The 57,010-nt window shown below is 62.6% G+C and carries 52 protein-coding genes (2 of these 52 cut by a window edge); 31 read left to right on the top strand and 21 right to left on the bottom strand.

What is annotated here, in order from left to right; all coding sequences use genetic code 11:
* Both ACQ4W6_RS20415 and ACQ4W6_RS20420 read left to right on the top strand, forming a co-directional pair.
* On the top strand, positions 1-698 hold the 3' portion of the coding sequence (locus ACQ4W6_RS20415; protein ID WP_436569001.1) for a hypothetical protein. The gene continues 157 nt to the left of window position 1, outside the view; only the last 698 of its 855 coding nucleotides appear in the window; its start codon lies beyond the left edge, outside the window; its stop codon occupies positions 696-698.
* A gap of 94 nt (positions 699-792) precedes the next feature.
* Positions 793-3,102: a UvrD-helicase domain-containing protein gene (locus tag ACQ4W6_RS20420; RefSeq protein WP_436569002.1), complete on the top strand. Its 2,310-nt coding sequence runs from the start codon at positions 793-795 to the stop codon at positions 3,100-3,102.
* Between the two features lie 67 nt (positions 3,103-3,169).
* Here ACQ4W6_RS20420 and ACQ4W6_RS20425 read toward each other — a convergent pair whose 3' ends face one another.
* The 3 genes from ACQ4W6_RS20425 to ACQ4W6_RS20435 form a co-directional block, all read right to left on the bottom strand.
* Positions 3,170-3,961 carry a BPSS1780 family membrane protein gene (locus ACQ4W6_RS20425; protein WP_436569003.1) on the bottom strand — a complete coding sequence of 264 codons (792 nt, stop codon included), beginning with the start codon at positions 3,959-3,961 and terminating at the stop codon, positions 3,170-3,172.
* A gap of 2 nt (positions 3,962-3,963) precedes the next feature.
* Positions 3,964-4,920, bottom strand: a complete 957-nt coding sequence (locus tag ACQ4W6_RS20430; RefSeq protein ID WP_436569004.1) for a homoserine kinase — start codon at positions 4,918-4,920, stop codon at positions 3,964-3,966.
* Between the two features lie 80 nt (positions 4,921-5,000).
* Positions 5,001-5,396, bottom strand: a complete 396-nt coding sequence (locus tag ACQ4W6_RS20435; protein ID WP_436569005.1) for a hypothetical protein — start codon at positions 5,394-5,396, stop codon at positions 5,001-5,003.
* A 292-nt stretch (positions 5,397-5,688) separates the two neighbouring features.
* Here ACQ4W6_RS20435 and polA point away from each other — a divergent pair, with 292 nt between their 5' ends.
* The 3 genes from polA (at position 5,689) to ACQ4W6_RS20450 (ending at position 10,398) form a co-directional block, all read left to right on the top strand.
* Complete coding sequence (polA, locus tag ACQ4W6_RS20440) at positions 5,689-8,463, top strand: DNA polymerase I (RefSeq protein ID WP_436569006.1); 2,775 nt, start codon at positions 5,689-5,691, stop codon at positions 8,461-8,463.
* Positions 8,464-8,494: 31 nt separating this feature from the next.
* Positions 8,495-9,394 carry a dienelactone hydrolase family protein gene (locus ACQ4W6_RS20445; RefSeq protein ID WP_436569007.1) on the top strand — a complete coding sequence of 300 codons (900 nt, stop codon included), beginning with the start codon at positions 8,495-8,497 and terminating at the stop codon, positions 9,392-9,394.
* Between the two features lie 248 nt (positions 9,395-9,642).
* The gene (locus ACQ4W6_RS20450) at positions 9,643-10,398 is read left to right on the top strand and encodes a ZIP family metal transporter (RefSeq protein ID WP_436569008.1); all 756 of its coding nucleotides are present in this window, start codon (positions 9,643-9,645) and stop codon (positions 10,396-10,398) included.
* A gap of 56 nt (positions 10,399-10,454) precedes the next feature.
* Here ACQ4W6_RS20450 and ACQ4W6_RS20455 read toward each other — a convergent pair whose 3' ends face one another.
* The 3 genes from ACQ4W6_RS20455 to ACQ4W6_RS20465 all read right to left on the bottom strand — a co-directional run bounded on the left by ACQ4W6_RS20455 (position 10,455) and on the right by ACQ4W6_RS20465 (position 13,559).
* Positions 10,455-11,330 carry a sulfurtransferase gene (locus tag ACQ4W6_RS20455; protein WP_436569009.1) on the bottom strand — a complete coding sequence of 292 codons (876 nt, stop codon included), beginning with the start codon at positions 11,328-11,330 and terminating at the stop codon, positions 10,455-10,457.
* 21 nt (positions 11,331-11,351) lie between these two features.
* Positions 11,352-12,275: a DMT family transporter gene (locus ACQ4W6_RS20460; RefSeq protein ID WP_436569010.1), complete on the bottom strand. Its 924-nt coding sequence runs from the start codon at positions 12,273-12,275 to the stop codon at positions 11,352-11,354.
* 183 nt (positions 12,276-12,458) lie between these two features.
* A complete protein-coding gene (locus ACQ4W6_RS20465) occupies positions 12,459-13,559 on the bottom strand; it encodes an aromatic ring-hydroxylating oxygenase subunit alpha (RefSeq protein ID WP_436569011.1) in 1,101 nt (366 codons plus the stop codon).
* 407 nt (positions 13,560-13,966) lie between these two features.
* Between ACQ4W6_RS20465 and ACQ4W6_RS20470 the strand changes: the two genes are divergently transcribed.
* From ACQ4W6_RS20470 to ACQ4W6_RS20495, 6 genes are all read left to right on the top strand, one after another.
* Positions 13,967-14,218: an exodeoxyribonuclease VII small subunit gene (locus tag ACQ4W6_RS20470; RefSeq protein ID WP_436569012.1), complete on the top strand. Its 252-nt coding sequence runs from the start codon at positions 13,967-13,969 to the stop codon at positions 14,216-14,218.
* A 56-nt stretch (positions 14,219-14,274) separates the two neighbouring features.
* Positions 14,275-15,141, top strand: a complete 867-nt coding sequence (locus tag ACQ4W6_RS20475; RefSeq protein ID WP_436569080.1) for a polyprenyl synthetase family protein — start codon at positions 14,275-14,277, stop codon at positions 15,139-15,141.
* Positions 15,142-17,010, top strand: coding sequence for a 1-deoxy-D-xylulose-5-phosphate synthase (dxs, locus tag ACQ4W6_RS20480; RefSeq protein ID WP_436569013.1), 1,869 nt, complete (start codon positions 15,142-15,144; stop codon positions 17,008-17,010).
* A gap of 157 nt (positions 17,011-17,167) precedes the next feature.
* Positions 17,168-19,273, top strand: a complete 2,106-nt coding sequence (locus tag ACQ4W6_RS20485; protein WP_436569014.1) for an FUSC family protein — start codon at positions 17,168-17,170, stop codon at positions 19,271-19,273.
* Between the two features lie 207 nt (positions 19,274-19,480).
* Positions 19,481-22,030, top strand: coding sequence for a TonB-dependent receptor (locus tag ACQ4W6_RS20490; RefSeq protein ID WP_436569015.1), 2,550 nt, complete (start codon positions 19,481-19,483; stop codon positions 22,028-22,030).
* Between the two features lie 37 nt (positions 22,031-22,067).
* Complete coding sequence (locus tag ACQ4W6_RS20495) at positions 22,068-23,213, top strand: cytochrome-c peroxidase (RefSeq protein ID WP_436569016.1); 1,146 nt, start codon at positions 22,068-22,070, stop codon at positions 23,211-23,213.
* A gap of 5 nt (positions 23,214-23,218) precedes the next feature.
* Here the strand turns inward: ACQ4W6_RS20495 and ACQ4W6_RS20500 are convergent, their stop codons facing one another.
* Entirely contained in the window at positions 23,219-23,782 is a 564-nt protein-coding gene (locus ACQ4W6_RS20500) for a cob(I)yrinic acid a,c-diamide adenosyltransferase (RefSeq protein ID WP_436569017.1), read from the bottom strand.
* 139 nt (positions 23,783-23,921) lie between these two features.
* Here ACQ4W6_RS20500 and ACQ4W6_RS20505 point away from each other — a divergent pair, with 139 nt between their 5' ends.
* Genes ACQ4W6_RS20505 through glcF form a run of 3 tightly spaced genes read left to right on the top strand, consistent with a single transcriptional unit; the run spans position 23,922 to position 27,744 of the window.
* The gene (locus tag ACQ4W6_RS20505; protein ID WP_436569018.1) at positions 23,922-25,412 is read left to right on the top strand and encodes an FAD-linked oxidase C-terminal domain-containing protein; all 1,491 of its coding nucleotides are present in this window, start codon (positions 23,922-23,924) and stop codon (positions 25,410-25,412) included.
* A 16-nt stretch (positions 25,413-25,428) separates the two neighbouring features.
* Positions 25,429-26,499 (top strand): glycolate oxidase subunit GlcE, encoded by a 1,071-nt coding sequence (gene glcE, locus ACQ4W6_RS20510; protein ID WP_436569019.1) that lies wholly within the window; start codon positions 25,429-25,431, stop codon positions 26,497-26,499.
* A 6-nt stretch (positions 26,500-26,505) separates the two neighbouring features.
* A complete protein-coding gene (glcF, locus tag ACQ4W6_RS20515; protein WP_436569020.1) occupies positions 26,506-27,744 on the top strand; it encodes a glycolate oxidase subunit GlcF in 1,239 nt (412 codons plus the stop codon).
* Here glcF and ACQ4W6_RS20520 read toward each other — a convergent pair.
* The 4 genes from ACQ4W6_RS20520 to ACQ4W6_RS20535 all read right to left on the bottom strand — a co-directional run bounded on the left by ACQ4W6_RS20520 (position 27,741) and on the right by ACQ4W6_RS20535 (position 32,711).
* Complete coding sequence (locus tag ACQ4W6_RS20520; protein ID WP_436569021.1) at positions 27,741-29,852, bottom strand: putative bifunctional diguanylate cyclase/phosphodiesterase; 2,112 nt, start codon at positions 29,850-29,852, stop codon at positions 27,741-27,743. The two genes, glcF and ACQ4W6_RS20520, sit on opposite strands and share 4 nt — an antisense overlap.
* 184 nt (positions 29,853-30,036) lie before the next feature.
* Entirely contained in the window at positions 30,037-30,522 is a 486-nt protein-coding gene (locus ACQ4W6_RS20525; protein ID WP_436569022.1) for a glutathione peroxidase, read from the bottom strand.
* 1 nt (position 30,523) lies between these two features.
* The gene (locus tag ACQ4W6_RS20530; protein WP_436569023.1) at positions 30,524-31,663 is read right to left on the bottom strand and encodes a PilT/PilU family type 4a pilus ATPase; all 1,140 of its coding nucleotides are present in this window, start codon (positions 31,661-31,663) and stop codon (positions 30,524-30,526) included.
* Positions 31,664-31,667: 4 nt separating this feature from the next.
* The gene (locus ACQ4W6_RS20535; RefSeq protein ID WP_436569024.1) at positions 31,668-32,711 is read right to left on the bottom strand and encodes a type IV pilus twitching motility protein PilT; all 1,044 of its coding nucleotides are present in this window, start codon (positions 32,709-32,711) and stop codon (positions 31,668-31,670) included.
* Between the two features lie 71 nt (positions 32,712-32,782).
* Between ACQ4W6_RS20535 and ACQ4W6_RS20540 the strand changes: the two genes are divergently transcribed.
* Together ACQ4W6_RS20540 and proC are read left to right on the top strand one after the other, a co-directional pair.
* Positions 32,783-33,511 (top strand): YggS family pyridoxal phosphate-dependent enzyme, encoded by a 729-nt coding sequence (locus tag ACQ4W6_RS20540; protein WP_436569025.1) that lies wholly within the window; start codon positions 32,783-32,785, stop codon positions 33,509-33,511.
* Between the two features lie 10 nt (positions 33,512-33,521).
* Entirely contained in the window at positions 33,522-34,352 is an 831-nt protein-coding gene (gene proC, locus ACQ4W6_RS20545) for a pyrroline-5-carboxylate reductase (RefSeq protein WP_436569026.1), read from the top strand.
* A 12-nt stretch (positions 34,353-34,364) separates the two neighbouring features.
* On the opposite strand, the gene ACQ4W6_RS20550 is transcribed toward proC, so the two are convergent.
* From ACQ4W6_RS20550 to ACQ4W6_RS20585, 8 genes are all read right to left on the bottom strand, one after another.
* Complete coding sequence (locus tag ACQ4W6_RS20550; protein ID WP_436569027.1) at positions 34,365-35,081, bottom strand: anti-sigma factor; 717 nt, start codon at positions 35,079-35,081, stop codon at positions 34,365-34,367.
* Positions 35,078-35,635, bottom strand: a complete 558-nt coding sequence (locus ACQ4W6_RS20555) for a sigma-70 family RNA polymerase sigma factor (protein ID WP_436569028.1) — start codon at positions 35,633-35,635, stop codon at positions 35,078-35,080. The genes ACQ4W6_RS20550 and ACQ4W6_RS20555 overlap by 4 nt, the downstream gene beginning before the upstream one ends.
* Before the next feature lie 79 nt (positions 35,636-35,714).
* Entirely contained in the window at positions 35,715-36,272 is a 558-nt protein-coding gene (locus tag ACQ4W6_RS20560; RefSeq protein WP_436569029.1) for a DUF3455 domain-containing protein, read from the bottom strand.
* An 88-nt stretch (positions 36,273-36,360) separates the two neighbouring features.
* Positions 36,361-36,711, bottom strand: a complete 351-nt coding sequence (locus ACQ4W6_RS20565; protein WP_436569030.1) for a hypothetical protein — start codon at positions 36,709-36,711, stop codon at positions 36,361-36,363.
* Entirely contained in the window at positions 36,708-37,094 is a 387-nt protein-coding gene (locus ACQ4W6_RS20570) for a phage holin family protein (protein ID WP_436569031.1), read from the bottom strand. Before ACQ4W6_RS20570 ends, ACQ4W6_RS20565 begins: the two co-directional genes overlap by 4 nt.
* Before the next feature lie 79 nt (positions 37,095-37,173).
* Positions 37,174-37,530, bottom strand: coding sequence for an ElaB/YgaM/YqjD family protein (locus tag ACQ4W6_RS20575; protein WP_436569032.1), 357 nt, complete (start codon positions 37,528-37,530; stop codon positions 37,174-37,176).
* Between the two features lie 118 nt (positions 37,531-37,648).
* Positions 37,649-38,503, bottom strand: a complete 855-nt coding sequence (gene ubiA / locus ACQ4W6_RS20580; RefSeq protein WP_436569033.1) for a 4-hydroxybenzoate octaprenyltransferase — start codon at positions 38,501-38,503, stop codon at positions 37,649-37,651.
* 77 nt (positions 38,504-38,580) lie between these two features.
* Positions 38,581-39,519, bottom strand: a complete 939-nt coding sequence (locus ACQ4W6_RS20585; protein WP_436569034.1) for a hydrogen peroxide-inducible genes activator — start codon at positions 39,517-39,519, stop codon at positions 38,581-38,583.
* Between the two features lie 141 nt (positions 39,520-39,660).
* On the opposite strand from ACQ4W6_RS20585, the gene ACQ4W6_RS20590 reads away from it, so the two are divergent.
* The 8 genes from ACQ4W6_RS20590 to ACQ4W6_RS20625 all read left to right on the top strand — a co-directional run bounded on the left by ACQ4W6_RS20590 (position 39,661) and on the right by ACQ4W6_RS20625 (position 49,740).
* Positions 39,661-39,876: a DUF3717 domain-containing protein gene (locus ACQ4W6_RS20590; RefSeq protein ID WP_436569035.1), complete on the top strand. Its 216-nt coding sequence runs from the start codon at positions 39,661-39,663 to the stop codon at positions 39,874-39,876.
* Positions 39,877-39,921: 45 nt separating this feature from the next.
* Positions 39,922-40,398: an adenylyltransferase/cytidyltransferase family protein gene (locus ACQ4W6_RS20595; RefSeq protein ID WP_436569036.1), complete on the top strand. Its 477-nt coding sequence runs from the start codon at positions 39,922-39,924 to the stop codon at positions 40,396-40,398.
* Between the two features lie 211 nt (positions 40,399-40,609).
* Positions 40,610-42,043 (top strand): hypothetical protein, encoded by a 1,434-nt coding sequence (locus ACQ4W6_RS20600; protein WP_436569037.1) that lies wholly within the window; start codon positions 40,610-40,612, stop codon positions 42,041-42,043.
* The gene (locus ACQ4W6_RS20605; protein ID WP_436569038.1) at positions 42,040-43,518 is read left to right on the top strand and encodes a hypothetical protein; all 1,479 of its coding nucleotides are present in this window, start codon (positions 42,040-42,042) and stop codon (positions 43,516-43,518) included. Before ACQ4W6_RS20600 ends, ACQ4W6_RS20605 begins: the two co-directional genes overlap by 4 nt.
* Positions 43,519-43,560: 42 nt before the next feature.
* On the top strand, positions 43,561-44,007 hold the full coding sequence (locus ACQ4W6_RS20610; RefSeq protein ID WP_436569039.1) for a hypothetical protein: 447 nt from the start codon (positions 43,561-43,563) through the stop codon (positions 44,005-44,007).
* 37 nt (positions 44,008-44,044) lie between these two features.
* Complete coding sequence (locus tag ACQ4W6_RS20615) at positions 44,045-47,746, top strand: tubulin-like doman-containing protein (RefSeq protein ID WP_436569040.1); 3,702 nt, start codon at positions 44,045-44,047, stop codon at positions 47,744-47,746.
* A gap of 104 nt (positions 47,747-47,850) precedes the next feature.
* A complete protein-coding gene (locus tag ACQ4W6_RS20620; RefSeq protein WP_436569041.1) occupies positions 47,851-48,978 on the top strand; it encodes a hypothetical protein in 1,128 nt (375 codons plus the stop codon).
* 12 nt (positions 48,979-48,990) lie between these two features.
* Complete coding sequence (locus ACQ4W6_RS20625; protein ID WP_436569042.1) at positions 48,991-49,740, top strand: COG1361 family protein; 750 nt, start codon at positions 48,991-48,993, stop codon at positions 49,738-49,740.
* A 155-nt stretch (positions 49,741-49,895) separates the two neighbouring features.
* Here ACQ4W6_RS20625 and trmL read toward each other — a convergent pair whose 3' ends face one another.
* Together trmL and ACQ4W6_RS20635 are read right to left on the bottom strand one after the other, a co-directional pair.
* Entirely contained in the window at positions 49,896-50,366 is a 471-nt protein-coding gene (gene trmL, locus ACQ4W6_RS20630; protein WP_436569043.1) for a tRNA (uridine(34)/cytosine(34)/5-carboxymethylaminomethyluridine(34)-2'-O)-methyltransferase TrmL, read from the bottom strand.
* A gap of 35 nt (positions 50,367-50,401) precedes the next feature.
* Positions 50,402-51,163: a phosphoribosyltransferase family protein gene (locus ACQ4W6_RS20635; protein WP_436569044.1), complete on the bottom strand. Its 762-nt coding sequence runs from the start codon at positions 51,161-51,163 to the stop codon at positions 50,402-50,404.
* A 56-nt stretch (positions 51,164-51,219) separates the two neighbouring features.
* Here ACQ4W6_RS20635 and ACQ4W6_RS20640 point away from each other — a divergent pair, with 56 nt between their 5' ends.
* The 7 genes from ACQ4W6_RS20640 to ACQ4W6_RS20670 all read left to right on the top strand — a co-directional run.
* Positions 51,220-52,143 carry a methyltransferase domain-containing protein gene (locus tag ACQ4W6_RS20640; protein ID WP_436569045.1) on the top strand — a complete coding sequence of 308 codons (924 nt, stop codon included), beginning with the start codon at positions 51,220-51,222 and terminating at the stop codon, positions 52,141-52,143.
* Positions 52,144-52,608: 465 nt separating this feature from the next.
* Positions 52,609-53,817: a cytochrome c oxidase subunit II gene (coxB, locus tag ACQ4W6_RS20645; RefSeq protein ID WP_436569046.1), complete on the top strand. Its 1,209-nt coding sequence runs from the start codon at positions 52,609-52,611 to the stop codon at positions 53,815-53,817.
* 13 nt (positions 53,818-53,830) lie between these two features.
* Entirely contained in the window at positions 53,831-55,429 is a 1,599-nt protein-coding gene (ctaD, locus tag ACQ4W6_RS20650) for a cytochrome c oxidase subunit I (RefSeq protein WP_436569047.1), read from the top strand.
* 55 nt (positions 55,430-55,484) lie between these two features.
* Positions 55,485-55,601 carry a cytochrome oxidase small assembly protein gene (locus ACQ4W6_RS20655; RefSeq protein ID WP_436569048.1) on the top strand — a complete coding sequence of 39 codons (117 nt, stop codon included), beginning with the start codon at positions 55,485-55,487 and terminating at the stop codon, positions 55,599-55,601.
* Between the two features lies 1 nt (position 55,602).
* Complete coding sequence (locus ACQ4W6_RS20660) at positions 55,603-56,175, top strand: cytochrome c oxidase assembly protein (RefSeq protein ID WP_436569049.1); 573 nt, start codon at positions 55,603-55,605, stop codon at positions 56,173-56,175.
* A 9-nt stretch (positions 56,176-56,184) separates the two neighbouring features.
* A complete protein-coding gene (locus ACQ4W6_RS20665) occupies positions 56,185-56,391 on the top strand; it encodes a DUF2970 domain-containing protein (protein ID WP_436569050.1) in 207 nt (68 codons plus the stop codon).
* A 69-nt stretch (positions 56,392-56,460) separates the two neighbouring features.
* A protein-coding gene (locus tag ACQ4W6_RS20670; RefSeq protein ID WP_436569081.1) for a cytochrome c oxidase subunit 3 crosses the window boundary here: on the top strand, positions 56,461-57,010 show its 5' portion. Its footprint extends 311 nt past the window's final position; only the first 550 of its 861 coding nucleotides appear in the window; its start codon is at positions 56,461-56,463; the stop codon falls past the right edge of the window.

Consider the following 57,010-nt stretch of genomic DNA (forward strand, 5'->3'; position numbering starts at 1 on the left):
CGCTGGTCGATGGCAGCCGCGACAGTGTCACCATGAGCGGTAGCGATGTCGATGGCCAGCAGATCAAGCAATTGAAACAGTCCGTCAAGGGACAATTCCTGTGGTTCCGCGACCAGGGCAAGAATTATGTGATGCAGGACCCTGCGCTGCTGGCCAGGGTCAGCGCGGCCTGGAAGCCCACGCAACAGTTGGGTGAACAGATGGGCAGCCTGGGCAAGCAGATGAGCGCCCACGGCAAGGCGATGGGCGAACTGGGCAGCAAGATGGGCAGCCACGGCCAGGCGCAGGCTCAGGTCGGCACGCGTGAGGCAGAGCAACTGCAGGCGCTGGGCCGCCAGCAGCAGGAACTGGGCCGCAAGCTGGGCGAAGCATCGCGCCGCCAGGCACAGGCAAGTACGGAAGCGGCGCGCCGTGCGGCCGAGCGCGACGTGGCACGCTTGCAGCAGCAGATGGAAGATGCGCAAGATGCCATGGAAGAGGTCAACGACCGCCTCGCGGCCGCGCACGAGCGCGAAGCGGGCAAGACGGAAGCGCTGTCGCGCCAGATGGACGAGCGGGGCAAGCCGATGGAAGCGCTGGGCAAGCAAATGGGCGAGCTTGGCCGTCAGCAAGAAAAAGCGTCGAAGGCGGCCGACAAGGCTACGCGCCAGGTGATCGCCCAGGCGCTCGGCGAAGGCAAGGCCAGGCTGCTGCACTGATTGCGCCGCGCTGGCTGGCCGCAGCAGGCATGGCTGAAAATACGACCGCTGGACAAATGCACAGTATTTTTAGCCATGCCGGTATAATCACGGCATGCAAAATCTTCTTCACAACCTCAATGCCGAACAATACGCTGCCGTCACGTTGCCGGCCCAGCATGCGCTGATCCTGGCCGGCGCCGGCTCGGGCAAGACCCGCGTGCTGACTACCCGCATCGCGTGGCTGATCCAGACCCAGCAAGTGTCGCCGGCCGGTATCCTGGCCGTGACCTTCACCAACAAGGCCGCCAAGGAAATGCTCACGCGCCTGTCGGCCATGCTGCCGATCAACACGCGCGGCATGTGGGTCGGCACCTTCCACGGTCTGTGCAACCGCCTGCTGCGCACGCATTACCGCGACGCGGCCTTGCCGCAGACGTTCCAGATCCTCGACTCGCAGGATCAATTGTCGGTGATCAAGCGCTTGTTGAAGGCGAACAATATTGATGATGAGAAATTCCCGCCGAAGACGGTCATGTATTTCATCAACAACGCCAAGGACCAGGGCTTGCGCGCGACGGACGTGGAAGCGTATGACGCGCACGAGCGCAAGATGGTCGAGCTGTACCAGATCTATGACGACCAGTGCCAGCGCGAAGGCGTGGTCGACTTTGCGGAATTGCTGCTGCGCACGTATGAATTGCTGAGCCGCAACCAGCCCCTGCGCGAACACTACCAGGCGCGTTTCCGCCACATCCTCGTCGACGAGTTCCAGGATACGAATAACCTGCAATACAACTGGTTGAAATTGCTGGCCGGCCACGGCAGCCGCGATGGCGGCGCCCTGTTTGCCGTCGGCGACGATGACCAGAGCATTTACGCGTTTCGTGGCGCCAACGTGGGCAATATGAGCGCCTTCGAGCACGAGTTCCAGGTCAAGAACTTGATCAAGCTGGAGCAGAATTACCGCTCGCATGGCCATATCCTCGACAGCGCCAATTTGTTGATCGCAAACAATAGCAAGCGCCTGGGCAAGAATTTGCGCACGGACGCGGGCCTCGGCGAGCAGGTGCGCGTGTACGAAGCCAGTTCCGACCTGCAGGAAGCGCAGTGGATCATCGAAGAGGCGAAAAGCCTGATCGCCGATGGCGCTTCGCGCAGTGAAATTGCGATTTTGTACCGCTCGAACGCACAGTCGCGCGTGATCGAGCATGCACTGTTCTCGGCCGGCATGCCGTATCACGTGTATGGCGGCCAGCGCTACTTCCAGCGCGCCGAGGTCAAGCACGCGATTGCCTACTTGCAACTGATGGACAATCCGCACAATGATTCGGCCTTCTTGCGCGTGGTCAACTTCCCCACGCGGGGCATCGGCATGCGCTCGATCGAGCAATTGCAGGCGGCCTCTGAGCAATACGGCATTTCGCTGTACGCGGCCGTGCCGTATGTGGCGGGCAAGGCGGGCAGCGTGCTGGCCGGCTTCGTCAAGCTGGTCGAGGGCGTGCGCTTTGAAACGCAGCAATTATCCTTGCCGGAAATGGTGCGCGTGGTGCTTGAAGCGAGTACCTTGCTGCAGCATTACCAGAAAGAAAAAGAAGGCGCCGACCGCATCGAAAATCTGGAGCAGATGGTCAGCGCGGCCAGCCAGTTCATTTCCGAAGAAGGTTTTGGCCAGGGCGCGCCCGCGCACCTGGGGCCAGCGGCCCAGGCGCAGTCCGGCGTCCCCGTCGTCAATCAGGACGGCATCGAGATTCTCGATGCCGATGCGCCGCTGCCGGCCGTGATGTCGCCGCTCTCAGCCTTCCTCTCGCACGCTTCGCTGGAAGCGGGAGACAACCAGGCGCAGGCGGGCCAGGATGCGCTGCAGATGATGACGGTGCACTCGGCCAAGGGCCTGGAATTTGACAACGTCTTCATCACGGGGCTGGAAGAGGGCTTGTTCCCGCACGAAAGCAGTTCGAAGGAAGAGGGCGGCGTGGAAGAAGAACGCCGGCTGATGTACGTGGCCATCACGCGCGCGCGCAAGCGGCTGTATATGAGCTTTTCGCAGACGCGCATGCTGCACGGCCAGACGCGCTACAACATGAAGTCGCGCTTCTTCGACGAATTGCCGGAAGAAGCGCTGAAATGGCTGTCGCCGAAAGTGCAGGCGAACTGGTACGGCAACCGTAAATCAGCCTGGGACGAGGCGCCGCGCGTGGCCAGCCTGGGTTCGGACAATGCGATTGCGCAAAAGATCGCGCAAAAAACCACGGGCGGCGGCTGGCGCATCGGCGAATCGGTGGCGCACGCCAAGTTCGGCGAAGGCGTGATCGTCAATATCGAAGGCGGCGGCGGCAATGCGCGCGCGCAAATCAACTTTGGCCAGCACGGCATGAAGGTGCTCGATCTTGGGATTGCCAAGCTGGAACGGCTGGGACGTTAAGTTGCCGTAGCGCCAATAAAAAAGGGGCAGCCTGCGCAGGCTGCCCCTTTTTACATCTGCCCGGCGATCAGTCGTTGGTCTTGTCCAGCGACACCGTCTTGCCCTCGTCGGCAGGCACGCCAAAGATCTGGCGGTAGGCGGCATAGAACGAGCAATGCATGATGATGGTCAAGATCATCGACAGCGGCATCATCAGTTGCATCATCAGCGGGCTGCGGCCAAAGATGACGGCCAGCAACTGGCTGCTGACAACGCTGATGGCAAACCAGGTGCCGGCGAAGACGGCGAAGGCCGCCAGCGAGCGCCAGACGGCGAAAAAGCTGAAGAACAGCGACTTGCCCAGGCTGATTTTTTGCCAGTAGATCAGCGGCGCGGCAAAGCAGAAGGCCATGGCGGCGGGCACGTACAGCGCGATGGCCGTCAGGATGGCCAGGCCGATGTTCGAACTGAGGATGGCATCCTTGGCCGCTTCCTGGTCCAGCTGGCCGGTGACCATTTGCCACAGCACGCCGCCGTCGACCAGGGTCGAGACGCCGATGGCGGCGATGGCCATGAGGATGTACAGCACCCCCAGGCCCAGCAGCACGGGGAAAGCGGGCTTGCGAAAGCCCGAGAGCAACAGGCTGGGCAGGACGCGCTTGCCCTGGTCGATGTTCAGGCAGCCTTGCACGAAGGCCACGGAAAACACGGGCACGAGGATGACGGGCAGCAACTGGCCCAGCAGGGGGACGATGCTGACGGCCAGCATGCAGAACATATAGCCGAGAAACAGCATCGACATGCCGCCAGGTTGCTTGCGAAACAGGCCAAAGCCTTGTTTCACCCAGAGCCAGCCTGTACTTGCAGGTAATTTTTCCATGTTTAAAACAGTTCCGGAGCAGGTGTGGCAATACGTTCGCGCAAAATGCGTTCGAAATGCGTGGGATCGTGGGGCGTCAGCATTTCTGCTGCGCGCGGCTGGTAATAGTCGTACAGGCGCGACAGCCAGAAACGCAACGCGGCGGCGCGCAGCATCGGCTGCCATGCCGTTTGCTCTTCGTTTGTCAACGGACGCACGCCATGGTAGGCATCGAGCAGGGCGCGCACGCGCAGCGTGTCGAGCACGCCCATGTCCAGGTCCACGCACCAGTCGTTGACGGTGACGGCCACGTCGAACAGCCAGGTGTCGCAGCCGGCAAAGTAAAAGTCGAAAAAGCCCGTCAGTTGTTCGCCATCAAACATGACGTTGTTGCGGAACAAGTCGGCATGCACCGGACCGCGCGGGATGGCCTTGTAGGTATCGCAGGCAGCAAAGGCATCCTGGAAATGGATTTCCGCGCGCAGCAAGTGCGCCTTGGCGTCGTCCAGGTGCGGCAAGACTAGCGGCGTGGTGTTGTTCCACCAGTCCAGGCCCCGCAAATTGGGCTGCTGCAGGGGGAAGTCCGCCGCCGCCAGATGCATTTTCGCCAGCATGGCGCCAACGGCCGCGCAATGCACGGCTTGCGGCGCCATCTGCGAGCTGCCGTCGAGTTTGCTGACGATGGCGGCCGGCTTGCCTTGCAAGGCCGTCACCAGTCCGCCCTGCGCATTGGCGATCGGTGCGGGCACCAGCACGCCGCGGTCGGCCAGGTGGCGCATCAATTGCACGTAAAAAGGCAATTGCTCGAAACTCAGGTTTTCAAAGATCGTCAGCACGTACTCGCCGCGCTCGGTGCTCAAGAAGAAATTGCTGTTTTCGATGCCGGAAGCGATCCCTTTGAGTGCCAGAGGCTTGCCGAGCGGAAATTGCGTGATCCACTGGCCGATATCGTCCAGGTGTAGCGCGGTAAAAACTGCCATGGGAAAATAGTGAGGTCAAAAATGGGTAAAAAGCCGGCTGCCCCGCGTGTGGCCGGGGCAGGGCAGATGAGGGTGGCTGCTTATTTCGTTGCTGTGGGCGGGGCCGGCACGTCAGCGGCCTCTTCGTCGTGTTGTTTCTGTTTCTTCTTGCCCAGGTCAAATTCCAGCACTTTCCATTGCGGGCCCCGCAAGGTGGCGCTGTTGGCTGGATCGGCGCCGGCAGCCGGCTTCAAGTAATAGGTGCTGCCGCCGCTGGTGACTTTCACTTCGCTGGTCACGCCCGCTTCGCGTTTTTCGGTAATCTGTTGTTTTGTGGCCGCTGGCGCCACGGTGATGGGCGCTTCGCCCATTTCCTCGATGCGCTCTAGCTGCGGCGGCGCTTCGCTGGGCTTGGCCGGCGTCTGGGCGCTGGCAATGGCTGAGCATGCCAGCAAAGGCAGGGCAAGGAATTTCCAGAGTGTCGATGTACGCATCATGATGGGGTTCGCTTCCATGTGTGGACTGCAGCGCATGCCGAGGTGTCATGCCGTCAATTTATCTATAGGGCATTGTAACAAACTGGTAAGCAATGCTGTTTAAAAGCGCGGAAATGGCCGCTGGCCGCCCGCCAGGCGCCCAGGCGGGGCGCCAACCGTGGCAAAGTGCGCAAAAAACGCTCACCGCACGCCCGGTGGCGCGGCCCTAAACTCTGCGATAATTGTGCGATATTCCACCCGCCCGCCGCTTTTTCTCCCAGGCAGGCGCGGCTCACCTTATTTTATTGGCATTATGCAAAACACCCTGCTGTTAGTCGACGGTTCCAGTTACCTTTATCGCGCCTTCCATGCGCTGCCCGACCTGCGCAGCCCGGACGGTTATCCCACCGGCGCCATGCACGGCATGGTCAACATGCTGCGCCGCCTGCGCGCCGACTACCCGGCCGCCTACATCGCCTGCGTGTTCGATGCCAAGGGGAAAACTTTCCGCGATGACATGTATCCGGAATACAAGGCCACGCGCGCCTCGATGCCGGACGACCTGCGTTTGCAGATCGAACCGATCCACGAAGCCGTGCGCGCCATGGGCTGGCCGATATTGATGGTCGATGGCGTGGAAGCGGATGATGTGATTGGTACTTTGGCCGTGCAGGCGGCTGCCGCCGGCATGCACGTGGTAGTGTCCACCGGCGACAAGGACCTGGCGCAGCTGGTCAACAGCCAGGTGACCCTGATCAATACCATGAGCAATGAAAAGCTCGATGAAGCGGCCGTGCTGGCCAAGTTCGGCGTGCGGCCGAACCGCATCATCGATTACCTGTCGCTGATCGGCGATACGGTTGACAACGTGCCTGGCGTATCGAAATGCGGCCCGAAGACGGCCGTGAAGTGGCTGACGCAGTACGACAGCCTGGCCGGCGTCATGGAGAACGCGGCCAGCGTGGGCGGCGCCGTGGGTGAAAACCTGCGCACGGCCCTGCCATGGCTGCCGCAGGCGCGCGCCTTGATCACGGTCAAGACCGATTGCGATTTGTCCGGGCACATGCGCAGCATCGCCGATTCGCTGGCGGCGAAACACGAAGACAAGGAAGCGCTGCTGGCCTTCTTTAACCGCTACGGCTTCAAGGCCCTGTTGCGCGAACTGGGCGCGGCGGCGCCCATGTCGCCCGTTGGGCCAGCGGCGACAGCCGGTGGCGGTGCGGCTGGCGCTTCCACTGCGAACACCACTGGCGACATGTTCGCCGATGCCACGCCGGCGCCAGCCGCCGAGTATGAAACCGTGCTGACGGATGCCCAGCTCGATCGCTGGATCGCGCTGATCGACGCGGCGCCCCTGACTGCCGTCGATACGGAAACCACCTCGTTAGAGCCGATGACGGCGCAGATGGTGGGCATTTCCCTGTCGGTTGCCGAGCATGCTGCCTGCTACATCCCGCTGGCGCACGACTATGCGGGTGCGCCGGAACAATTGTCGCGCGAACATGTGCTGGCCAAACTGCGCCCGTGGCTGGAAGATGAAAACAAGCCCAAGCTGGGGCAAAACCTGAAATACGACAGCCATATCTTCGCCAACCACGGCGTGACACTGCGCGGCATCGCCCACGATACATTGCTTGAATCGTATGTGTTCGAATCGCACAAGAAGCACGACATGGACGGCCTGGCCCTGCGCCACCTGAACTACACCACGATTCCCTTCCAAGACGTGTGCGGCAAGGGCGTCAAGCAGATCACCTTCAACCAGGTGGAAGTGGAGCAGGCGGCCCGCTACGCGGCCGAGGATGCCGACATTACCTTGCGTTTGCACAATGCCATGTGGGGCAATGTGGCGAATGATGAAAAACTGACGTTCATCTATGAAAAGATCGAGATGCCGACGGCCGTGGTCTTGCAAAAGATCGAGCGCAACGGCGTGCTGATCGATGACGCCTTGCTCAACATCCAGTCGGCCGAGCTGGCCGTCAAGATACTCGCGCTGGAAACCAAGGCCTATGAACTGGCCGAGCAGCCGTTCAATTTAGGCTCGCCCAAGCAGATCGGCGAGATTTTCTTTGAAAAGCTGAAGCTGCCAGTGGTCAAGAAGACCCCGACCGGGGCGCCATCGACGGACGAGGAAGTGCTGCAAAAGCTGGCCGAGGATTACCCGCTGCCGAAAGTGCTGCTGGAATACCGCGGCATGGCCAAGCTGAAATCGACCTACACGGATAAATTGCCGAAGATGATCAATGCCACCACGGGCCGCGTGCATACGAATTATGCGCAGGCCGTGGCCGTGACGGGACGATTGGCGTCGAACGACCCGAACTTGCAGAATATTCCCATCCGCAGCGCGGAAGGACGGCGCATCCGCGAAGCGTTCATCGCGCCACCGGGCTGCAGCATCGTCTCGGCCGACTATTCGCAGATCGAATTGCGCATCATGGCGCACATCTCGGGCGACGAAGCCATGCTGCGCGCGTTTGCCGAGGGCATCGACATTCACCGCGCCACGGCCGCCGAAATCTTTGGCGTACCGGCCGCTGAAGTGCAGAGCGAGCAGCGCCGTTATGCGAAAGTCATCAACTTCGGCTTGATCTACGGCATGAGCGCCTTTGGCCTGGCCGGTAACCTGGGCGTGGACCGCACGGCCGCGCAAAGCTATATCGACCGTTACTTTGCCCGTTTCTCGGGCGTGAAACAGTATATGGAAGATACGCGCCAGCAAGCCAAGGCGCGCGGCTACGTGGAAACCGTGTTCGGCCGCCGCCTGTGGCTGCCGGAAATTAATTCGCCAAACGGCCCGCGCCGCCAGGGCGCCGAACGGGCCGCCATCAACGCGCCGATGCAGGGCACGGCCGCCGACCTGATCAAGCTGGCCATGATCGCCGTGCAGGGCTGGCTGGAAACGGACGGCTTGCAAACGAAGATGATCATGCAGGTACACGATGAACTGGTGCTGGAAGTGCCGGACGCCGAACTGGAGCTGGTCAAGCGCAGGCTGCCGGAGCTGATGGCGGGCGTGGCCGCATTGAAAGTACCGCTCACGGCTGAGGTCGGCGTAGGCAAGAATTGGGACGAGGCGCACTAATTTTTTAACGCAACATTTTCAGGAGAAACGCATGAGCGACATGATCACCGATTGTGAAAGTTTGCTGGGCCAGAGCAGCTTGTCCGGACCGGACGGCCGGCGTGGTTTCCTGAAGGTGGCGCTGGGCACGGGCTTTGCCGTGGCCGTGCTGCCGGTGGCGGCGCAAAACGTCATCAAGACCGATACGGCGGGCTTGCTGACGGGCACCATGCCGGTGCTGGTCGATGGTCAGGCTGTGCCCGTGTATGCGGCCCAGCCGGATGCGGCCCAGCCGGAAGGCAAGACGGGTTTGCCCGTGGTGCTGGTCATTTCCGAAATCTTTGGCGTGCACGAGCACATCGCCGACATGGCGCGCCGCTTCGCCAAGCAGGGCTACCTGGCGCTGGCGCCCGACCTGTTCGTGCGCCAGGGTGATCCGACCAAGGTTGCCAGTATTCCCGAATTAATGAAAGGCATCATCGCCAAGACGCCGGACGCGCAAGTAATGGCCGATCTCGATGCCGTTGTCGCCTGGGCAAAACAGAATGGCGGCGACACCAGCCGTTTGGGCATCACCGGTTTTTGCTGGGGCGGGCGCATCACCTGGCTGTACGCGGCGCACAATCCGGCCGTCAAGGCGGGCGTGGCCTGGTATGGCCGCCTAGTGGGCGAACCGACTGCCTTGCAGCCGAGCAACCCTATCGATATTGCCGGGACGCTGACGGCGCCCGTGCTGGGCTTGTACGGCGGCAAGGATACGGGCATCACGCAGGAATCGATCGCCAAGATGAAGGCCGCGCTGGCCAAGGGCGGCAACAAGTCGGAGTTCGTCGTCTACCCCGATGCTGGCCACGCCTTCAACGCCGATTACCGCCCCAGTTACGTGGCGGCCGATGCGAAAGACGGCTATGCGCGCTGTTTAGCCTGGCTCAAGCAGCACGGCGTGGCGTGATGTTGCAGCAGCAACATCGCTATTTTTTTCCATAAATTGCCGCGAAAGGCGCAGCGGGCTGTAAAATGCCCGGTTCGCGCCAATGCAGTACAATTGCATCTTCCCTGCGTTACGCTGCCGCCAGACGCGCAAATGAATCAACAATAAGCAATTCTGTATGCATCAAGCCAGACGCCAGCACAGCGGGCGCCAGTGGGCAGGCGCCATTTTGAGGTAAGAAAATCATCGATCCCGTCCTTATATCCATTTTGCTCGCGACCACGATCGCGGGCGTGTTCAGCATTACCGCGGCGGCGATCTTTTCGTTTGCATTCCTGTCCAAGGTGGTCGAGCGCATGGTCAGCCTGTCCGTCGGCATCATGCTGTCGACGTCCTTGCTGCACGCCTTGCCCGAAGCGTTTGAATCGCAGGCGGACCCGCGCAGCCTGTTCGCGACCCTGCTGGCGGGCTTGCTGGCCTTCTTCATGCTGGAAAAATTCGCCATCCTGCGCCATTCGCACCACCACGAAGGCGACGGCCACCACCATGCGCACGGCCACGACAAGCACGAGGCGGGCAAGGCTGGCTGGATGATACTTGTCGGCGACGGCCTGCACAATTTCACGGACGGCATTTTGATCGCCGCCGCCTTCCTGGCCGACCCGAAACTGGGCCTGGTCACGGGTCTGGCCATCATCGCGCATGAAATCCCGCAGGAAATCGGCGACTTCATCGTGCTGCTGAACGCCGGTTTCTCGCGCCTGCGCGCCTATGTGTTCAACTTGCTGTGCAGTCTGATGGCCGTGGCGGGCGGCCTGCTCGGCTACTTCACCCTGGACCGCGCCAGCAACCTGATTCCCTACGTGCTGGTGTTTGCCTCGTCCGGCTTCATCTATATCGCCTTGTCCGACCTGATGCCGCAAATGCAGCGCCGCTCCACCATACGCGAAACCATCCCGCAAGTGCTGCTCATCGCGCTGGGCGTGTGCATCGTGCTGTTCTTGACGCGGCACAAACACGGTTGAAGCGCCGTTCTCCACAGCGCACATAAAAATGGCGAACCCTTGGGTTCGCCATTTTTTTAGCTGCCGGTCGCCACCGGCCGCGCCGGGTCTGCGCACCATTCGCTCCACGAACCGGGATACAGGGCCGCGCCTGGCAAGCCAGCCACTTCCATGGCCAGCAGGTTGTGGCAAGCCGTCACGCCCGAGCCGCACTGCAGGATGGCCGATTCTGGTACTGCGACCAAGGCCGTAAAATCCTGCTTCAAGGTGTCGGGGGATTTAAACCTGCCATCGGCTTGTAAATTATCTTTAAAGAAACGGTTTTTCGCGCCGGGGATGTGGCCGCCGACAGGGTCGATGGTTTCGTTTTCGCCCCGGAAACGGTCGGGTGCGCGCGCGTCGAGCACCGTCAACGCTTGCGCGTCCAGGTTGGCGACGACCTCTTGCACGCTGACCATGCGCGTCAGGCTGGCTTTTTCCGAGAGGTTGCCGGCAGGGCGGGTGGCTACCGGCGTGACCAGCGGCAAGCCTTGCGCCTGCCAGGCGGCTAGGCCGCCGTCCAGCACTGCCACAGCCGGATGGCCGACCCAGCGCAGCAGCCACCACAGGCGGGCGGCAAACATGCCGCCCTGGGCGTCATAGGCCACCACTTGCGTGTCGTCATCGATGCCCCAGCCGCGCAGCGTGGCCAACAGGGCGTTGCGCTCCGGCAAGGGATGGCGTCCAGTAAATGTGGAAAATGCGGCCGCGCCGCGCGCCATCTTCGGGCCGGACAGGGCCGTGTCGATGTCGGCAAACTGCGCGTTCTGGATGTGGCCGGCGGCAAAGGCGTCGCTGCCCGCTTGTGGCTTGAGCAAGTCGTGGCGGCAATCGAGGATGACCCAGCCGCTGTCATGCAGATGGCTGGCCAGTTCGCTGGCGCTGACTAAGGTGGTAAATAAGGTCGTATACATCAGGTATTGCCTCCTTACACTCTACACTTCGCTGGCGATGGGATCCGTGCGCGCGATGGCGGCGCCACGGGCCGTGTTGCGGGTATTGTAATAGGTTGCCGCGATGCCCGAGGCGAGGATGACGCCGATGCCCAGCCAGCCGTGCCAGTCGAACAGGTCGCCAAAGATCACCACGCCCCAGAAGCTGGAAAAGATGATGCCCGTGTATTGCAAATTGGCAACAACGAGAGTCTTGCCCAGGCGATAGGCACGCGTCATGGCCATTTGCGCCATGGTGGCGCACAGGCCGATGGTTGCCAGCAAGCCGATGCCATAGCCGCTGGTGTGCGCATGCCAGACGACGGGGCCGCCGCCGGCGCTGGCCACATGGCCGATCACGCCGGCGAGGAAGTTGACGATGGAGAAATAAAACACGACGCGGTATTCGGGTTCGCCCAGCAAGCCCAGTTTGCGCACCTGCAAGTAGGCGAGGGCCGACAGCATGCCGGAAATCAAGGCCGTGGCGGCGGCGCCCACCTGGTCCGTCTCGAACACGGGCTGCAGCAGCAGGGTCACGCCGACAAAGCTCATGGCAATGGCTGCCACCAGCGGCCATTCCAGCTGTTGCATGCCTTTCCACCAGCCGCCGGCCAGCAAAATCACGGCGATCCAGATGGGCGCCATGTAATTCAAGGTCATGGCGGTGGCCAGCGGCAGGATGGCAATCGCATAAAACCACAGCCACAGGGCGATCACGCCCACCACGCCGCGCCACAGATGCTGGCCCGGCATGGTGGTCTTGAAACTGCCGCCCTGGTACAGAATCGTGCAAGTCATGACGGTCATGCCGATGATGCCGCGGTACATGACGATTTCGGAGGTCGAATACATATCCGAGGCTAGCTTGACGCACACGCCCATGATGGCGAACATGAAACTGGCGAATAACATCCACAATGATTGCATTTTGGCCTTTCACCTGACCAAACCTACTGCGCGTCGCGGGGCGCGGCCTGCGATGCTCGCTGTATTAAAGTACAGCTGCGCTTCTTAGCCACGCCGCGCTGCCGCTCGCTACGGTTTTGTCAGGTGTTGTGATTGTAGAACTAAACGAAAGAAGGGCCGCGCTATGCGGCCCCTCTACTAATATTACAGTTCGATATTGTTGCGGTACCACTCGTGGAAGTGCTGCATGCCGTCTTCCATCGGCGACTGGTAAGGGCCCACTTCGTTCACGCCGCGCGCCATCAGGGCCTTGCGGCCAGCATCCATGCGCAGGGCGATTTCATCGTCCTCGACGCAGGTTTCCATGTAGGCGGCCCTTTCGGCCTCGATGAAGTTGCGCTCGAACAGCACAATTTCTTCAGGGTAATAGAATTCCACCACATTGCGCGTCTTTTGCGGGCCATCCGGCCACAGGGTCGAGACGATCAGCACGTGCGGATACCATTCGACCATGATGTTCGGATACAGGGTCAGCCAGATGGCGCCATATGGCGGCGGCTCGCCGCCACGAAATTGCAGCACCTGCTCCTGCCACTTCTGGTAGGCGGGCGAGCCGGCTTGCTGCAAGCCGCGGTGTACGCCCACCGTCTGCACGCTGTAATCCTTGCCGAAGTCCCAGCGCAGGTCGTCGCAGCTGACAAAGCTGCCCAGGCCCGGGTGGAACGGTTCGACGTGGTAATCCTCGAGGTAGACTTCAATAAACGTCTTCCAGTTGTAGTCGCACGCGTGGATTTCCACGTGGTCGAACATGTAGCCGGAGAAATCGAGGTCTTTCGAGACGGACAAATTTTTCAATTTTTCCATCACGTTGTAGCCGTTTTGCTCGAACAGCAAGCCATTCCAGCTTTGCAGCGGTGTTTTCGACAGGTTCAGGCACGGTGTCTCGGGGAAATGCGGCGCGCCGATCAATTCACCCTTGAGGTCGTAGGTCCAGCGGTGCAGCGGGCAGACGATATGGTTCGCGTTGCCGCGGCCATTGAACATCAGCGCCTGCCGGTGGCGGCAGACGTTGGACAATACTTCGATGCCATTGGCGTTGCGCACGAGCATGCGCCCCTCGTTCTCAGACGCCAGGGTCGCAAAATCGCCGGTTTCCGGCACCATCAGCGCATGCCCGACATAGCGCGGGCCGGCCTGGAATAATTGCTGCATTTCACGCTGCAACAGCGTTTCGTCAAAATAGACGTGGACCGGAAGTTGCGCGTTTGAACGCGCCAGCTTGGCGTGAGTAGCCAGATCGGACATCCCAACCCCCCATAAATGTACAACGGTCAGCAGTGCCCCAGGCCATTCCCTGGGCAACCGCTACAAGAGAGAAAGAATCCGCAAAGACCTGAATTCAAATTTGTTGAAACGGTATTTCGGACAGAACCGGCGATTATAGCGCGAATTGGCCCCTGCATTGCCACAAACCCCGCCAAATGGCGTACTTTAATGAGAAACATTGTCATTTGGCGTGCAATTTCCGGCAGACGGGGGCGATTGCGCTAAAATCCACTGACAGGCTGGCAACTCTATGGAGTTTGCGCGCGTGGATTGCGCTTTAGTTTTCACTTAATAGGGTGGTTTGTTCTAAAATAACGCTTCTATGCTGGCCGGGAATCCCCGGCATCACCCTACAAGCCCCTCGTGCCACGAAGAGATCTGAGTCTATGTCGAAGAAATTAACTGCCGCTGCCGCAGCGCCGGCCTCGTTTGAAGAGGCAATGGCGGAACTGGCGCAGCTGGTAACGCAAATGGAAGCGGGCCAGTTGCCGCTGGAAGCATCGGTTGCTGCGTATCAGCGCGGCTCGGAACTGGTCAAGTATTGCGCGGCCCAGCTCGATAGCGTCGAAGCGCAGGTCAAAGTACTGGAAGGCGATATGCTCAAACCGTTCGTCGATGCCGGCGAGGCCGCGCAATGATGGCCAGCGTGCAAGTGTCAGAAGTATCAGAGTTGGGCGTCACCTTCGGCGACTGGATGCAGGCGACGCAATCCGGCGTGGAGCGCCAGCTCGACCAGTTCCTGCCTGCGCCCGATTGCGTGCCGCACAAGCTGCATGCGGCCATGCGCTATGCGCTGCTGGGCGGCGGCAAGCGCGTGCGCCCGCTGCTGGTGATGGCGGCCGGTGAATTGTTTGATGCCGATCAAGATACCCTGGCGCGCGCCGCTTGCGCGCTGGAAATGATCCACGTGTATTCGCTGGTGCATGACGACATGCCATGCATGGATGACGATGCCTTGCGCCGTGGCAAGCCCACCGTGCACATCGCCTACGATGAAGCGACGGCCCTGCTGGTCGGCGACGCGCTGCAATCGCAGGCCTTCATGCTGTTGGCCGACGGCGCAGCCATTCCACCGGCGCGGCAAATGGCGATGCTGCGCTCGCTGGCGCAGGCCTCGGGATCAAACGGCATGTGCGGCGGCCAGGCCATCGACCTCGACAGCGTCGGCCTGGCCTTGAGCCTGCCGCAGCTGGAACAGATGCATCAATTGAAAACGGGCGCCTTGCTGCGCGCGGCCGTGATCCTGGGCGCGCTGGCGGGCAAGGACTTGACGCCTGAAGACATGACGGCGCTGAACGCCTATGCGCGCGCCGTCGGGCTGGCTTTCCAGGTGGTCGACGACGTGCTCGACGCGACGGCCGACTCGGCCACCCTGGGCAAGACGGCTGGCAAGGATGCGGCGGCCAACAAGCCCACCTACGTATCGATCCTGGGACTGGAACCTTCCAGGGCCCTGGCAGAACAATTGCGGTGCGACGCCCATGCGGCGCTGGCGCCATTCGGGGACAAGGCACGCCGTTTGCGCGAGCTGGCAGACCTGGTCGTGCAGCGGAAGGCATAAATGAAACTGTTAGAAACCATCAATGAACCAGCGCAAGTGCGCAAGCTGGCCCGCTCGCAACTGGTGCCGCTGGCGCAGGAATTGCGCAGCTTCCTGCTCGACTCCGTCTCCAAGACGGGTGGCCATCTGTCGTCCAATCTGGGCACGGTCGAGCTGACCGTCGCGCTGCACTATGTATTCAACACGCCGCACGACCGCATCGTCTGGGACGTGGGCCACCAGACCTATACGCACAAGATCCTGACGGGCCGCCGCGAGCGCATGCACACGCTGCGCCAAAAAGACGGCATTTCCGGCTTCCCGAAACGCGACGAGAGCGAATACGATACCTTCGGCACGGCGCACTCGTCGACGTCGATCTCGGCCGCGCTGGGCATGGCGCAGGCGGCCAAGATCAAGGGCGACCCGCTGCACGCAATCGCCGTGATCGGCGACGGCTCGATGACGGCCGGCATGGCCTTCGAGGCGATGAACAATGCGGGTGTGCAGGAAGACATCAATTTGCTGGTGATTTTGAACGACAACGACATGTCGATCTCGCCGCCCGTGGGCGCGCTGAACCGCCACCTGGCGCGGCTGATGTCGGGCAAGTTCTATGCGGCGGCGAAAAATGTCGGCAAGTCCGTCTTGCCCGGCCCCGTGCTGGAACTGGCGAAGCGATTCGAAGAGCACGCCAAGGGCATGGTCGTGCCCGCCACCATGTTCGAAGAGTTTGGTTTCAATTATATCGGCCCCATCGACGGCCACGACCTCGATTCGCTGATCCCGACCTTGCAAAATATCAAGCAATTGAAGGGGCCGCAATTCCTGCACGTGGTCACCAAGAAGGGCCAGGGCTACAAGCTGGCCGAAGCGGAACCGATCCTGTACCACGGCACGCCCAAGTTTAATCCGGCTGAAGGCATCAAGCCGGCCACGGCGCCAGGCAAGATGACCTACACGGAAGTGTTCGGCAACTGGCTGTGCGACATGGCCGCCCACGACAAGCGCCTAGTGGGCATTACGCCAGCCATGCGCGAAGGTTCGGGCATGGTCAAGTTCGAACAGCAGTTCCCCAAGCGTTATTTTGACGTCGGTATTGCCGAGCAGCATTCGGTGACCTTCGCCGCCGGTTTGGCTTGCGAAGGCTTGAAACCCGTCGTCGCCATCTATTCCACCTTCCTGCAGCGCGCCTACGATCAGCTGATCCACGACGTGGCGCTGCAAAACCTGGACGTCACGTTCGCGCTGGACCGCGCCGGCCTGGTGGGCGCCGACGGCGCCACGCACGCGGGCAACTACGACATGGCGTTTTTGCGCTGCATTCCGAACATGGTCATCATGGCCGCGTCCGACGAAAACGAATGCCGCCAGATGCTGACCACGGGCTACCATTACCCGGGTCCGGCGGCGATCCGCTATCCGCGCGGCGCCGGCTTTGGTGCGGCCATCGTGCCGGAACTGACGAGCATTGAAATCGGCAAGGGCGAACTCAAGCGCCAGGGCAAGCGCATCGCCATCCTGGCTTTTGGCTCGATGGTGGCGCCGAGTATGGCGGCCGGCGAACAGCTCGACGCGACGGTGGCCAACATGCGCTTCGTCAAGCCGCTCGACGTGGCGCTGGTGAAGCAACTTGCTCTTGACCACGATTACCTGGTGACGGTGGAAGAAGGCTGCATCATGGGCGGCGCCGGTTCGGCCGTGGCCGAAGCCCTGGCCGCAGAGGGTATCGTCAAGCCTATCCTGATGCTGGGCTTGCCCGACACCTTCATCGACCATGGCGACCCCGTGCAATTGCTGAAAGGCGTGGGCCTGGACGCCAGTGGCATCGCCGCCTCTATTGAAAAGCGCTACGGCGGTACGCAGCCGCGCCTGGCGGTGGTCAGCTAAGTCGCGTCTTCCAGAATGAAAGCGGCACTACGGTGCCGTTTTTTTTCGGCTGCTGTCATTTACATTGCACTGCAACATTTTTTGCCGGGGAATGCTACGATGACGCTTTGATACCTCTTCAAGGTTCAGCTTGTATTTCAGGAAACTTCATCGCCGAGTGCGCGCATTGGCCAACCGCTGGCTGACGGGCATGCACGCCTATACCGACACCCTGGCCCAGCGCCGTCCGCTGTGGATGGTCACGCTGGCCATCGACGAAACCAATCTGTCCGAAGGCTTGCGGGCTGCCTGCGCGGCCACTGCCATGCTGCTGCTGGGCTGGCTGTTCGACGTACCGGATTTTTCCTGGGCCGCCATCGGCGCCTTCTGGACTTGCCTGGCCGACGCGGCTGGCACGCGGCGCATGCGCTTCGTGTCGATGCTGGGCTTCGGCTTGCTGTCCACCGTGGCCGGTGGCTTGGCGGCGCTGGCCGCCGGCCATGGCCTGGCGACGGCGGCCATCGCCGTGCTGCTGTTTTCCTGGGCCGGCGCGCTGGCGCGCATCTGGGGCGCGGCCACGGCGCAAGTGGCGATCCTGGCGGCCACGGCCAGCGTGGTGATGGTCACGCATCCGCTCGAATCGATGACGCAAAGCGCGCCTTTCCTGGGGCTGTACATGTTTGGCTGCCTGTTTGCCACCGTGCTCAGTTTTACCGTCTGGCGCATCCACCCGTTCGGCCCAAGCAGGCGCGCCATTCGCGCCGCGTATTCGCGCCTGGCCGGCATCGCGCGCGACAATGCCCGTTTCCTCGGGCATGCGCCGTTGCCGCCGGACGCCGCCACGCATGGCGCCAGCTACCGTTCGCAGGCGCGCGCCGCGCTGGAGGCGGCGCGCGTGGCGCTGGCCGCCGTGCCGCCTGCGCGCGCGGGCCGCAGCGCCCTGTATGACAACCTGCTGCTGGCGCTCAGCGACGCCGAGCGCATCTTCGCCTACCTGATCGCCGTCACGCATTCCTGCGAGCGCGAACAGCAGCGCTTGCGCCAGGACCCGCGCGCGCGGCGCAGCCTGGAAGTGATGGCGGTGCTGCTGCGCCGCCTGGGGCAAGCCGTGCAGCGCCAGCCGGAAACGCCTCCCCTGGATCTGCAACGTCGCCTGGCCGCCTGCGGGCGGCGCCTGGAAGCGGCGCTGGGCGCCTTGCTGCCGCTGCGCCTGAACGTGGAATTCATGGCGCTGGGCCTGCCGCGCGCCACGCGCCTGCCGTGGCGCGAGGCAGCCTTCCTGGCGCTGGGGCAGGCGTGGCAAACGCTGAAGGTCAACGCCACGCCGCAGTCGCTCAGCTGGCGCCACGCGGCGCGCGTCTCGCTGGCGACGACGGCCGGTTTCCTGCTGGTCGAAGCGCTGCACATTCCGTTCGGCTACTGGGCCACCATGGCCACCTTGTTGATATTGCAGCCGTCCGTGTCGACTACCTGGCCGCGCGGCATCGAGCGGGTCACGGGCAGCGTGCTGGGCGCCGTGCTGGCCGTGCTGATCGGCCTGGTCATCCACACGCCGCTGGGCATCTCGCTGGTGGTGTTTCCCCTGATTGTCGCCACCATGGCCTTGCGCCGCGTCAGCTACAGCCTGCACGTGCTGTTCATGACGCCCGCCTTCGTGCTGGTGGCCGACTATGCGGCGCCGGCCAGCGAGATGGTGTATGCGATGAGCCGCCTGGGCAACAATGTGCTCGGTTGCGTACTGGCCTTGCTGGCCACGTTTTTCCTGTGGCCCGACCGGGAAGCGGACGACCTGGACCAGCGCCTGGCAAAGGCCGTCTCGGCGAACCTGAAATACTTGCTGGCCGTGATGGCGGCCGGAGGAAAATGGGATAGCGCGATCGCCAACCTGCGCCGCGAGGCGGGCTTGGCCAGCAATAACGCGGAGCAAGTCTTGCAGCGTTTGCGCATCGAGCGCCGCCTGGACCGCAGTGTCGGCGTGGGCCTGGCGGCCATGCGCACCTTGCCCCTGCTGCGCCGCGTGGCGGGCAGCACGGCGCGCATCAGCCTGAGTCCCCAGGCCGAGCCGGCCACGCCCGAGTTGCAGCAGTGGATCGCCGAGGTTAGCGGGGAAATCGATGCGTTGCTGCGCGGCGCCGCCGATACGCCGGCCCCCGGCCCGTGCGCCAGCGCAGGCTTGACTGGCCTGCAGGCCGACGCGGTAGGGCAGGTGCAGTCGCTGCGCGGCTTGCTGCGCGAACACCTGCAGGCGCAACGGCCGCCGGGCGGCGTGTCGGCGCCTGTGTAGAAAGAGGTGGTGCGGATGCAACAGTTTGCCGCAAATTTTTTACGCACGTCAAAAAAAACAGCATGGTCTTGATGTTACTGTATTGCAAATGGTAATAGGAATGATTATTATTCACAACTGACGGCATGACAAGGCGACACTGGGTGATCAAGTGAAGGGCGGCATCATGAGACTGTCTCTTTCCCATCTGCAGTCTCAAGGTTTGTCATGTCATCCATCTTTACCCTGTGCCAGTCCGTATTGGCCATCAGCCTGGCCTTTTGCGCCAGCGCCGCCACTCCCATGGTCTTTGCCGCCGAGACCGAACCAGAAGAGCCCGCACCGCAAATGCTGCCTGAAGTGCGCTTGCAGGCCGAGCGCGAATCGGTCGGCGAGCAGCGCCTGGAGCGGCGCCAGATCGAAGCCATGAATGGCATCGACGGCAATATCACCAGCTTGTTACGCATCAATCCCAGCGTGCAATTCGATAACCAGCAGCAAGCGTCCGCCACCCAGGGCGAACTGGCGCCGGCCGACATCAGCATCAACGGCGCGAAGTTTTACGACAATCTGTACCAGATGGACGGCATGTCGCTCAACAACAGTATCGGCCCCGCCAGCAACAATCCCGCCAATATGACGGCGCCGCCTGCGGCCAGCCAGGGGTTTGCCGTCGACACCAGCCTGCTGTGCGAGGTGACGGTGCTCGATTCGAACATCGGCGCCGAGTATGGCCGCTTCAAGGGCGGCGTGGTCAATGCCAATACCTGTGCTCCCACGCGCAAGCTGGCCGGCCAGGTCTCCGTGGAGAGCACGCGCTCGGCGTGGATGCAGTACAAGCTCAGCGACAGCCAGCGGGAAAGCGCCGCCAATTCGGCCACGGCCGATTTGCAGCCCGCCTTCGAAAAATGGACCTACCGCGCCGCGCTGCAGGGCAAGGTCACGGAGAACTTCAGCCTGATCGGCAGCTTCATCCGCAAGACGTCGGAGATTCCCCTGAACGGTTATGGCAATGGCTTGCAAAGCGCGGGCGACGCTAACCGCAAGGTGCAGCGGCGCGGCAGCGACAATGCCTTTGTGCGCGGTTTCTGGTCCATCATCCCCGGTGTGCTGGCCGATTTCTCGCTCATGCATGCGCCGTCGAGTGGCGACTATTTTATTGCCAACGTGAAAAACAGCACGTATCACCTGAAGAGCGGCGGCAATGGCCTTAACCTGGGCCTGACGCACCCCGTGGCGCTGCTGGGCGGCGCCACGGCGGAACACCGCTTGAGCTGGAACAAGATGGAAAGTTCGCGCGACGCCGATGCCAGCATCTGGAAAGCATGGCGTTACTCGAATGATAAGAATTGGGGCGTCAAGACGGGCACGGGTGCGACCGGCTGGGCCAGTACCGAGGGTGGCTATGGCGATATCGACCAGGAACAGGAAACCGCCCAGTACCAGGGCAAGCTGAAATGGGAACCCATCACTTTGCTGGGCATGTCGCATACCTTCCAGGCGGGCCTGGAACTGGGCACGCAGCGCTCCAGCTACCGCCGCAACACGACGTACGAGCAATACACGGGGTCGGTCAACACCAACACCTGCAATATGGTCGGCGGTGGGGTGGACACGCAATACTGTTCCCTGGCGACGCCATGGAATGCGGCCTCGAGCGTGCGCGGCCAGTACCTGGCGTCGCGCATCATTCATTACGCGGGCGCCTATGAACTGAGCAACAAGACGCGCGGCGCCTTCTTGCAGGACGACGTCAAACTGGGCGATGTGCGCGTGCGCCTGGGCGCGCGCTACGACAGTGACGATTTGTCGCCAAAATCGAGCATCGCGCCGCGCCTGTCGGCTTTCTGGGATGTGGCGGGCAAGGGCACGACCCAGGTCGAATTGGGGGCGAACCGCTACTATGGCCGCAATTTCTTTGATTTCTATGCCAACTCGAAGCGCCTGGCCCTGCAGACGAAGTCGCAGACGCGCACCTTGTCGGGCGGCTTGCTGAAGGACTGGGCGGCGCCCGAGATGGCCGCCAACTGGGCCTGGTACAAGCTGGGCGACATGAAGGTGCCGTACACGGATGAAAAAATGCTGGGTATCAGCCAGCAATGGGCCGGCGTCAAGTGGAGCGCCAAGCGCGTCCTGCGCGAAGGCCGCGACGAGATGGTGCAGCACCTGGAATCGGCTGCGAATTACTCTTGGGATAATATTGGCCGCACCGACAGCAAGGTGTGGACGCTGGCCGCCGAGACGCTGCGTCCCGTGCGCTGGGGCGAGACGGCCACGCGCGTGCAGTTCGGCTATGACCATACGCGCACCAACTCTTCGCACGCCGACTACGACGACAGCTTGAGCGAGCTCGCTGGCGACATGGACCAGTACATCTATTACCAGGGCAAGTTCATGCGCTGGACAGACCGGCCGGCCAATAATTACAACCGCCCATGGACGGCGCGCTTGCTGCTGTCGACGGACATTCCCGCGTATCGATTGAAGGTGGATAATTTCTTCCGCGTGCGGGGCAAGGAAACGGCGATGGTGAGCACGGGCGAATCGAAGCCGTTCGACGGTGGCGTGGCCGACGTGTATGAAGACGCCACGGCGGGCAAGGCTGTCAGCTGGGACATGCGCGTGCAATATGCGCTGCCTAAGACGGGGCCGGGCGAAGGTTTTATCAATGTGGCCGTGGAAAACGTGACCAACCGCAGCAATCCCCTGTACCAGGCGAAAGAGCTGGTGTACGAAAAAGGCCGCCAGTTCACGCTGGAACTTGGCTACCGCTTCTAATGACAATGACAATGACAACGACACTGACGGCAGGCGCATGAAAATGGCATCCCACCTGAAAAAAACCACCTTCGCCTTGGCCGCCTTGCTGGCGGGCGGCGCGGGCTTGATGATGAGCATGGATGGCCGCGCCAGCGATGCCGTTCCCGCCAGCGTTGCCTGCGCGGCGCAGACCGGCTGGGACATGGCGTGCCTGCGCCAGTTGTACGCGCAGCCCGTCGCCAAGTGGCCCCGTCCGCAAGTGCCCGATGGCGTGACGCCGGCCGAGATGGCGCCTGTGTCGGCCATGGCGCCGGCGAAGGTGTCGCCGCCAGTGGTGGCGCTGGGCCAGCGCCTGTTCAATGACACGCGCCTGTCCGGCTCGAACGCGGTGGCCTGCATCAGTTGCCACAGCCCGGCCCACGGCTTTGCCGACAGCAAGCGCGTCTCTGCGGGCCATGCAGGGCGCCTGGGTCAGCGCAACGTGCCCGGTCTGCTGGGCGTGGGGCAGATCAAGTCGCTGTTCTGGGATGGCCGCGCAGCGACCCTGGAAGAGCAGGCGCTGGGCCCCTTGCAGCATGCCGACGAGATGGCCATGGACGTGCCGGCCTTGCCGGCCAAGCTGGCCGCGCAGGGCGACTACACGGTGCAGTTCGACGCCGCCTTCGGAAAGGGGGATGGCGTGACCTTGCCGCGTATCCTGACGGCGCTGGCCGACTATCAGCGCACGCTGCTGCCGCCCGTCACGCGCTTCGACACCTTCCTCGAAGGCGAACGCACGGCACTGAACGAGCGCGAACTGCTGGGCCTGCACTTGTACCGCACCAAGGCGCGCTGCATGACCTGCCATAGCGGCGCCTTGCTGACGGACCAGCAATTCCATAACCTGGGGCTGGCCTACTACGGGCGCAAGAAATACGAAGACCTGGGACGCTACCTGGTCACGGGCAAGGACGAGGACGTGGGCAAGTTCCGCACGCCATCGCTGCGCGGCGTGGCGCAATCGGGGCCGTGGATGCACAACGGCCTGTTCCCGCTGCTGGGCGTGCTGAACATGTATAACGCGGGCATGGCGCGCCCCGTGCCGCAAAATGCGCAGCAGGCGGCCGATCCAAAGTTTCCCGTCACTTCGCCCCTGTTACAGCGCCTGAAGCTGACGCCAGATGAAGTCCAGGCCCTGAAAAGCTTCCTGGAAGTGCTGTAACGGTCTTATTTAGCCTGGCCGGCCGTGCGGTCGTGCCGCCACAGCACGTCGCTGCCGCCGGCAAAGCGGTTCAGCACGCGCGACAGCACGAACAGCAAGTCCGACAGGCGATTGACGTACTGGCGCGGATGTTCGTGCAGCGTTTCCGCGTTCGCCAGCGTGACGATGCTGCGCTCGGCGCGGCGGCAGACGGTGCGGCACACATGCGCCAGCGATGCAGCGCGCGAGCCCGCTGGCAGGATGAATTCGGAGAGGGCGGGCAAGTCCGCATTGTATTTGGCCAGCAAGTCATCGAGGCGCAGCACATGCTCTTCCTTGATCAGCTGGTAGCCGGGGATGCAGATTTCGCCGCCCAGGTCGAACAGATCGTGCTGGATGGCCACCAGTTCGCCGCGCAAGGCGTCGGGCATGGCTTCGCACAGCAGCAAGCCGATATTCGAATTGAGTTCGTCCACGTCGCCCATGGCGTGGATGCGTACATTGTCCTTGCTGGTGCGGCTGCCGTCGCCCAGGCCGGTGCTGCCATTGTCGCCCGTGCGCGTGGCGATTTTCGAGAGTCGGTTGCCCATGATGCTGGTCCTTTCAAAGAAGAATGGGGCAGCATACGACACTGCGCGCCGCATTTGCCGGCAATCGTGACAAAAAATGCGGCGCACGGTGTTTTTATGCTTACAATCGTTGCACGACCATGTACTTTTACCCCTCACTATGCTCAATGCTGCTCCCGAACCCGGATTGATCGCCGCGCGCCAGCAAGCCGTCGTCGCGGCCCTGCTGGCCGTGCTGCCGGCCCGCTGCGTGCTGTCTGACGCCGAAGATACGCGCCCGTATGAGTGCGACGGCCTGGCTGCCTACCGCCAGTTGCCGATGGTCGTCACCCTGCCCGACACGGAAGAACAAGTCATCGCCATCCTCGGCGTCTGCCGCCAGCTTGGCGTGCCGATCGTGCCGCGCGGCGCCGGCACGGGCCTGTCGGGCGGCGCCTTGCCAATTGCCGATGGCGTGGTGCTGTCGACGGCGCGCCTGAACCGCATCGTGCGCCTCGATGCGTATGCGCGCACGGCCGTGGTGCAGCCTGGCGTGCGCAACCTGGCCATTTCGGAAGCGGCGGCGCAATATGCGCTGTATTACGCGCCCGACCCCTCCTCGCAGATCGCCTGCAGCATCGGCGGCAACGTGGCGGAAAACTCGGGCGGCGTGCATTGCCTCAAATATGGTTTGACCGTGCACAATGTGCTGCGCGTGCGGGTTGTTACCATCGATGGTGACGTGCTCGAACTGGGCGGTGAATGCCTCGATTCCCCCGGCCTGGACTTGCTGGCCGTCTTCATCGGCTCCGAAGGCATGCTGGGCATCGTCACGGAAGTGACGGTAAAGCTGATCCCGAAACCGGCCACCGCGCGCGTCATCATGGCGTCCTTCGGCGACGTGGTCACTGGCGGCAATGCAGTTGCCAACGTGATCGCCGCCGGCATCATCCCGGCCGGCCTGGAAATGATGGACCAGACATCCTCGCGCATGGTCGAACCGTTCGTCAAGGCCGGCTACGATATCAACGCGGCCGCCATCTTGCTGTGCGAGGCCGATGGCACGCACGAGGAAGTGGAAGAGGAAATCGCCCGCATGACGGCCGTGCTGGAAGGGGCGGGCGCCAGCGCGATTGCCGTCTCGCAGTCGGAAGCGGAACGCATGAAATTCTGGTCCGGCCGCAAGAACGCCTTTCCTGCCGCAGGGCGCATTTCGCCCGATTACTACTGCATGGACGGCACCATCCCGCGCAAGCGCCTGGCCGAAGTCCTGACGGGCATCGCCGGCATGGAAAAGACCTATGGCTTGCGCTGCGCGAACGTATTCCACGCGGGCGATGGCAATTTGCATCCGCTGATCCTGTTTGACGCCAACATGCCTGGCGAATTTGAGCGCGCCGAGGCGTTTGGCGCCGATATCCTCGCCCTGTGCGTGGCCGTTGGCGGCACTATCACGGGCGAACACGGCGTGGGCATGGAAAAGATCAATTCCATGTGCGTGCAATTTACGCGCGCCGAACTCGATGCCTTCTTTGCCGTCAAGCGCGCGTTTGACCCGCATACCTTGCTGAACCCGGACAAGGCCATTCCCACCTTGAACCGCTGTGCGGAATTTGGCAAGATGCACGTCACGGCGGGGCGCCTGCCGTTTGCCAACCTGCCCCGTTTTTAATCTGCCGGAGACCCTTTTGCAAGCGATAGCGGAACAATTCAAACAGCAGATCCTGGCGGCCAGCGCGGCGGGTACGCCTGTACGCCTGCGCGGCGGTGGCACGAAAGACTGGTATGGACAGCAGCTGGCCGGTGAGTTACTCGACACGCGCGCGTATGCCGGCATCATCGACTATGAACCGACGGAGCTGGTGATCACGGCCCGCTGCGGCACGCCGCTCTCTGACATCGAGGCAGCGCTGGCCGCACGCAACCAGATGCTGGCCTTCGAACCGCCGCATTTCGGCGCGGGCGCCACCGTGGGCGGGGCGGTGGCTTGCGCCTTGTCCGGCCCGCGCCGGGCCAGCGCGGGCGCGTTACGTGATTTTGTGCTGGGCGCCGTGCTGATGGATGGCCACGGCGAGCGCCTGGCCTTTGGCGGGCAAGTCATGAAAAACGTGGCCGGCTACGATGTCTCGCGCCTGCTGGCGGGTTCCTTGGGCACCCTGGGCCTGATCCTGGAAGTGTCGCTCAAAGTGCTGCCCCTGCCGCTGCGCGAAGCGAGTTTTCGCGTGGAGTGCACGGAAATCGCCGCCTTGCGCTTGCTCAATGAATGGGCCGGACAACCGCTGCCGCTATCGGCCAGTTGCTGGCATGACGGCGTGCTCACCGTGCGCCTGTCGGGCGCCGAGGCGGCCGTCTCTGCGGCTTTGCAATCATTGGGCGGCAAAGTGCTGGCGCCCGATGACGCGGCCGCTTTCTGGCTATCCCTGCGCGAGCAGACGCATGATTTCTTTACGGGCAGTGGCAGCCTGTGGCGGCTATCCGTGCCGCCGCACGCCAGCGCCGTGATTTTGAAAGGGCGCCAGCTGATCGAGTGGGGTGGCGCGCAGCGCTGGCTGAAGGTCGATGCCGGCGCCGATGTCGCCAGCGCCCTGCGCATCCGCCAGGCGGTGGCTGCGCTTGGGGGCCACGCCACGCTGTTCCGCGGCGGCGACAAGGCGGTGGGCGTGTTCCACCCGCTGGCGCCAGCCGTCGGCACCATCCACCAGCGTCTGCGGCAGGCTTTCGACCCGGCCGGCATCTTCAACCCGCACAGAATGTATTGAGCGCGCATGCAAACCAATCTCGCCGATTTCATCAAGAATACGCCGGCAGGCGACGAAGCCGAAGCCATCTTGCGCGCCTGCGTGCATTGCGGCTTTTGCACGGCCACCTGTCCCACCTACCAATTGCTGGGCGATGAACTCGACGGCCCGCGCGGACGCATTTACCTGATCAAGCAGGTGCTCGAAGGCGCGCCCGTCACAGCCAAGACGCAGACGCACCTGGACCGCTGTTTGACCTGCCGCAACTGCGAGTCGACTTGTCCGTCCGGGGTGCAGTACGGGCGCCTGGTCGACATCGGCCGCAACGTCGTCGAACAGCGCGTGCAGCGCCCCTTGCGCGAGCGCGCGCTGCGTTTCGCCCTGAAGGAAGCCTTGCCGCGCCGCTGGCTGTTTACGCCCGTGTACAAGGCGGGGCAGGCACTGCGGCCCTTGCTGTCAAAAGGCTTGCAGGACAAATTGCGCCCCGGCGCTGCCCCCGGCAAGTGGCCCGCGCGCGGCCATGCGCGCACCATGCTGGTGCTCGATGGCTGCGTGCAGCCGGCCATGTCGCCCAATATCAACGCGGCCACGGCGCGCGTGCTTGACGCGCTGGGCGTGCAATTGATCAATGCGCCGAAAGCAGGATGCTGCGGCGCGCTGCGCCATCACCTGAATGACCAAGAGGCGGCGCTGGACGACATGCGCCGCAATATCGATGCCTGGTGGCCGTATGTGGACAGCGCCGAAGCCATCGTCATGACGGCGTCCGGCTGCGGCGCCACCGTCAAGGAATACGGCCATCTGCTGGCACACGACGCACAGTATGCGGACAAGGCGCGGCGCATCACGGCACTGACGCGCGATTTGTCCGAGATCATGTCGGCGTTCGAAATGGAACTGGTGGCGCTGTTAAAGGAAAAAGGGCGGATCGCGCAAAGAGTCGCGTATCACCCGCCATGCACCTTGCAGCACGGCCAGCAGATCCGCGGCAAGGTCGAGCAGGTGCTGCGCGCAGTCGGCGTCGACGTGCGCCTGTGCGCCGACAGCCATCTGTGCTGCGGTTCTGCCGGTACGTATTCGATCCTGCAGCCGGCATTGTCGCAGCAGCTGCGCGACAACAAGGTGGCCAACCTGGAAGCCTGCGCACCCGACGTCATCGTCTCGGCCAATATCGGCTGCCTGACGCACCTGCAATCGGGCACGCAGACGCCCGTGCGGCACTGGATCGAGTTGATCGATGCAGCGCTGGCGGCGCCGCAACCTTAAACCGGGCTTTCGCTCAGCTGCGCCAGCTTCCACTGCGGCGCGGGAATGAAATTGTTTGCCCAGTCCAGCACGGCGTTGGCCGGCATGGGGCGGGCGATGCCATAGCCTTGCGCCAGGTCGCAGCCCAGCTGGATCAGGCGGGCGCCGTGCTCGATGCTTTCCACGCCTTCGGCGATCACCGTCAAACCGAATGAACGGGCCAGGCCGATAACGGCGCGCACCAGGTGCAGGTCGTCGCGGTCGTTGAGCATATTGCGCACGAAGCTCTGGTCAATCTTGACGATATTGGCTGGCAGGCGTTTCAGATACGACATCGAGGAATAGCCGGTGCCGAAATCGTCGAGCGCGAACGTGATGCCCAGCGCCTGGCAGGCGCGGATAATGCGGCGCACGTGTTCGATGTCGTGCAGGGCCGACGATTCGAGGATTTCCAGTTCCAGCATGCTGGCGCGCACGCCGGGAAACTCGCCGAGGATGGTTTCCAGGCGCGCGACGAAATCGGGCTGCTGGAAGTGGCGTGCCGCGATGTTCACGCTGACCACCCAGTGCTTGCCTGCCACGCTCCAGCGCTGCATCTGCCACAGGGCCTGGCGCAGCACCCATTCGCCGATGTCGATAATCAGGTCCGTCTGCTCTACCAGCGGCAGGAACTGCGCCGGCGCCAGTACACCGCGGCGCGGATGCTGCCAGCGCAGCAGCGCTTCCATGCCCACCACCGTGCCGGCGCGCAGGTTGACCTTGGGCTGGTAGTACAGCCGCAGCTCGCCATCGATCAGGGCCTGGCGCACTTCCGTGCGCTGGTTGTGGTGCGTGCGCACTTCTTCATCGAGGTTGGTGTCGAAGAAGTGATACTGGTTGCGCCCCGTCAGCTTGGCCTGGTAGACGGCGTGATCGGCGTGGCGCAGCAGGCTTTCCGTATTCAGGTCCTTGCCGGCGTACACGGCGATGCCGGCGCTGGCCGTCATGTGTAGCGGCTGCTGGTCGCACTGGTAGGGGCGGCTCAGTTCTTTCATCAGCTGGGTGATGTTCTGTTCGATGCTGGCGATGCTGGCCTGGCCGCACAGCAGCATGACGAATTCATCGCCGCCCAGCCGCGCCGCATAGTGCACCTGGCCCGTGAAGCTGTGCAGGCGGCCGGCCACCTGCTTGAGAATGTCATCGCCAGCCTCGGCGCCGTAGCGGTCGTTGATGGCCTGGAAGTGGTCGAGGTCGAACAGACACACGGCCAGCAGGCGCTGGCGCTCGCGCGCGAGGAACAGTTCCTGTTCGAAGCGGGCGGCCAGCGCGGCGCGGTTGGGCAGGCCCGTCAGCACATCATTGTAGTTTTGCCAGGATAGTTTTTGCAGCGCATGCTGCATGTGCACGGTTTGGTTGAGCTGTTCGCCCAGTTGGCGCTGGCTGGTCTTGAGCGAGAACAATAGTTCCTCGATATCGCCGGCCATGCTGTTGAATGACTGCGACACGGCTTGCGCCTCGGACGTGGCACCGCCTGCCAGGCGCACGGCGAAGTCGCCGCCGCGGAAGCGGTCGGTGGCCCGCACCAGGCGCGCCAGCAGCTTGCGCTGCGAGGCCAGGATCAGGCCCAGCAGCATGTAAATGAGGACGATATTGATGCCGCTCAGCACGGCCTGGTGGCGCACGCTGTGCCATGCCTGCGTCAGGGGCAGGCTGGGCGCGTAGTGCAGGTCGAGGATGCCGTCGCCACCGCCTGGCAGCGCCACCGTCAGGCGGCTGCTGATGGCCGTGATGCCGGCCAGGCGCGCAAACCACGCCGGCACGCCAGCGGCCAGTTCGTCGGCCAGCTGGCTGTCGGCCAGCACTTCGATATGTTCGGAGGCACTATCCCAGCGGATGGCAGCGAGGCTGCGGTTCAGCGGCAAGGCGCTGCGCAGCGCCTGGCGCACGTTGTCGCGCAGCGTGTGCATGTCGCTTCGCACGGCCAGCGGCAGCACGGTATTGGCCAGGTACAGGTCGAGTTGCCGCGCATCGCTTTGATAACGCGCTGTGGCCAGCGCCGTTTCGGTATCGAGCAGGGCGTGATAACGGAGGGCGGAAACGGCGAGTATCAGGAAGAAAACAGGAATGAACAGGCGGCAATAACAGCCCATGCGTAGCCACGAAGATACTATTTTCCCAAAGACTGGCATCGTTTTGTTATCGATATGTGCGAATGATTATGTCAACATTATCACCGAAATTTGCTATTTGAAACACAATATTAATATCATGTATGAAATAAAGTTGGCGTGCCTGATTTCAACAATCATTGTTGTAAATCAAAGTTTTTTTCGCTCATGCTTGTAGCAATCGCGCGATGTCGTCAGTCAGGGTTGCGGGTTTACTGGCCGTCGCATAGCGGCGAAAGACGCTGCCATCCTTGCGCACCAGAAATTTGGTGAAATTCCATTTGATCGATTGCGTGCCCAGAATGCCGGGCGCCGCCTGTTTTAATTGCGCAAACAGGGGGTGGGTATGTGGCCCATTGACCTCAATTTTGGCGAACAGGGGAAAAGTGACCCCAAAATTTTTCGCGCAAAAAGCGCCGATCTCGGCATTCGAGCCCGGTTCTTGCTGGCGAAACTGGTTGCAGGGAAACCCCAGCACGACCAGCCCCTGTTGCTGGAACTGTTGGTACAGCGCTTCGAGGCCCCGGTATTGCGGCGTGAAGCCGCAGGCGCTGGCCGTGTTGACAATCAACAAGACCTTGCCCGCGTATTGCGCCAGGTCGATGGGGGTGCCGTCCAGCGCCGTGGCCTGGAAATCGTGGATGCTGGCCATCTCAGAGTAGTCCCAAAGTGGTGGTGCCCGCGAGCGGGGCAGGTTGCGGCGCCGTTTTGCCGTGGAGTTTGATCGCCAGGCGCAGGTCGTTGACGGAGTCCGCATTGCGCAGCGCATCTTCATAGCTGATATGGCCCGTCTCGTGCAGGTCGAACAGGGCCTGGTCGAAAGTCTGCATGCCATGCTCGCGCGATTTTTTCATCAGTTCCTTGATTTCGTGCACCTGGCCCTTGAAGATCAGCTCGCTCATCAGCGGCGAATTGAGCAGGATTTCCAGCGCCGCCTTGCGCCCGCTGCTGTCCTTGTTGGGGATCAAACGCTGCGAAATCATGCCCTTCAAATTGAGCGACAGGTCCATCAACAATTGCTGGCGCCGTTCTTCGGGGAAGAAATTGATGATGCGGTCCAGCGCCTGGTTGGCGTTGTTCGCATGCAAGGTTGCCAGGCACAGATGGCCCGTTTCGGCAAACGCGATGGCGTGGTCCATCGTTTCGCGGTCGCGGATTTCACCGATCTGTATCACGTCGGGCGCCTGGCGCAAGGTGTTTTTCAGGGCCGTGCCCCAGTCTTGCGTATCGACCCCCACTTCGCGCTGGGTGACGATGCAGTTGCCGTGTGGATGGATGAATTCCACGGGATCTTCGATGGTGATGATGTGGCCGTGGCTGTGGGCGTTGCGGTGGCCCACCATGGCCGCCAGCGTGGTCGACTTGCCGCAGCCGGTGGCGCCCACCATGATGACGAGTCCCCGTTTGCTCATCACCACGTCTTGCAGGATGGCGGGCAGGCCCAGCGCGTCCAGGGTGGGGATGCTGGTATTGATCGTGCGCAAGACCATGCCCGCTTTCCCCATCTGCACGAAGGCGGAGACGCGAAAACGCCCGAGTCCCTCCGGGCTGATGGCGAAATTGGCTTCGCGGCTGGCCTCGAACTCCGTCGCCTGGCGCTCGTTCATGACGGTGCGCACGTAAGCGGCCGCCTGCTGCGCATCGAGCGCGCCGCCCGCCAGCGGCGTCAGCTTGCCGTCGAGCTTGATCGCAGGCGCAAAGCCGGCCGTGATGAACAGGTCCGAGCCGCCCCGTTCGCGCATCTGCGCCAGCAGCGCGTGCATGGCGCCATAGTGTTCGTGTGTCGTCTGCATGCGTTTATCCGGGAAAGTTTTCAGGTGATTTGGCGGCCGAACGGGCCGTTTCTGCCGAGATCGTGCCGCGCCGTACCAGGTCGGAGAGGCACTGGTCCAGCGTCTGCATGCCCACATTGCTGCCCGTCTGGATGGCCGAATACATTTGCGCCACTTTTGCTTCGCGGATCAAGTTGCGTATGGCGGGCGTGGCCAGCATGATTTCATGCGCTGCCACGCGGGTGCTGCCATCCTTGGTCTTGAGCAAGTTTTGCGAAATCACCGCCTGCAACGATTCCGACAGCATGGCGCGCACCATCTCCTTTTCCTCGGCGGGGAAGACGTCGATGATGCGGTCGATGGATTTGGCCGCCGACGAGGTGTGCAGGGTGCCGAACACCAGGTGGCCCGTCTCGGCCGCCGTCAGCGCCAGGCGGATGGTTTCCAGGTCGCGCAATTCGCCTACCAGGATGACATCGGGGTCTTCGCGCAGGGCCGAGCGCAGCGCGTTGCTAAACGAGTGCGTGTGCGATCCCACCTCGCGCTGGTTGATCAGGCATTTCTTCGGTTCGTGCACGAACTCGATCGGGTCTTCGATGGTCAAAATGTGGTGGTGCAGGCGCTCGTTGACGTGGTTTACCATCGCCGCCAGGGTGGTCGACTTGCCTGAACCCGTCGGGCCCGTCACCAGTACCAGCCCGCGTGGGCGCATGGCCAGTTCGCCGAAGATGCGCGGCGCGTTGAGTTCTTCCAGGGTCAGCACTGTCGAGGGAATCGTGCGCAGCACGGCCGAGGCGCCCCGTTCCTGGTTGTAGGCGTTCACGCGGAAGCGGGCCAGGCCGGGGATCTCGAACGAAAAATCGCATTCCAGCGCTTCTTCGTAGGCCTTGCGCTGGCTGTCGTTCATGATATCGTAGATCATGCGGTGCACTTCCTTGTGCTCAAGCGGCGCCACGTTCAGGCGGCGCACGTCGCCATTCACCCGTATCATCGGCGGCAGGCCGGCAGACAGGTGCAAGTCGGAAGCCTTGTTACCGACGGAGAAAGCGAGTAGTTCGGAGATGTCCATTTATAATCCCTGTGCCTGCATTGATGGGCTGCCTGAGGCTGCTGTAGCCCCGTATCCACTAGAAAATGATTATGTCCACAATCGAACAGAACTTGCAAGCCGTGCGCGACGCTATTGCGCAGGCGGCGGCCGAGGCGCAGCGCGCGCCGGAGGGCGTGCACCTGCTGGCCGTCTCCAAGACCTTTGGTGCAGACGCCGTGCTGGCAGCGGCGCGCGCGGGCCAGACGGCGTTTGGCGAAAATTACCTGCAGGAAGCGCTCGACAAGATCGCCGCCGTCAAGCTTGCCGTCGTTAAGCTTGCCTTGCCGCAAGGCGCGCTGGCATGGCATTTCATCGGCCCCATCCAGAGCAACAAGACGCGCCCCATCGCCGAGCATTTTGACTGGGTGCACACGGTCGAGCGCGAAAAGATCGCCGTGCGCCTGTCCGAACAGCGCCCAGCCGGCTTGCCGGACTTGAATATCTGCCTGCAAGTTAATATCAGCGGCGAAGCGAGCAAGAGCGGCGTGACGCCATTTGATCTGCCGGCGCTGGCACGCGCCGTGGCGCAGTTGCCCAGGTTGCGCCTGCGCGGCCTGATGGCCATCCCCGAACCGGAAACGGAACTGGCGCGCCAGCGTTTTGCGTTTGCGCAATTGCGCACGCTGTACGAACAATTAAACCAAGAGGGGCTGGCGCTCGATACCTTGTCGATGGGCATGTCGGCCGACTTGCGCGCCGCCGTGCTGGAAGGCGCCACCATCGTGCGTGTGGGCAGCGCCATCTTCGGTTCCCGCAACTATTCCTCACTGATTGATTGAAAGAAACGCCATGACGACAGCATTGAAAATAGCATTTGTAGGCGGCGGCAATATGGCGGCGGCCCTGATCGCCGGCCTGGCGGGCAAGTTGACGGCGGGAAGCAATATCCACGTGATCGACCCGCACGCCCCGGCCCTGGAAAAGTTGCAAACACAGTTTGGCGTCAGTACGGCGCCCTCGGCCAGTGACATGCTGCGTGTCATGGACGTGATCGTGCTGGCCGTGAAACCGCAAAGCATGCGCGAAGTGGCGGCGCAGCTGCTGCCGTTCATCGATGCGGGCAAGGCGCCGCTGGTGCTGTCGATTGCCGCCGGCATCCGCGCTGTTGATTTGTCGCGCTGGCTCGGCGATTACCCTGCCATCGTGCGCTGCATGCCGAACACGCCGGCCCTGATCGGCATGGGCATCACGGGCATGGTGGCCAGCAGCGGCGTCAGCGGCGAGCAAAAAGAGACGGCGGACGCCATCTTGCGCGCCGTCGGAAGTACTGTCTGGCTGGCCGACGAGGCGCAGATCGACCCTGTCACGGCCGTGTCGGGCAGCGGCCCGGCGTATGTGTTTTATTTCATCGAAGCGATGCAGCAGGCGGCTGCCGAGCTGGGCTTGACGCCCGAGCAGGGCACGCAACTGGCGATTGCCACCTTTACGGGCGCAGCGCAGCTGGCGGCGCAGTCGAGCGAAGCGGTATCGCTGTTGCGCGAGCGCGTCACCTCAAAGGGCGGCACGACGTATGCGGCCCTCACCAGCATGGAAGAGAGCGGCGTGAAGGCAGCCATCGTCAAGGGTATCAAGGCGGCGGCGCAGCGCGGGCGCGAGATGGGCGACGAGCTGGGCAAATAAGTGGGCAAGTAATTACATGACCTTGACGGCGCGGCCGATGTAAAGCACCGGCCCCGTCGGCCGGCCCGTGGGCGAGCCCGTTTCCGGCTCCAGCGTGATTTCAAATAATTGCTCGGGCTGCAGCGGCGGCAGTTTGTCCAAAGTCAACTTGAGGCTCTGTCCCGGCTGCACCAGGCCCAGCGAGACGGGCGCGCTCCAATCCTTGCCCTTGGTCCAGAATTGCAGGGCTTTTTGTTGCGGTACGACGGTTGGGCCCAGCGGGATCAGGCTCAGGTCGCGGTTCTTGCCGCCGCGACTGCCCGCCTGCACGATCCATCCCGGCGACTTGTCTTGCGGCGCTACCAGCACCACCAGGTAGCCAGGCCCGGCGGGCGCTTGCAGTTGCACGCTGACCAGTATGGCCAGCGCGGCCGTAGCTGCCAAGCCACCGCCGGCCAATATCCGCCAGAAGGCCAGGCTGTTCCACCACGCTTGCCAGCCCCCCGCCTGCCTGACGGCACTCGGCGTAAACAGGCTGGCGCTGATGCGCGGCCACAGCTGGTGCGATGGCTGTTCGGGTGGCGCCAGGCTGGTTAATGGCAGCAAGCGCTGTTCCCAGGCGGCGATGGCGTCGCGCAAGGCGGCCTCGTTCGGCAGGCGCCGTTCCACTTCGGCCCGCTCGGCCAGTTCCAGGGTGCCCAGCACGTATTCGCTGGCCAGCCTTTGCAGTTCTTCATCGTTATTCGTCATCCCATGCACTCCCGCAAGGCGGCCAGCCCCCGCTTGACCCAGGCTTTCACCGTGCCCAGCGGCGCTTGCAGGCGCTGCGCTATTTCGCTGTGGGAACAGCCATCGACATAGGCGTACAGGATGGAGTTGCGCTTGGCGTCGTCGAGGTGGCCCAGGCAATCGTGCAGCCGGCCCATCTCCGCCTGGACAACATAGGCATCGCCGGCATCGTGGCCTTGGCGTTCGTGCAGCAGGGTTTCCACGGTATCCTCGTCGGCCGAGTGCTCATGTGCGCGCGCACGCGCCACGTTCAGCGCCTGGTGCCGCACCACCACATAGATCCAGCCCTTGCCGCTGCCGCGCGTGGCATCGAAACTGCCGGCGCGGCGCCAGATGCTGAGAAAGGCGTCGTGCAGCACGTCTTCGGCCAGCGCGCGCTGGCGCACGATGCGCAGGGCGACGCCCAGCAGATAGCGGCTTTCCTGCTGGTACAGGCCATGCAATGCCTGCTGCTCGCCCCTGGCGCAGGCGCGCAGGGCGGCATCGTAATCGAAGGGAGCGGCTTGGGTTGGCAAGGTCGGCGCAATCGTCAAAGGTTGGCAAGTGTTCAAGACCGAGTATAGGCCAGAAATAGCTTGCCAAGCGTCAATTTAACTACGCGGCTTTCCAGAAGATGTAGTCAGCCTGGTAGGGCACCCATTGCTTGCTGCCGAGGGTTTCCATGCCGCACGGCGCTGCCGGGGCCACGCCGCCGCGGGTGGCCACGCGCTGGATGTAGCTGACGCCCTGCATGGCGCCGCTGCCCATGGCCGGATTGGCTTTCACCAGTTGATATGGAATGTTGCCCGCGCCGGCTGGCGCCACGGCCACTTGCGTCGCCGTCACTTTCGAGCCGTCCAGGTTGGCCCAGGTGGCAGGCGGGCCAACATACGTGCCCACTTGCATGCCGCTGCGGTCGTTCAGGGCCGCGTCCGGTCCCACGAAGGCCCATTCATGGCCCGTCATGTCTTTTTTCGCTCTGCATTCATAGGCAATCTTGCCCACGCCCACGGTTTGCATGGCAACCTGGTGGCCATCTGGCACCTTCACGGCGGCGGGCAATTGTTCCTGCGAATAACGCGCACCCATGGGGGCGCAGGCGGCCAGCAGCAGGGCGGCGCCCAGGATGGCGACGGTGGAAGTGGCGTGGCGTGGGGCGGTGGAAATGAACATGGCGGCTCCTGGCAGTTGGTTCAACCGGCTGGTTGATACCAGTACTACCCGGCAGCGCGTCATTTGGATGCAGACAGGAAAAAATATTTTATGGCGGTGGCGCAGTTTTCTTGTCGAAGCGCTGCCATAGCGTGCGCATCAGGGGCAGGGCCACGTTCGCGTGTTTCAGCAGCGAAACGCCGGCCAGCAGCAGCGGCACCAAGCGGCGCGGGCGCACCAGCAGCAGGCCCAGCGCGGCGCCGCCTAGCATCAGCGGAATCTTCAAGCGCGTGGCCAGGGTGTGGCGCAGATTTCCTCCCGTCAAGGGTTCCAGCAATTGACGCGTCTGCACGCGTAGCGCCAGGCGCTGCAGCGCGCATTCGGCCAGCAGCGCATCGCGCCGCTGCGCCAGGCTGGCAGCCGTGTGGACATGCGACAGTTTGGTAGGATGCGTGGTCATGGCCGCTCCGATCCCCGGCGGGCCAGCTGTTGCAGCTCGTCCAGATCTTTGTTCAGTTCGCTCATGGTGAAGGACAGCAGTTTCGGCTTGCTGCGGAAACTGGCACGCACGCCCAGCAGGGTGGCGAGCGCGGCGGCGATGAAGATGGCGGCCGTGATGGCGATGGCGGCGATGCGGTGCGTATCCCAGAACAGCACGATGACGAGGAACACCAGCAGCACCAGGCCGACGAACAGGCACAGCAGCGCCAGCATGGCCAGCGCCAGGTAAGACAGGAAGCGCAGCGACTCTTCTTCCATTTCCACTGCCGCCAGGGCCAGACGGGTCTGGACGATGGCGGCGAGGGTCGCTGCGACCTGGGCGACATGATGCACGATAGCCATATGCTGCCTTTCGTGTCAGGTGACGGCTGCGCCGTCGGTGCTGCCCGGCGCACCAGCTGCCGGTGCAGTCAGGCGTTTCTTAGCGGCGTGACGACGATAGCAGCAGGCCGAACAGCACGCCCACGACGGCGCCGGCGCCGACGGCCTTCCACGGATTGTCTTGCACGTATTCATCGGTGGCCTTGGCCGCCTTCTTGCTGCGTTCGAGCAAGTCTTCTTCCAGCTTGATCAAGTCTTTCTTGGCCGTTTCCAGGGTGGCGATGAACTTGTCCTTGACGGCTTTGACATTCTCGCCCGTCTGCTCCTTGGCACCGTCGAGCCAGCCTTCGGCTTCGTTGATGACAGTTTTCAGGTCGCCAGCCAGTTTGTCGCGTGCCTTGTCGGCGTCGGCGAGGATGTTGTCGCTGCTGGATTTTCCGGTATATATCGAGCTCATGTATTACCTCATGGAAGTGAAACTGCACAGTGAAATACCAGTGTAGGCAACAGCGGCCGGGCTGTCTTGCGCCGCCTCAACGGTTGCTGCGGCGCAAGGTTATTCCTGGACTCGGTGATTAACGGAAAGCAAAGTCCAGCACGACTCCCGCAAACACCGCCGCTCCTAGCCAGTTATTATGCCGGAATGCCGCAAAACACGGCATACGCTCGCGTGCGCGTATCAGGGTGTAGTGGTAAACGGCGCAGCCGGCCGCCACCACCAGTCCCGCGACGTACCAGTAGCGCAGGCCCAGATACCAGCCGCAGACCAGCCACAGCAGCAGGAACACGGCATAGCACAGCATGATGATGGCCACATCGTAGCGGCCAAAGGTGATGGCCGAGGTCTTGATGCCGATTTTCAGGTCGTCGTCGCGGTCGACCATTGCGTATTCCGTATCGTAGGCCACGGCCCAGAAGACATTGCCCAGCAGCAGCAGCCAGGCCACGACGGGCACGGCACCGGTGATGGCGGCAAAGCCCATGGGAATGCCGAAGCCGAAGGCGATGCCAAGATACGCTTGCGGAATCGCAAAAAAACGCTTGAAATACGGATAGGTGGCGGCGATGATGACGGCGGCCACGGACAACTGTTTGGTCAGTGTATTCAGGGGCAGGATCAGGCAGAAGGCCAGCACCGTCAGCACGCCGGCCACGGCCAGCGCTTCCTTGCCGCTGATGCGCCCGCTGGTGATGGGACGCTCGGCCGTGCGTTTGACGAATTTGTCGATATCCTGGTCGGCGTAGTCGTTGATGGCGCAGCCCGCCGAGCGCATCAGGAAGGTGCCGAGGATGAAAATGAGCAGCAGCGGCCAGTCCGGCACGCCCTGCTGCGCCAGCCACAGCGCACACAGGGTAGGCCACAGTAGCAATACGGTACCGATAGGCTTGTCCAGCCGTATCAGGCGGAAATACAGCGCCAGCTTGTTCATGGAAGACTCGATCTTGTTAAACAGAAAGGTCGATTATCGCAAAATAGTGCGCGGTGTACTATTTTGCGCCTGGCGGTTCAGCTTTCGTCTTCGCCAAGCGGTGTGATACCCGGCAAGTCGCAGCTGGCGATGGCCGCGCACAGGGCGTCGATGGCGGCCTTGCGGGTAAAACTCTTGCGCCACAGCATGACCACGCGGCGCGATGGCGCCGGTGCTTCGAAGGGACGGTATTCCAGCATGCCTTCCGTGGCATGCATGTTCGTCACGGAGGCGCGCGGCAAGACCGTCAGGCCGATGCCGCTGGCCACCATGTGGCGGATGGTTTCCAGCGAGGAACCTTCGAACGTGCGCTGCATGCCATTGCCGGGCGAGGAAAAGCGCGCCATTTCAGGACATACTTCCAGTACCTGGTCGCGGAAACAGTGGCCATTGCCCAGCAGCAGCATGGTTTCCGACTTCAAGTCCTGCGCGGCGATCTTCTCGCGCGCCGTCCACGGATGCTGGCGCGGCATGGCCACGACGAACGGTTCGTCATACAGTTCCTGCATGGCCATGCCGTGTTCGGGCAGGGGCAGCGCCATGATGGCCACGTCCAGTTCGCCCTGGCGCAGCAGTTCAAGCAGGCGAACCGTGAAGTTCTCCTGCAAGATCAAGGGCATTTGCGGTACCTGGTCTATCATGGCCTTGACCAGCGGCGGCAGCAGGTAGGGGCCGATCGTGTAGATCACGCCCAGGCGCAGGGGGCCGGCCAGCGGGTCCTTGTTTTGCTTGGCCAGTTCCTTGATGGCGGCCGTCTGTTCCAGCACGCGCTCGGCTTGCGCGATGATCTGTGCGCCCAGCGGCGTGACGGAAATTTCCGCGCCACCCCGTTCGAACAGGACCACGCCCAGTTCGTCTTCGAGTTTCTTGATGGCCACTGACAGGGTGGGCTGGGCAACGAAGCAGGCTTCGGCGGCGTGGCCGAAGTGTTTCGCTCGCGCGACTGCAACGATGTATTTCAGTTCAGTCAATGTCATAAGGTGATTGAAACACAGGAAGTGCTTACTTGCAATGAATGAAAGGTGGCGCAAACGGTCAAACTGTTGCGCCGATGGCGTATTGTAGCGGATCGCCCCCTATAATGCGGGGCAGGGCGATGGAGGAAAATGGCGATGGACATGCGCATACAGGCACTCGAAGCGGCGATCAATTACTGGCGTGCCAGGCAACCGGCGCGCGGCAACGAATATGCGCTGTCGCCACCGGTCAGCCAGCTGGCTGGCGTGTATGCGCGGATGATTTACTACCGGCAAGATACCATCGCCACCGACCGCCTGGAGCCAGCCGTCAATGCCTTGATCGATGCCTGGCGCCTGGATGGCGGCGGCATCTAAGACGATAGCCACGCCACATGAAACTAACCCCTACAAGAGAGTGCCATGCCTGATTTTGAAGACAAACTATGCAGCCGCGACGAACTGCGCGCCCGCGTGCAAGCGCTGCCGAAACCGGTGGTGGTGACGAATGGCGTGTTCGACATCCTGCACCGCGGCCACGTGACGTACCTGGCCCAGGCGCGCGCGCTGGGCGCTTCGCTGGTGCTTGCCGTCAATACCGACGCCTCGGTGAAACGCCTGGGCAAGGGCGATGACCGCCCGCTGAACAGCTGCGAAGACCGCATGGCCGTGCTGGCCGCGCTGGAAGCGGTGAGCCTGGTCGTGCCGTTTTCGGAAGACAGCGCCCTGGAAGTGGTGCAGGAGATCTGTCCGGAAATCTATGCCAAGGGCGGCGACTACGACATGACGGCCATCCCGGAAGGCCGGGCCGTACTGGCGTATGGCGGCCAGGCGGTGGCTATCGATTTCGAGCACGACCGTTCGACGACGAAGCTGCTGAGCAAGGTACGGGCGCAGTAGAGGGTCGCCTCGCCAATGTTTCCATACAGATAAAAAAACGTTACTATGAGAAGCGTCAGGGCTGCGACCTCTTTTCGACAGCCCCAGCACGTTTTTCCGTTTTTGCAGTCTTATCTTGTAGCACCACGCGACGGTGCTTATTGCTAGTCATAGAAAATACATGGATCTTAAAACTTCTGGGGATTGGCCGCTGCCGTCTGGCGTATGGCACGTGGATGACACCGGTGTCTGGAGCTTGCAGCGCAGCGCGGACGGCCAGAACGTCTCGCCCTTGCTGAGCAGCGCCGATATCGGCATGCTGATGCATGCCCGGCGCCTGTCCGCTGCCGCCGGCGCGCCTGTGCGCCAGTTCCCGCCCGAATTCGCCTTCGATCCCGCCTCTGGCGCGGCCTTGCAAGTGCCGCCCGATACGGCTGCAACGCCGCCCTGGGTGGCGCCCTATGGCGCGCATGCCATCAGCGACAGCCCTTTGCAGGGCGCTGCCGGCCTGCGCCAGGCCAGCGTGCCTTTGATGCTGGCGGACCAGCGTGCGCGCGAAGAACATGCGCAGGCGGATGCTTCGCTGCCCATGCCGCCGCCTGGCGAGTACGAATTCTTTGCCGCCCAGTTCGGCACCAGCGGCGCCGCGCTGCTGGCGCTCGATCCGCGCAAGGCGGCCCTGCATGCCTGGCTGCCCGCTTCGAAACGCTGGCTCGCGCTGGAGCCGGAAATGGGCGCCTTGCTGGCCGAATCGGACCTGTCCCACGGTGCCTGGCGCGCCGAACTGGTGCCCCAATTCAATAGCGTGCTGGTCTTGCCGACCAGCCATGGCCTGGCCTGCATCCGCCCCGACGTGCCCTCGCTCACTTATGCAGTCGAGCACGTGGGCGGCGCACCATGCGTGGCGGCCCCCATCTGGTTCCAGAACCGTTTGTGGGCGCCGCTGCGCGACGACGATGGCCGCGTCCGCTTCGTCAACCTTGATGCGGCGCAAAAGCCGGGCAGCGATGTGCTGCTCGACGGCGTAGTTGACCTCGGTGCCGTCAGCGCCCCCGTGGCCTACAACCGCATGGCCGTGTGGCCTTGCGCCAACGGCCAGTTGCGCCTGCAGTTGCAGCCCGATGGCAACGTGGCGGCCTCGTTGACGCCCTGGCCCGAAGGGCTGGTGCCGCATTTCGAGTTCGGCAGCCCGTATCTGTCGCGTGACGGCAGCCTGTGGCAGCTGTGCTTCGAGCGCAGCCGCCACACTTATGTCTACGTGAAGCTGGGCAGCCAGCCCGAGCGGGCCGATGCGCTGGCGCCGCGCCTGTGTTCGGGCAGCTTCAATTACCGCTTTGCCGCCAAGCTGAAAACGGCGCCGTGGGAAGAGCCGGAGCACGGCGACGATGGCGGCAAGAACCAGGCCGTCATGCCGCTGCTCGAATCGGGCAGCGGCAATAGTGTCTTCGGCGTCAAGTTCGCCACCAGCGCCGGCCTGTCGAGCGTGCTGCGCTCGAACGAGCGCCTGGCCGCGCAGCTGGTGCAGGACGATACATTGCGCGAAACGGTGTTCCACACCTTCGCCGTCAGCGAGCCGTGGCGCCTGCGCCTGTTTGTCAGTGACGGCATGCTATGGGCGTATCACCCCTTGCTGTCGCGCATCGATGGCTGGACCTTGCAGGCATGAAGGCGCGCTTGTTGATCGCCGCCTGCGCCGCCGTGCTGTCGGCGGGCGCCGTTCACGCGGCCGGCATCCAGCAGGCGTTCCTGGTGCAAAACTCGGGCTGGATGGAGCCGTTTTACACGGACAAGCACTCGCAATTGAAAGCCCTGGTGGGCGCCGTGGCGCAGGCAGCCACGAACCCGTCCGACAAGGTGTACACGCTGGCGTTCAGCCAGAGCAGCGGCGCGAACGTCTCGCCCGCGCTGCTGGGGCAGGGGCAGGGCGGCGCCGGCGTGGTGGGCCAGCTGGCCCACCTGGGCCTAGCGCGCAAGGGCACGGGAGGCGAGGGTGGTGCGCTGGCCGACACGGACTTCAAGGAAGCCGTGACCAAAACCATCACGGGACCGTTCCAGTCCGCCTCCGGCATCGTGTGGATCTTTACGAATAACAAGAACAGCCCGAATAACGATAGCCAGACGGCCGAGCGCAACCGCGATTTCTACCGCCTGCTGCACCTGGAGCCGTCGATCACCAAGACGGTCGTATTTCCGCTGCGCATGCCCGTGCAGGGCAAGCTGTACAGCGCCAAGGGCTTGATGGTGTATGCGCTCGCCTATGGCCAGCCGGCGTCGGACGCGCTCAACCGCATCCTCGCCGAAGGCCGGCTGTCGCAGGTGCTGACGCGCCCGCCTGCGCGCTTGAAACCGGTGGACCAGGATGCCGTGCGCATCGTGCCCCAGTCCGTCAAGAACAGCGCCAATGTACACGCCAGCCTGGGCCGCGACGGGCGCACCATCGTGCTCGACGTCGATGCGGCCAAGCTGGTGCCGCAAGTGGTGCTGCAGGCGTCCCTGCAAAACATGTTTTTTCCCTACGTGATCGACAGCGCCCGTGTGCACGCCACTCTGGCGGGGCAGGATGCGCCGCTGCACGTTGCGCCAGATCAAATCCGCCACTTGCAGCCGGGCGCCAGCCAGTCCGTGCAGGTACAGTTCGCCTTGCCGATGGCGCAGATACCCTCGCCGTGGTCGGCGCAAGCCATCGCCGCCATGGGCAAGCAGGTGATGCTGCCGATGCAGGCGCAGCTGGGGTTGTCAGAGCAGCGGCTGGCGCTGGCGCCCAGTTTTGGCGAGGATTTGCAGGAACTGTTCCCGGGCGACCCGATATCGGAAATGTTTACGCCGCCCGATAGCGTGCGTGCCTCGCAGGCAACGATACCGTTGCTGGTGCGCATACAGTATCCGCTGCTGCCCGTGCTGGTGCTGCTGGGCGCCATCCTGGCGTTCGTGCTGGGTTTGCTGGCCCTGGGGCTGTTTGGTGCGCGCGCCACGCGCTACAAGGTGCTGGCCGACGGCGTGCAGCGGCAAGTATTGCTCAAACCGTTCAAAAGCGTGCAGATCCGCGACGACAATGGCCGCGACATTGGCGAACTCAAGCGGGGCCTGGGCAAGCCAGACGTCGTGCGCGTGGCTGAGGGGCATACCTTGAGCCTGGCCTGAACAAAATTCTTTTAAAACACATCAATTAAACAGAGGCATACCATGGCGCAAGATACTCCGAAAGACAACGCAGGTTTTACTTTGCCGGCCCCGGTATCGGTCCCGGCCTCGGCGCCGCCGGCAACTGATGCGCCCGCTGCATCTGCGGCAGCCACCACCACCGAGCCGGCGCCCGCCTTTGATGCGGCTGCCACCACAGATACCTCGTCGCGCGATACCCTGGTCGGCGGCGTGGTGCTGTTGCTGTTGTTCATCGCCTTTTTCTTTGCCAAGAATGCCTATGCGAACGGCCTGGTGGCCAAGCGCGTGCCGCCCAACAAGGCCAACGCCTCGGGCTGGTGGCTGTTCATCTTCCTCGCCAGCCTGGCCACGGGCGTGGTGCTGGCCGCCGTGAACGCGCATAAATTCCTCGCGCCATTGTTCATGGGACCGCTGGTACTGGTGGGTCTGGTCGCCCTGTTGCTGACATTTACTTCCAGCCGCCGTTAAACCACACGCCGCAACACGTTTTATCCAAGGAATCCCCATGGCAGAGAACCTGAACCAAACCATCACCGGCGGCGCCAGCGAGCGCAAGCAGGACAAGATCATCGAACTGCGCCCGACCCTGTTCATCGGCATCGGTGGCACGGGCATGCAAGTGCTGATGCGCGTGCGCCGGCGCATCCTCAATACCCAGTGGGGCGGTGCGGGCAAGCGCACGCGCATCGAGGCACTGAGCGATTTTCCCATCGCGCAATTCATCCATTTTGACCTCGACAATGGTGCCGTGATCGAAAGCGGCGAATCGCAGGCGCAAGACTTGCAGTTCGACCAGGTGAAGTTCACCGATGACGACAAGGTGGTTGAATCGTTCGACATGGACAAGTACAGCCGTGATGAAGATTCCCTGGAGAAATATCCGCATATCAAGGAATGGCTGCCGCTGACGCCGCAGCGCATTCGCGAATTGCGCTTTGACATGAGCAGCGGCGCCGGCCAGATCCGCGCCGTCTCGCGCCTGTACTTCTTCGACAAATATGCCAAGATCCGCGACAAGATCCGCCTCAAACTGAAGGCGCTGAAGGCGGGCCTGTCGCACGAGCGCCAGCTGGCCGAACTGGGTTTGCGCATGGAAACGAACCGTTTTCGCATCGTCATCGTCGGTTCCGTGGCCGGCGGCACGGGTTCCGGCTCCTTCCTCGACATGGGCTTGCTGGCGCGCTGGCTGGCGCGCAGCGAAGTGGGCGCGGCCGACGTCGAGCTGATGCTGTTCTTGCCCACCGGCTACACCAAGGCCAACAAGGACAGGGTCGAGGCCAACGGCTATGCGGCGCTGATGGAGCTGGAATCGGCGATGATGGGCAACAAGGGCTACGTGGGCCGCTGGGATGCGTATGACCGCCCGGAACTGTCGCGCGAGCCGTACAGCGAGGTCTATTTGATCGATTCGGGCAACCTGGCGCAGCAGCACACCAAGGATGTCAGCGACGTGTACCACATGGTGGCCGACTCCTTGTTCGAGGATTTCGCCTCGGCCGACTTCGCGCGCGCCAAGCGCTCGATCGCCGTCAACCAGGCGCAGCACAAGAATTCCCTGTACAACGCACCCGTGCCGAAAGACCGCTTCGGCGACATGCGCCTGTATTTTTCGAAGCGTTTTTCCTCGTTCGGCATGGCCGTGCTCGATACGCGCCAGGATGCGTCGCGCGACGAGCGGGCCCATCGCTGGGCTGGCGCCATGCTGCAAGCCTTCTTTGGCGTGGGCGGCACGGACGCGGGCGCCAACCGCGCCACGGATGCGCAGCGCGATCAGTTCCTCGCCGCCAATATGTTCCTCAAGGGCACGCCGTTCAGCGACTTCCCCGAGTTTTCCGACACCAGCATCGAGCTGAAGCGCTCCAGCGGCGACTTCATCGACTACCGTGTGGTCGAGGAGTTGCTGGAAGACCGCCATGGCCACTTGCTGGCCGGCGTGGAAAACCGCGTGAATACGCGCATCAACGATATCCGCACGGGTTTTGAGCGCAGTGAATGGCCGGCGCAGGTGCGCGATGCCATGAAGCACCTGGAACGCGACGCCGTGCGCGACCAGGATTCCACGGCCGATACGACGGAAGACCGCATCAGCAAGCGCCGCCGCGAAGTGCTGGACGACGTCAAGAAAGTCGTGCGCGACCAGTTGTATGGCTATCTTGATAATAAGGAATTTGGCGGCCTGGAATACGTGCTGTCGCTGGTGGAACAGATCAAGGACCGCATCGAAGCGACGGGCAGCGGCTTGACGGCGCAGATCGGCAACAATGCCGAGCGCTACCGTGAAATCAAGGAAGCCGTGCGGTCGCGCGAATACGAGCGCCTGCTGAACAACCTGGAGCAGACGCGCGGCACGTTTGGCTTCCTCAGCAATGGCGAAAAGCAGGCTGGCGTGGTGATGGACCATCTGCGCACGGAAATGGCGAATGCCCTGAAATTCCATTTGCGCGCCAAGGCGGCCGACGAGTCCGTCATCTTGCTGGGCGAGCTGTCGCGCTGGCTGGGCAACCGCGTCGGCGTCGATGCGCAAGGCCGCGCGCAGTGGAATGGCCTGGTGGGCGAGCTGCAGGCGGGCCGTGAAGGCGTGCTGGCCATGCTGGGCGAATTGAAGACGGCCAACACCATCTTGCAAAAGGACCTGAACAAGGAACACGCGACACTGATCGTCATTCCCGTCACCGAAAAAGACATCGCGCTGCCCTCGGCGGCCACCTTGCGCCAGTGGGCCGATGAAGCGTTCAAGGACATGGGCGGCTCGAAAGCGCTGTTCCCCATGTTGGGCGAACCGGCGCAGCGCGGCTTGATTTTGGCCAAAGTCACGCGCATGGCGGAAAACATGATCGCCAGCATGGGCATGCTGGAAGGGGCCACCAGCAAGCCCGACCCGTTGTTCGAGGCGCTCGAACAGATGGATGTGTCCGAGCGCCTGGACCGCTTCCGCAAACTGCTGGCCTGCGCCATGCCGTGGATCGACGCCAACATGGCGGGCGATTTCACGGTGGTGTCGGACCAGTTCAAGTGTGTGATCGGCGTGGCCAACGCGGCCGGCTTCAAGGCAAAATTCGGCGCCGAGCTGGAATCGTGCGTGCCGACCCAGGTGGGCATCACGGTGAGCCAGCTGGAAATCGTCGAGACGGGCATCCGTGGCCGCGCCGTCTGCTATTGCGAACTGGCCGGCGTGCCGATGACGGTGCTGCGCGGCCTGGAAGGTTGGCGCACCAGCTACCGCAAGGAAGGCGACAACGACAAGGCGCCGACGCACACGCATATCGACCCGACGCAATTTACGCACCCGATCGCGCCCAATACCGATGAAATGAAGCGTTTGGCGGAAGATTTCGGCGAATTTTTGCAAGCGATCATGCTGGGCGTGCTGACGCGCCACACGGGCCGCGTGGTGCCGCCTGGCCAGTACCAGTTTGCCGTCGAACCGGGCGACTTGCGGCGTATCGGCAACGAACGGGCGATACGCCAGAACGGCATGCCCGCCTCATACGAGAAAAATATCGCCCTGCGCATCGAAGAAAAACTGGCATCGCTTGATGCGGTGCAGACTGCCGCCATGGCGGCGCTGGCAAAATACTATGAGCGGGGCGTGTATGCGCCCAAGCTGGTGGCGCAAGCCGATGGCTCGCAACTGCCGTACATCGGCTTTGGCAGCGCCATTTCCGCCGAGGTGGGCACGCGCCTGCGCGAATCGGCGCGCCGCAAGGGCATGGCCAGCGATGAGCTGGAGCGCACCGTCACGGCCCTGCTGGGCCGCCTGAAGGAATGGGCGAATGTGATCGGCGACTCCGACAGCGACGCCTATGACTGGGAAGTGCGCGAACCGGAAGAGGATGGCCAGCCGCGCCTGAAGTATGCGATCAAGGCGGAAATGCTGGATGCGGGGCGCCTGGAGCAATTGCTGCGCCCGGCCGGTACACCGTCCGCCGCCGTGGCCCCGGCGTTCGGCATGGCGCCGCCACCGTTGGGCGGCATGCCGCCGCCCCTGGTGGAGCAGCAGTATTTCCTGGGCATCAATGGCCAGCAGCAGGGGCCGTTCACTGCCCAGCAAATCGTGCAATACGTGCAGGCAGGACAGGTCGTGGCTGCCACCACCAAGGTATGGCGCGCCGGCTTGCCGGCCTGGGTCGACCTGGCCCAGTTCGCCGAACTGGCGCCGCTGTTCCACAGTGCGCCGCCACCGCTGATGCCGCCGCCGCTGGCTTAAGTATTAGGGAAAGATTAGTTTTGGAAAATTGCATCACATGTAAAGCCGTCCTGCTCACCGCTGTCAGCCACTGCCCGTATTGCGGGCAGGCGCAGGCGGCGGGTGTGCATCCATCCGTTCAGTCACCTGTGCAGCCATCCGCGCCGCTGCCAGTGCCTGAAATCAAGCCGCCACCCGTGGCTGTGTCAGCGCCCGCGCCCACGCCCAAGCCGCCGCCGGTGCCCGTGTCGATGCCGAAACCGCAAGCAGCGCCACAAGCTGCGCCCAAACTCAAACCGCCACCTGTGCCGCCTGTGCCGCCGCCGCCCGCACCGCCAGCGCCCTCGCGCAAGTGGCTGCAGTGGGTCGCCGGCATCGCCGCGCTGGCCGCCATCATCGTCTACATGAACGGCAAGCCGGGCGGCAAGAACGAATCGGCGTGCAACGACGCCATCGACAGCGGCCTGAAACTGGTGGCCAATGGTAGCCTGGACGGTGCGCGGCAAAAGCTGGCGACGGCGAAAAACGTCTGCACGGGCAAGTCCAGCGCCAAGGTGGACGATTTACAGGCAGCTATCAGCAAGGCGGGTGCCGCGTCGAGCGGCTGCCAGCGTAGCGTGCGGGCCATCGAGCGCAATATTGATGGTCATCAATTGCAAAGCGCGGCCAAGGGCATCGCGGCACTCGACGCCGATTGCGCGGGTGCTTCCAGCGTGGAATCGCTGCGCAAGCAGCTGGCGCGCCAGCAGGCGGCGGCCGCCTCGGTGCTGGTGGGCGTGCGCCAGGCGCTCGATGGCAAGGATGCGACAGCCGTGCAAAACGGCATCGCCAGGTTAGAGGCGATCGACCGCGAAGCGCCGGAATTGCCGCAGCTTAAGTCGGCGGTGCAAGCCTTGGCGGTCCCGGTCCCGGTCCCGGTCCCTGCCCCGGCCCCGGCCCCGGTCGTGGCGCCGCTGGAAACGCTGCCAGCGGAACCTGCGCCTGCGCGCGCGGTCGAACGTGCAGCGGCCGTGGAACGCCGTGGGCTGCAAGCCGCTCCTGTGGACAATGGCGCAGCCATGCGCAATGACATGGCGCAATCATTTCTGCGCGACGCCGAACGGTCCTTGTTGGAAGGCAAGTTTGATGCGGCCAAGACCTATCTGGACAGCGCGCGCCGCGCCGATCCGGGCAATGCGCGCATCGACAGCCTGTCGCGCCGCATCCGCGAGCGCGAACGGCAAGTGCTGCAGACGGAAACCACGATTAAATAACCGGGAGTACACATGTTGAATAAAACCACCCTGCGCGCCGCTGCTGCGCTGACGATTGCGGCCATGCTGGCCGGCTGCGCCACGGCGCCGACGAACCCGAACGGCATGCGCCAGGACTACCCCCAAGGCGAGCAGAATCGGCAAGCGGCGGCGGCGAACGACGATCCGTGCAGCGTGGGCGCGACAGCTGCCGCTGGCGCCGCCGTGGGTGCCTTGCTGGGCGCCCTGGCCGGTGGCAAGAATGGCGCACTGAAGGGCGCGGCCATCGGCGGCGGCCTGGCGGCGGCCGGTTGCCTGGCGATCAATGTCAATTCGCGCCAGACCAAGACGGCGGCGCAGGCGGACCGCGACTACATCCGCGCGCGCGGTGCGCTGCCGCGCGAACCGCAAGTGGTGTCATATACGCCGCAGCTGAGCGCTTCCACCGTCAAGCGTGGCCAGCCGTTCAAAGTCACTTCCGTGGTCGAGCTGGTCAATGGCAGCGCGCAAAGCGTCAACGACGTGCGCGAAGAGCTGGTGGTGCTCGATCCGCAAGGCCAGCCGTTCAAATCCGGCTCGAAAGCCTTGGCCAGCAGCAATAAATCGGGCGGGCGCTTTGAAAACTCGTTCGAGCTGACCTTGCCTGCCGGCGTGTCGCAAGGCGTGTATGGCGTCAAGACGAATCTGTACGTGAACGGCAAGCTGGCCGCCACGCGCGACTTGCGCACGCAGCTGGTGATGCTCGACGTGAAGGGCAGCGCGCAGCAGTTGGCGTTGCGTTAAAAAGAGATTGCGTTTGGCTGGTGGTGGAGTTTCAGCGTCTCATCCAATCGTAGCGAGCGGCGATGATTTGTGGCCGAGAAGCGCAGCGCTACTTTAGTAGCGTGAGCATCGCCGGCCGCAAAGCGCGCCGCGCAGTAGATTGGGTGAGATGTCCTCTACGCGCCGCCAGCGTAGCCGTGCTGGCGCCACGCCTCATACACCACCACGGCCACCGTATTTGACAAATTCAGGCTGCGGTTGTCGGGGCGCATGGGCAGGCGGATGCGCTGTTCGGCAGGGAAGCCGTCGCGCAGCGCGGGATCGAGGCCTTTCGTCTCGGAACCGAAGACAAACACGTCGCCAGGCAAAAAGGCGACGTCGCCGAACGGGCGCGAGCCGCGCGTGGTCATGGCGAACATGCGCGCGGGATCGGGTTGGGTGTCGGCCAGGAAGGCGTCCCAGTTCTTGTGCACCTTCATGCTGGCGTAGTCGTGGTAATCGAGGCCGGCGCGCTTCATCTTGGCATCGTCGAGCGGAAAGCCCAGCGGTTCGACCAAGTGCAGCTGCGCGCCCGTATTTGCGCACAGGCGGATAATGTTGCCCGTATTGGGCGGGATTTCAGGTTCTACCAGAACGACGTGAAACAAAATACTCTCCTTATTGATCCATCTATATTAGTTAGCTAGCGCGGCGGCGTGCGCGCCACGACCAGAATGCTGACCTTCGCCGCGCCCGCGCGCTTGCAGGCGGCCGCCAGCGCGTTGACGGTATGGCCGCTGCTCATCACGTCGTCGACGATGCCGACATGGCAGCCTGGCAACAGGGCCGCCTGTTCCGGCGCGATGGCAAACGCCTGCGCCAGGTTCGCTTGCCGTTCCTGCGGCGCCACGCCGCTTTGCGCCTTTGTTTCGCGCACCCGTTGTGCCAGCCGGGGCTGCAAGGGCAGCTGCAGCAGGCGCGCCAGCGGACGGGCAATTTCCAGCGCTTGGTTAAAACCCCGCTCGGCCAGGCGGGCAGAACCCAGCGGCACGGGGCACAGCAGTTGCGGCCGCTCCCAGCCTGATTGTTGCTGCACGGCCGCATATAACAGTTGCGCAAACAGGGGCGCCAGCGCCAGGCGCGCGCCGAATTTCAGCTGTAGCAGCAACTGGTCGACGGGCGCCGCATAATCAAACGCCGTGATCGTGGCATCATACGCAGGCCGCTGGCGCAGGCAGCGCCCGCACAGTTGCGCCACGTCATCGAGCCGATTGGCGCACTGGCGGCAGTGGGGCCGCGCTTGTCCCCGTCCTTGCCCCAGATATTGCGCGCGGCAGGGCGGGCACAGCACTTGCGGGCAGCCGATGCCGCACAGCGCGCACTGCGCCGGCAGCACCGTGGCACCGAGCCACAGTCTTAGCGCTTGCCATGTGGCATCAACGCGGGGCTTGGTGGCGTTCCACATCGCGATGGCGTCGTTCCATGTACACTGCCGACATTATCTCACCTCACCGATTTCACATGCCAGTTCCCACCAGTCCGCCCAAAATGAGTGCGCCCATCGATACGGTGCAAGTACGCGAGTTCTTTTCCCGTCCAGCGCGCAGCGCGCCCTCGGACTTCCTGCGCCGCGAAGTGTCGGCGCGCATGCATGAGCGCCTGGAGCTGGTGAAAATCACGCCGCATCGCGTGCTCGATGCGGGCTGCGGTCCCGGCGCGGATCTGGCGCAGTTGCAAAAGGATTATCCCGCCGCGCAGATTCTCGGTCTCGATGCAGCGCAAGCAATGATGCAGGCGGCGCGTGCGCCGGCGTCGAAACTGGCCAGTATCAACCAGTTTCTCAGCAAGCTGCTGCCGGCCAAGGCGGGCGTGGATCTATTGTGCGGCGACCTGGGCGACCTGCCGCTGGCACCGAACAGCATCGATCTGGTCTGGTCCAACCTGGCCTTGCACTGGCATGCCCAGCCCGACCGCGTGTTTGCCGAATGGCGCCGCGCGCTGCGCCTCGATGGCTTGTTGATGTTTTCGTGTTTTGGCCCCGATACCTTCCGTGAAGTGCGCGACGCTTTTGCCGAAGCGGACCTGTATCCGCATGCCTTGCCCTTCGTCGACATGCACGACTTTGGCGACATGCTCGTCGAAACGGGCTTTTCCACGCCCGTGCTGGACATGGAAATCATCACCGTCACCTACGATACGGCGGAAAAACTGCTGGCTGACGTGCGCGCCTTTGGCGGCAACCCCCTGACCACGCGCCGGCGCGGTCTGATGGGCAAAGCGGCCTGGCAGCGCATGCTGGCCGCGCTGGAAAAGATGCGCCGCCCCGACGGCAAGCTGGGCCTGAGTTTTGAAATCATTTATGGCCACGCTTTCCGTCCCGCGCCGCGCGTGACGCGCGATGGGGAAGCCATCATCCGCTTTGATTTACCGCGCAAACCCAAATAAAAGTCAAAAGAAACCGAGACTTGGTCGCCATCGGCATGTTGATGTTGCAGCAAGCGTTGCAAAGCGCGCGGCGACCAGGGCGAGGGCGCGCGCAAAGCCGATTATTGCTTGATGGATTCAAGTTTACTTGATTATAATCGTTGATTGTTTGTCAGCTTGCTAAGTAGAAAAAACAAGGGCTGCATACAAAATAAAAAAAACAAAGCAAGACTTATTGGAAGTTACTGCATTAGTATAGTAACCATCTTCCACACAGGGCCATCTGACTGTGGGGCAGGAAAAAAGGGTTCCAGCATGGTTGCGCGCCGCCGTTTTTGGCGTGGCAGCCAGCATGGAATTGGCTGGTGTTTGACGCACATGGCCAGGTTCTGGCCATGTTGCTTTCATGGAGGAGCGGCAGCGGTCCAGTACGGAGAAGTCCGCAGCCGTTTAAAATATCATTATTTTTGGGTGGTTGGGGAAAACATGAAACATGCAAAGCGACTTCAATCGTTGCTGCTCGGGCTGTCTTTGACAGCGTTTGGCATCGGGCGATGGGCCACGGCGGCACCGGCTGCCAGTACCTATCCCGGCACCGGCGGTCCCGTGCCGTTCGAAATGAATCTGCAGCCGCCGGCGACACAGATCGCCCACGAAATCTACGATTTGCACACCTGGATGATGATCGTCTGCATGGTGATCTTCGTGGCCGTGTTCGGCGTCATGTTTTATTCCATCTTCAAGCACCGCAAGTCCCTCGGCCACAAACCGGCCACGTTCCACGAAAGCACCACCGTCGAGATCGCCTGGACTGTCGTGCCTTTCCTGATCGTCATCGGCATGGCCCTGCCTGCCACGCGCACCGTGGTCGGCATGAAGGATACCTCGAACGCCGACATCACCATCAAGGCCACCGGCATGCAGTGGAAATGGGGCTATGACTACCTGAAAGGCGAGGGCGAAGGCATTTCCTTCCTCTCCAACCTGGCCACGCCGCGCTCGCAAGTGGGCGCGCCGGGCATGCCGCCGACGGAAAAGCGCGGCGAAAACTACCTGATCGAAGTCGACAATGAAGTCGTGGTGCCGGTCCACAAGAAGATCCGCATGGTGCTGACGGCCAACGACGTCATCCACGCCTGGTCCGTGCCCGCCTTTGGCGTGAAGCAGGATGCGATTCCAGGTTTCGTGCGCGACACCTGGTTCAAGGCCGACCATATCGGCACCTTCCGCGGCAATTGCGCCGAGCTGTGCGGCAAGGAACATGCCTTCATGCCCATCGTCGTCAAGGTTGTATCAAACGATGACTACAAGGCATGGGTGGATGTGAAACAAAAGGAAATGGCCGCACTGGCCGATGATCCAAGCAAAGTGTGGACCATCGACGAGTTGAAGGTCAAGGGCGAGAAAGTGTATGCGGCCAACTGCGTGGTCTGCCACCAGGCGACGGGCAAGGGCGTGCCGGGGGCATTTGCACCGCTCGACGGCTCGGCCGTGGTGAACGGTCCGAAGGCGGAACAGATCCATGTCTTGCTGAACGGGCAAAAGAGCGGCAAGTATCCAGCGGAAATGCCAGCCTGGAAACAGCTGTCTGACACGGAAATTGCCGCAGTGATCACTTACACGCGCAATTCCTGGTCGAACAAGGCCGAAGAGAACATCGTTCAACCAGCCGAAATCGTGGCTGCACGCAAGTAATTAGGAGCCGTACATGAGCACTAGCACCTTGGACCACGCCGGTCACGATCACGATCACGATCACAGTCACGATCACCCGCGCGGCTTGCGCCGCTGGCTGTTTGCCACCAACCATAAAGATATCGGTACCCTGTACCTGTGGTTCTCGTTCATCATGCTGCTGTCGGGCGGCGTGCTGGCGATGATGATACGCATGGAACTGTTCCAGCCTGGCCTGCAATTTTTCCATCCTGAATTCTTCAACCAGTTGACCACCATGCACGGTATCTTCATGGTGTTCGGCGCCATCATGCCGGCCTTCGTCGGCTACGCCAACTGGATGATCCCGCTGCAAGTGGGCGCTTCCGACATGGCCTTTGCCCGCATGAACAACTTCTCGTTCTGGCTGCTGCCACCTGCCGCTACCCTGCTGGTTTTGTCGTTCTTCGTGCCGGGCGGCGCCACGGCAGCCGGCTGGACGCTGTACGCGCCGCTGTCGACGCAGATGGGCCCTGGCATGGACATGGCTATTTTTGCCCTGCATCTGATGGGTGCCTCGTCCATCATGGGTTCGATCAACATCATCGTCACCATCCTCAACATGCGCGCCCCGGGCATGACTCTGATGAAAATGCCGATGTTCTGCTGGACCTGGCTCATTACCGCGTATCTGTTGATCGCCGTCATGCCGGTGCTCGCTGGTGCCATTACCATGACCCTGACGGACCGCCATTTCGGCACGTCCTTCTTTAATGCGGCAGGTGGCGGCGACCCCGTCATGTACCAGCACATCTTCTGGTTCTTCGGCCATCCCGAGGTCTACATCATGATCTTGCCCGCTTTCGGCATCGTCTCGCAGATATTGCCGGCGTTTGCCCGCAAGCCGCTGTTCGGCTATGCCTCGATGGTGTACGCCACGGCCTCGATCGCGATTCTGTCGTTCATCGTCTGGGCGCATCACATGTTTACCACCGGCATGCCGGTGACCAGCCAGCTGTTTTTCATGTACGCCACCATGCTGATCGCCGTGCCGACGGGCGTGAAAGTGTTCAACTGGATCGCCACCATGTGGAAGGGTTCCATGACGTTCGAGACGCCGATGCTGTTCGCGGTCGGCTTCATCTTCGTGTTTACCATCGGCGGCTTCACCGGCCTGATCCTGGCGGTGACGCCGATCGACATCCAGCTGCAGGATACCTATTATGTGGTGGCGCATTTCCACTACGTGCTGGTGGCCGGTTCGCTGTTTGCCCTGTTCGCCGGTTTCTACTACTGGAGCCCGAAATGGACGGGTCACATGTATAACGAGACGCGCGGCAAGATCCACTTCTGGCTGTCGCTGATCACGTTTAACGTCACCTTCTTCCCCATGCACTTCCTGGGCCTGGCGGGCATGCCGCGCCGTTACGCCGACTATCCGGCGCAGTTCACGGATTTCAACATGCTCGCCTCGATCGGCGGCTTCGGCTTTGGCCTGATGCAAGTCTACTTCCTGGTGTTCGTGGTGATTCCGACCATCCGTGGCGGCAAGGCAGCACCGGCGAAACCATGGGAAGGTGCCGAAGGACTGGAATGGACCGTGCCGAGCCCGGCGCCATTCCACACCTTTGAAACGCCGCCAACCGTGAAGTAATGCCAGTGTCACGGGCCGGCGCAGCTGCCGGCCCACCTTGAATAAAGTGCCTGCCATGACCGAAGTGAAAATTGAGCGCAAGAAACCCAACAACCTGCGTACCGGACTGATACTGGGCGGCCTGGCTGCCATCTTCTTCCTGTCTGTGTTCGTCAAGCGGCTGTGGTTCTGACGTGACGACGCCCTTGCAACAGGAAACGCGCGGCCTGAACCGCAAGATGCTGGGCAAGCTGATCGTCATTGCCATCCTGATGTTTGGCTTTGGCTATGCCCTCATTCCCGTCTACAAGCAGATTTGCGAAGTGATGGGCATCAACGTGCTGACGCAGAAAGATGGCACGGTGGCCTACGACAACAATACGCAGGTCGACACCACGCGCAGCATCACCGTCGAGTTCGACGGCAATGCGCAGGGGCCGTGGCGTTTCCGTCCTACCGTGTCGAGCATGCAGGTGCATCCGGGCGAACTGGTGACGGTCCTGTATGAAGTGGTCAACACGCAAAACCGCGTGGTGAACGCGCAAGCCATTCCCAGCTACGCGCCGCAGAGCGCCACGCCGCATTTCAAGAAGGTCGAGTGCTTCTGCTTCAAGCAGCAGACCTTGAAACCGCACGAGGCGCGGCAAATGCCGGTGGTGTTCTTCCTCGATCCGGCCCTGCCGAAAGAGGTGAAAACCATCACCCTGTCGTACACATTTTTCGAGATTGCCGGTCTGAGCCAGACTCAGGCGCCGGCCGTCCAATAGGAGAGTGCCATGGGTGAGCCAGGCAAACCTGAAAAAGCGTCATTCCTGTATTCGCTGCGGGCCGTGGTGTGGTCGTTTACGGGCTTGCGCCGCAAGAGCGATTTCGATAAGGATTCGGCCAGGCTCAATCCCGTGCACATCGTCATCGCCGGCTTTCTGGTGGTCGCTTGCCTGATCGGCGTCCTGATTGCCATCGTTAAATTCGCTGTTGCATGATTTTTGCTACGATTTTTGCTACATCTATAACGTATAAAAACCACCCTACAAGTTTTTGAGGAGATGATGATGAGTTCCAACCACGCCGCCGTACCCTACTATTTTGTGCCGGGGCCGTCGCGCTGGCCCCTGCTGGGCGGCGCCAGCCTGCTGCTGACCATGATCGGCGCCTCGGCCTGGGTCAACGACGTGTCGTGGGGACCCTACCTGAACTTCATCGGCATCGCCGGCATCCTGCTGGTGCTGTATTTCTGGTTCGGCGACGCCATCGGCGAATCGGAACAGGGCCTGTACAGTGAACGCGTCGACCACTCGTTCCGTTGGAGCATGAGCTGGTTCATCTTCTCGGAAGTCATGTTCTTCGCCGCCTTCTTTGGCGCCTTGTTCTATGCGCGCAGCATTTCCATGCCATGGCTGGCCGACCTCGACCACAAGTTCATCTGGCCCGATTTCGCCGCCCACTGGGGCAATACGGGCCCGGCCGGCACGGTGCAGGAATTTACCACCATGACGCCGTTCTGGATTCCCACCATTAACACGGCCCTGCTGCTGCTGTCGGGCGTGACCCTGACCATCTCGCACCACGCGCTGCGCGCCGGCCACCGCGCCATGACGGCCC

Origin of the sequence: Janthinobacterium woesei, assembly GCF_051380875.1 — a bacterium.
In the GTDB taxonomy this organism is placed as follows: domain Bacteria; phylum Pseudomonadota; class Gammaproteobacteria; order Burkholderiales; family Burkholderiaceae_D; genus Janthinobacterium.

Coding starts and splice junctions, on each gene's coding strand:
- ACQ4W6_RS20420 (WP_436569002.1), top strand. CDS start 793: ATGCAAAATCTTCTTCACAACCTCAATGCCGAACAATACGCTGCCGTC.
- ACQ4W6_RS20425 (WP_436569003.1), bottom strand. CDS start 3,961: ATGGAAAAATTACCTGCAAGTACAGGCTGGCTCTGGGTGAAACAAGGC.
- ACQ4W6_RS20430 (WP_436569004.1), bottom strand. CDS start 4,920: ATGGCAGTTTTTACCGCGCTACACCTGGACGATATCGGCCAGTGGATC.
- ACQ4W6_RS20435 (WP_436569005.1), bottom strand. CDS start 5,396: ATGATGCGTACATCGACACTCTGGAAATTCCTTGCCCTGCCTTTGCTG.
- polA (WP_436569006.1), top strand. CDS start 5,689: ATGCAAAACACCCTGCTGTTAGTCGACGGTTCCAGTTACCTTTATCGC.
- ACQ4W6_RS20445 (WP_436569007.1), top strand. CDS start 8,495: ATGAGCGACATGATCACCGATTGTGAAAGTTTGCTGGGCCAGAGCAGC.
- ACQ4W6_RS20455 (WP_436569009.1), bottom strand. CDS start 11,330: ATGTATACGACCTTATTTACCACCTTAGTCAGCGCCAGCGAACTGGCC.
- ACQ4W6_RS20460 (WP_436569010.1), bottom strand. CDS start 12,275: ATGCAATCATTGTGGATGTTATTCGCCAGTTTCATGTTCGCCATCATG.
- ACQ4W6_RS20465 (WP_436569011.1), bottom strand. CDS start 13,559: ATGTCCGATCTGGCTACTCACGCCAAGCTGGCGCGTTCAAACGCGCAA.
- ACQ4W6_RS20470 (WP_436569012.1), top strand. CDS start 13,967: ATGTCGAAGAAATTAACTGCCGCTGCCGCAGCGCCGGCCTCGTTTGAA.
- ACQ4W6_RS20475 (WP_436569080.1), top strand. CDS start 14,275: ATGCAGGCGACGCAATCCGGCGTGGAGCGCCAGCTCGACCAGTTCCTG.
- dxs (WP_436569013.1), top strand. CDS start 15,142: ATGAAACTGTTAGAAACCATCAATGAACCAGCGCAAGTGCGCAAGCTG.
- ACQ4W6_RS20490 (WP_436569015.1), top strand. CDS start 19,481: ATGTCATCCATCTTTACCCTGTGCCAGTCCGTATTGGCCATCAGCCTG.
- ACQ4W6_RS20495 (WP_436569016.1), top strand. CDS start 22,068: ATGAAAATGGCATCCCACCTGAAAAAAACCACCTTCGCCTTGGCCGCC.
- ACQ4W6_RS20500 (WP_436569017.1), bottom strand. CDS start 23,782: ATGGGCAACCGACTCTCGAAAATCGCCACGCGCACGGGCGACAATGGC.
- ACQ4W6_RS20505 (WP_436569018.1), top strand. CDS start 23,922: ATGCTCAATGCTGCTCCCGAACCCGGATTGATCGCCGCGCGCCAGCAA.
- glcF (WP_436569020.1), top strand. CDS start 26,506: ATGCAAACCAATCTCGCCGATTTCATCAAGAATACGCCGGCAGGCGAC.
- ACQ4W6_RS20520 (WP_436569021.1), bottom strand. CDS start 29,852: ATGGGCTGTTATTGCCGCCTGTTCATTCCTGTTTTCTTCCTGATACTC.
- ACQ4W6_RS20525 (WP_436569022.1), bottom strand. CDS start 30,522: ATGGCCAGCATCCACGATTTCCAGGCCACGGCGCTGGACGGCACCCCC.
- ACQ4W6_RS20530 (WP_436569023.1), bottom strand. CDS start 31,663: ATGCAGACGACACACGAACACTATGGCGCCATGCACGCGCTGCTGGCG.
- ACQ4W6_RS20535 (WP_436569024.1), bottom strand. CDS start 32,711: ATGGACATCTCCGAACTACTCGCTTTCTCCGTCGGTAACAAGGCTTCC.
- ACQ4W6_RS20540 (WP_436569025.1), top strand. CDS start 32,783: ATGTCCACAATCGAACAGAACTTGCAAGCCGTGCGCGACGCTATTGCG.
- proC (WP_436569026.1), top strand. CDS start 33,522: ATGACGACAGCATTGAAAATAGCATTTGTAGGCGGCGGCAATATGGCG.
- ACQ4W6_RS20550 (WP_436569027.1), bottom strand. CDS start 35,081: ATGACGAATAACGATGAAGAACTGCAAAGGCTGGCCAGCGAATACGTG.
- ACQ4W6_RS20560 (WP_436569029.1), bottom strand. CDS start 36,272: ATGTTCATTTCCACCGCCCCACGCCACGCCACTTCCACCGTCGCCATC.
- ACQ4W6_RS20565 (WP_436569030.1), bottom strand. CDS start 36,711: ATGACCACGCATCCTACCAAACTGTCGCATGTCCACACGGCTGCCAGC.
- ACQ4W6_RS20570 (WP_436569031.1), bottom strand. CDS start 37,094: ATGGCTATCGTGCATCATGTCGCCCAGGTCGCAGCGACCCTCGCCGCC.
- ACQ4W6_RS20575 (WP_436569032.1), bottom strand. CDS start 37,530: ATGAGCTCGATATATACCGGAAAATCCAGCAGCGACAACATCCTCGCC.
- ubiA (WP_436569033.1), bottom strand. CDS start 38,503: ATGAACAAGCTGGCGCTGTATTTCCGCCTGATACGGCTGGACAAGCCT.
- ACQ4W6_RS20585 (WP_436569034.1), bottom strand. CDS start 39,519: ATGACATTGACTGAACTGAAATACATCGTTGCAGTCGCGCGAGCGAAA.
- ACQ4W6_RS20590 (WP_436569035.1), top strand. CDS start 39,661: ATGCGCATACAGGCACTCGAAGCGGCGATCAATTACTGGCGTGCCAGG.
- ACQ4W6_RS20595 (WP_436569036.1), top strand. CDS start 39,922: ATGCCTGATTTTGAAGACAAACTATGCAGCCGCGACGAACTGCGCGCC.
- ACQ4W6_RS20605 (WP_436569038.1), top strand. CDS start 42,040: ATGAAGGCGCGCTTGTTGATCGCCGCCTGCGCCGCCGTGCTGTCGGCG.
- ACQ4W6_RS20610 (WP_436569039.1), top strand. CDS start 43,561: ATGGCGCAAGATACTCCGAAAGACAACGCAGGTTTTACTTTGCCGGCC.
- ACQ4W6_RS20615 (WP_436569040.1), top strand. CDS start 44,045: ATGGCAGAGAACCTGAACCAAACCATCACCGGCGGCGCCAGCGAGCGC.
- ACQ4W6_RS20625 (WP_436569042.1), top strand. CDS start 48,991: ATGTTGAATAAAACCACCCTGCGCGCCGCTGCTGCGCTGACGATTGCG.
- ACQ4W6_RS20635 (WP_436569044.1), bottom strand. CDS start 51,163: ATGTGGAACGCCACCAAGCCCCGCGTTGATGCCACATGGCAAGCGCTA.
- ACQ4W6_RS20640 (WP_436569045.1), top strand. CDS start 51,220: ATGCCAGTTCCCACCAGTCCGCCCAAAATGAGTGCGCCCATCGATACG.
- coxB (WP_436569046.1), top strand. CDS start 52,609: ATGAAACATGCAAAGCGACTTCAATCGTTGCTGCTCGGGCTGTCTTTG.
- ctaD (WP_436569047.1), top strand. CDS start 53,831: ATGAGCACTAGCACCTTGGACCACGCCGGTCACGATCACGATCACGAT.
- ACQ4W6_RS20655 (WP_436569048.1), top strand. CDS start 55,485: ATGACCGAAGTGAAAATTGAGCGCAAGAAACCCAACAACCTGCGTACC.
- ACQ4W6_RS20665 (WP_436569050.1), top strand. CDS start 56,185: ATGGGTGAGCCAGGCAAACCTGAAAAAGCGTCATTCCTGTATTCGCTG.